Origin of the sequence: Micromonospora sp. NPDC048169, from assembly GCF_040652815.1 — a bacterium.
In the GTDB taxonomy this organism is placed as follows: Bacteria; Actinomycetota; Actinomycetes; order Mycobacteriales; family Micromonosporaceae; genus Micromonospora.
Genome location: NZ_JBEZMS010000006.1, coordinates 55089 through 112759 on the forward strand (window position 1 = coordinate 55089; position 57671 = coordinate 112759).

Below are 57671 nucleotides of genomic sequence, written 5' to 3' on the forward strand. Positions count from 1 at the left end.
GCCTGCGCCGTCCCGGCAGCGTGGGCACGACAGTCGCCGTCGTCATGCTCGCCGGTGTCGTGGCCGCCGCGCTGCTCGCCCCGGTCCTGTGGCCGCTGGACCAGAGCGCCGTCGACCTCTCCCGTACCCGGCTCGCGCCCTCGCCGGAGCACCTGGCCGGCACCGACGACCTCGGCCGCGACGTGGCTGTGCGCAGCCTCTACGGCCTGCGCGTCTCGCTGCTCGTCGGCGCGGTCGCGGCGCTCGTCGCCGCCGTCATCGGCGGCCTGGTCGGCGCGCTCGCCGGCAGCGTCGGCGGCTGGGTCGACAGGGCGCTCATGCGCGTCGTGGACACCGTCGCCGCGCTGCCGCACCTGCTGCTGGGCATCTTCATCGTGGCGATGCTGCGTCCCAGCCTGGGTGCGGTGATCGCGTCCATCGCGCTGACGCACTGGCTGTCCACCGCCCGGATCGTCCGCTCCGAGCTGCTCAGCCTGCGTAACCGGCCGTTCGTGGACGCCGCGATCTCCGGCGGCGCGAGCCGGGCCCGGGTGCTCACCCGGCACCTGCTGCCGCACGTGCTGCCGCGCCTGGCGCTGGCGACCACGCTCATGGTGCCGCACGCCGTCTGGCACGAGACCGCGCTGTCCTTCCTCGGCCTCGGCCTGCCGCCGCACCTGGCCTCGATCGGCAACATGATCAACGACGGGCAGCGGTCGCTGCTCACCGGCGCCTGGTGGGCCAGCATCGTCCCCGGCCTCCTGCTCGTGGCGGCCACGCTGGCGCTCGCCGCGCTCACCGGCCGCTGGCGCGACCGCCTCGACCCGCGCGTACGGGCGGAGCTGCACCTGTGACCGCCCCGGCGCTGCTGACCGTTGACGGGCTGACCGTCCGCTTCCGGCTGCGGGACGCCGTCGTGCACGCCGTCACCGACCTGAGCCTCACGCTGCGGCCCGGCGAGCTGCTTGCCGTGGTCGGCGAGTCCGGGTGCGGCAAGTCCGTCCTCGCGCACGCCCTGCTCGGCCTGCTGCCGCGCAACGCCACAGTCACCGGGCGGGCCGACCTGCGCGCGCCGGGCCGGGACGAGGTCGATCTGATCGGCGTCGGGGAACGGCACCTAGCCCGGCACGTACGCGGCCGGGCCGTCGGCCTCGTCCCGCAGAGCCCCGCCACCGCGCTCACCCCGGTGCGGACCGGCCGGAAGCTGCTGGCGGAGACGCTGCGCGCGCACGGGCACACCCGCCGCGACGCGCCCGCCGCCGCCGACCGGATCGCCGCCGACGTCGGTCTCGACCCGGCCGCCCTCGACCGGTACCCGCACGAGCTGTCCGGCGGCATGGCGCAGCGGCTCGCCACCGCGCTCGCCCTCGCGCCCGACCCGCCGGTGCTGCTCGCCGACGAACCCACCACCGGCCTCGACCGGCCGCTCGTCGACCACACCCTCGACCTGCTGCGCCGCCGCTGCGACACCGGCGCCGCCGTCCTGCTCATCACGCACGACCTGGCCGCCGCGCGCCGCGTCGCGGACACCGTCGCGGTGATGTACGCCAGCCGCATCGTCGAACACCGCCCCGCCGAGGCGTTGTTCGACGACCCGGCCCACCCGTACACCGCCGGGCTGCTCGACGCCCTGCCCGACCGCGCCTTCGTTCCGGTGCCGGGCCACCCGCCCGCGCTCACCGACCTGCCCGGCGGCTGCGCCTTCGCCCCGCGCTGCGCCCGCGCCACCGACACCTGCGCGACGCTGCCCCGTCTCGCCGCCGACGGCGCGGGCCGGGTCGCCTGCCACCACCCGCTTCGCGAGGAGGTACCGGCATGACGGTCACGGTTCCGGACGCCACCGACGCCGCCGCCCGGGGCGCCGCGCCGGCCGGCGGGCTCGCCGCGCACCAGGTCTGCGTCGCGTACGGCGGGCAGCGCGTCCTCGACCGGGTAGACCTGCACATCGCCCCCGGTGAGACGGTCGGGCTGCGCGGGCCGTCGGGCAGCGGCAAGTCCACGCTCGCCCGCGTCCTCGCGCTGCTGCACGCCCCGGACAGCGGGCACGTCACGATCGACGGGCAACCGCTCGACGGTGTCCGCCATCGCCTGCCGGCGCAAGTGCGCACCCGCGTGGCGATCCTGTTCCAGAGCCCGCGCGCCGCCACCGACCCGCGATTGAGCCTCGCCGACATCGTCGCCGAGCCGCTACGCGCCACCGGCACACCGCGCGAGCGGGCGGCCGCCCGTACGGCGGAGCTGGCCGAGCTGGTCGGACTCACCGCCGACCTGCTGACCCGCCGCCCGCACGCGGTCAGCGACGGGCAACTGCAACGCGCCTGCCTGGCCCGTGCCCTGGTGCACCGGCCGGACTACCTGCTCTGCGACGAGGCCACCGCGATGCTCGACGCCTCCACCCAGGCACACGTCGCCGCCGTCATCGGCGACTACCAGCGCCGGCAGGGCGCCGGGGTCCTGGTCATCACCCACGACCCGGCGCTGATGGCCCGCTGGGCCACCCGGGTGGTGGACCTGCCGGCGGCGTGACGTCGCGTCACTCCTCGACGGGTCGGCGTACGGCGCCCACCGCCCCGGCGACGACGGCCCCGAATCCGATCGCCATGAGCGGCATCCCCATCTCGAAGGGCAGTTCACCGACCCAGTCGATGCTGTCGCGCTCCGGCAGCGCGTCCAGGCTCACCGCGACCACGGCACCGGCGAGGAACATCCCGGCCACCGCCGCGCCGACCGCGAGCTTGGCGCACGCCACGCTCCGGCCGGCCCAGAGTCCGGCGAGGACGGCGATCGCCAGGGACACCACGACCAGCCAGGTCCAGCCGCCCTCGGCCTCCAGGTAGGTCCAGCCCGAGTACGACCACTGGTGGAGGCGGCTGGCGCGGAACCACGGGATCAGGTAGCCGAGCAGCGCGGTGGCGCTGCCGACCAGGAGCAGCAGGTCGGGGGCCGGGCGGTACCAGCGAGGGGAGTCGTCCATGCGTCCGGAAGGTAGCAGCCACCCTGATCCACTCGCACGGGTGGCGGTTCCGGGCCGCGCGCGGTCGCACGCGGCCCGGAGTGGTAGCACCAGCCGTTTATCGGCCCGTTGACGCCGGTGGAGAGGTAGGCGTCGGACACCCAGCTGCCGTCGCTGAGCCGGTCCCACAGCGCTGTGGTGCCGTACCGGCCGGTGTGCGAGGTGCCGTTGGCGGAGCAGGCGATGGTCACTGTGGCGCCGTCGGCGACCGACCCGAGGGCGCCGTACCCCGTTCCGGGACCGGACCGCCGGGTCAGCGTGCCGCCGCCGTTGGCGTCGACGACTCCCTGGTTGAGCCCGAGCGCGCCGTAGTTGTAGAGGGCGCCGCCCACGCCGGCGAAGGCGGACCCGTGCCGGGCGCCACCCTGGTACTCACCGGCGCCGTTGGCGATGTCCCACTTCCCGATGCCGTGACCGGCGATCGGGACGTAGGCCGAGTTCTGCCGCAGCCCGAAGTGCACGTGCCGGCCGGTGGCGGAGCCGCCGCAGGTGACGTCGGTGCCGGTGTAGCCGAGGTACGCGCCCTGCGCGACGGCGGCGCCGTTGACGGAGATGCTGCTCCACAGGTGGTAGTAGTCGGTCGAGTACCCCCGGTCGTGGATGACCCGGATCCACCCGGTGCACATCGTGTACGCGGTTCCGCCCCGCGCGGCTCGGACCACCTGGTCGCCGCCGGAGAGGTCGATCGAACTCCACGGCGCGCCGCCGCCCCAGCCGTGCGGCCCGCCGGTGAGCGTCCACGTCTGCCCGACCGCGAACGGCAGCGCCATTCCGGTCCGGAAGTCGCTCCCGGCGTACATCGGGGTGACGGGCGTGCGGAACACCGCCTTCTCGTCCTGGCTCACCAGCGGTGACGCGGCGGCCAGGTCACCGAACGCGGCCTCGCCGTCGAAGGCGACGGTCCAGCCCTTGGCGCCGGCCCGCGCGAGGAAGACCGACCCGGTGGGGTGCGCGTCGGCGGACCGGTCCGCCAGCAGCACTGCGGTGCCGAACGCCCACCCGCCGTTCGCCCGGGTGACGGTGACCCGGGTCCGCTGCGGCCCGGCGGTCCGGGCGGCGGCGTCGGCCTGGCCGAGGAGTTTGGCGGTCACCGCGTCGGTGACGGGTGCCGGTGCCGGGCGGGGTGCGGCCGAGGCCGGCGCCGGCGCCACGGTCCAGGCGCCGATCGCCGCCAGAGTGAAGGAGAGCACGAGCCGTCGCATGGGGCATCCTATCGACAAGCATCACTGAATGGCGAGGTTATCGAAGGGTGTGAAAATTGTCTACGACTCACGCGTGCTCCGATGAAGGATCTGTGCGCCGGGAGGGTGCCCGGAACGGATCGCGGACGAAGGCGGCGCACCAGCGGGTTGATCCGAGGCTGACCGGGTAGCTGAGCGGTATGCGAGTACCGACCCTGGTCAAGACCGCGGCGGCGGTGGCCGCGACCGCAGCCGCGGGTGCCGCCGTCACCTCGTCCGCCACCTCCTCGCGCTGGTACCGCGGCCTGCGCAAGCCCGCGTGGCAGCCGCCGTCCACCGCGTTCCCGCTCGTCTGGACCCCGCTGTACGGGCTGATCGCGGTTGCCGGCGCCCGGGCGCTGGACCGCTCCGAAGGGCCCGAGCGGGCCTCCTTCGCGCGTGGCTACGCGCTCAACCTGGCGCTCAACGCCGGCTGGTCGGCCCTGTTCTTCGGTGCCCGGAGACCGGCCGCCGCGCTGGCCGAGATCGCCGCGCTGAACCTGTCCAACCTGGCGCTGCTGCGCCGCGCGGCGCGCACCGACGGTCCGGCCGGAGCCGCACTGGCCCCGTACGTTGCGTGGACCCTCTTCGCCACCGCGCTGAACGGCGCCATCGTCCGTCTCAATCGCGGCAGGTGAGCCCGGTGCTCCCGCCGGGCTGGGCGAGGGCTGGGCGGAGCGTCCGTTTCCGCTGACCGTGCTCCGCCCGTTTCCATGGGGTGGGAACCCCGCGCATTTTCCATTTCGTCTCCCAGGTGCCCGTCACCCGCCTCGGCCTCGCCGAAATTGGCGGAAGTCGGCGATATCGGTTTCGGGCCGGTTCGCATGGCCGCGCATAATCATGGCGATATCGGTATCGTTCCGCCCTTGTAGTGACCAGTCCCTTCTGCGGGCTGTGGTGCGGTCTCGGAAAGAATCGCCGTTCCGGCACTTCGATGAAATAAGGGCCCGACCGCCTCAGGGCCCGTGACATTCGGCGGCGCTCCGCCGCTATAGTTCGACCATCCCCTATGGAGTGTGCCGGAAAGCGTCTGATCTGCGTGATGACACCTGGGCTGGGAAATGCGTCAACGGGCCCGTGCTTCGCCGGGCGGGAATCGCAGTTGGCGCGTATCGGGAAAGTCCGGGACGCGGCATTCGGCCAGGGCCGGCAGATGGTGTGTGAAGTGGTCGGCGAGCCGGGTGTCGGCAAGACCCGCCTGGTCCACGAGGCCCTGCGACGATGCGCCCCCGCCGTCGTCTGGGCCGTCGGGACGTGCGCACCGGACGAGCGGGGAGTTCCCTTCCACGTGTTCCGGCACGCCCTCACGAAGGGCCAGCCACCTCGGCGCGGGCTGCGGTCCGGGCGACCCGCGGAGAACTGGGCGGAGGCCGCCGCGCCGCCACCGGCACCGGAGCGGGCGTCGGACGTCAGGCGGTTCCGGACCTACCAGGCGGCCCGCCGGCTGATCGGGCTGGCTGCCCGGGACGGACTGGTGCTGGTCCTCGACGACCTGCACTGGGCGGACGCCTCCTCCGCCGGCCTGATCGCCCACCTGCTGCGGTATCCGGTGCCGGCGCCGCTGCTGCTCGTGCTCGTCTACCGCCCGAGGCAGACGGCGACCCCGATGCCGTTCGGCCCGCCGGAATCCGACGAGAACGCCGATCCGGAGCCGGCGTCCCACGACCGGATCGAACTCTTGCCGCTCAGCCTCGCCGAGGTCGCGCTCCTGCACCCCGACGCCGATCCGGCGGAACTGCGCGCCCGGTACGACCTGACCGGCGGCAACCCGGGTTACCTGGCGGCGCTTCCGGGCGGACCCGCTCCGGCCGGCACCGACCCGATCCGCGACGCGCAGAGCGCCCGGCTGCCCGACGCGGCGGTGGCCGCCCTGCGCCGCGAGTGGGCCGACCTGCCGCCCGTCGAGCTGGCCTGCCTGCGGGCCGGGGCGATCGTCGACGCGCCCTTCGCCCCGGAGCTGCTGGCCGAGGTGGCGCAGGTGCCGACGGCACAGGCGGTCGAGGCCGCTTGGCGGCTGGCCCGGCTCGACCTGATCCGCCGCGTACCCGGCACCGGACGGTTCGCCCTCCGGCACCCGGTGCTGCGGATGGCGGTCGCCCAGGACACCGACCCGGCGTGGCGGGTGGAGGCCTGCGCGCGGGCGCTCACCGCGCTCGTCGATCTCGGCGCGCCGCCGGTGGACCAGGCGCGCTACGCGGAACGCCTGCTCGCCCTGCCGAACGGCCGTTGGGCCGAACGCTGCGCCGACGTGCTCTCCCGGGCCGCACAGGAGATCCGGCGTGAGGCGCCGGATCTGGCCGTCCACTGGCTGCGGCAGGCGTTGCGGGCGCTGCGGCCGACGGCCGGTTCGACCCAGCGCCGCCGCGACGTGTCGCTCGCGCTGGCCCAGATCACCGGCGAGGCGGGCAACCTGGCCGAGAGCCGGGCCCTGCTCCAGGAGATCGTGCCGTTGTTCCCCGCCGACGAGGAGGGACGACGGGCCCGCGCGGTGGCGCTGTGGGCGCGGGTGGAACGCCTGCTCGGTAACTACGCGGAGGCGGCGGCGATCAGCCGGCGCGAGCTGGCCGCCCTGCCGGCCGGCACCGGGCCCACCGGCGGCTACCGGCTCGCCACCGAGATCGGTGTCGCCGGCATCCTGGCCGGCCGCCCCGTGACCGCGCTGCCCGACGCGCTCACCGCGGATCCGGGCGGCTCGGGCGTCGACCGGGCCGGCCTCCTGGCCGTACGCAGCCTGGCCGCCGTGCACGACGGCGCGCTCGACGAGGCGCGTGGGCTGCTCGACGCCGGAAGCCGCATCGTCGACTCGCTCCCAGACCGGGACCTGCGCGACCACCCCGACTGCCTCACCGCGCTCGGCCTGAGCGAGTCGTACCTCGAACGGCCGGCCGACGCGGTGCGGCACCTCGACCGTGGGCTGACGCTCGTCCGCGCCTCGCACCGCGACGACGGGCTCTGCCAGCTCCTGCTCGCGCGCAGCCAGGTGGCGTACCACGCGGGCCTGCTGGGCACGGCCATCGGACTGGCCACCGAGGCGGGCATCGTCGCCCGGCGCATCGGCAGCCACCACCTGCTGAGCTTCGCCCTGGCGTCCGAGGCGGAGGCGACGGCCTGGCGCGGCGACCCCCGGGACGACGACCGGGCGGTGGCGCTGGGCCGCAGCGCCGTCGGAATCGCCACCGACCCGGCCACCTGGTGCGGCCGTGCCGCGGCGACCGCCCTGGCGACTGCCGCGTTGCTGGCCGGTGACCCGGCGACCTGCGCCGAACTGGTGCACTCGGCCGGCGGTGACAGCCGGCTGAGCCGCCTCCAGCCCGCCGTCCGGCCGATGTGGCACGAACTGCTCTGCTCCGCCGCGCTCGCCGCGGGCGACGTGGCCGGCGCCGAACGGCAGGCGCGGCTGGCCATGGCCGAGGCGGAGCAGGTGGGCCTGCCCGGGCAGCGGGGCTTCGCCGAGTCGGCGTACGGCGAGGTGCTGCTCGCCCGCGGCGAGATCACGGCGGCGCAGCTCCACCTGGAGACCGCTGTCGACCTGTTCCGTTCCGGCGGCATGGCCCTGCGGCGCAGCCTGGCGCTGGCCTCCCTGGCCCGGGCGGCCGAAGCCGCGGAACAGCCCGGCCCGGCGGCGCGGGCCCGCCGCCGCGCGCTGGAACTGGCCGGATGGTGCGGAACGGAACGGGTCGGCCTGCGACTGGCCCGGCCGGTCGGCCCGCGCGCGGCTGCCGCCCTCACCGACCGGGAATGGCACATCGCGCGGCTGACCGCGACCGGAGTCACCAGCCGGCTGATCGGGCGGCAGCTCAACATCAGCCCGCGCACCGTGGAGGCGCACCTGACCCGGATCTACCGCAAGGCCGGCGTCACCTCCCGGTCAGGGCTGGTCGCCTGGGTCGCCCGGCTCGATGACACCGATCGGTGACCGCTGCCCGCGCGGGATGACGTCGTTCCGTGCAACGCCCACGGGCCGGGTAGCACGAGGCCGCGCCGCCACCGGCAGGGGCCGACCGCCGCTCACATACTCGACTGCACCGGGCGCGATTCCCGTGCACCGGTTGTGGATGGAGGACGAGATGCTGGGCAGAAGATCCGTCAGGGGCCCGCGTATCCTCGCCGTGCCGGCGATGCCGTTCGCCGCCGCCACAGTGGCGCTGCTCGTCCTGACCGGCTGTGGTGGTGAGCCGGTGGACGCGGCGACCCCGGCCCCCGACGACCCGGCCGCCTTCGGCCGGGACCGGGCCGCGCTGGTGCTCACCGCCTTCGACCAGGCAGACTCGGCCGCCTCGGTGGCCGGCGACGTCGAGACGCTGCGGACCCAGGAGGTCCCGCCCTCGCTCGACCTCAGCATCGCAGCGGTCCGCCGGGCCGCCTACAACCAGCAGACGCAACCGTCGTTCCAGCACATCAACCCGGCGTTCGCGGTGCCGCCCGGCGACCCGTCCTGCTTCCTCGTCACCGCCACCCTCAAGCTGGCCGGCTCGGAACTGGCGCCCACCGACGTCAGCCAGTTCGTGCTCGGCGCGGACGGCCAGTGGAAGCTCAGCCACAACGTCCAGGTCACCCAGTCCGCGCTGGTGGCCGCCCGGAGCATCGACGGGCGGGCGGCCACGGCGGGCGGCGCCGCCCTGGACGAGACCAGCCGGCGGGCCCTCGCCGCCGAGGTCTTCGCGCGCAGCATCGGGTCGACCACCGGCAACCGGTCCCTGCTCGCGTCGAGCCCGCTGCTCGACGGTCAGTTCGCCGGCGGCTGGGAGGTCTACGGGCAGCAACTCGCCGGTGCCGGTGCGGGGGTCCGGCGGACCCTGGACCGGGCGAAGTGGTCGGACTGCGCGGTCACCACGCCGGCCGGCACGCTGACCTTCCTGACGATCCACGCCGCCGACACGCTGAGCCCGGCGCCCGGCGGCCCGGCCACCGTCCAGATGGTCCCGCAGAGCCCGGACCTGATCGCCACCGGCCACCGTACGGCGGTGCGCGGCAAGTCGATCCGGGTCACCCGGGTGGAGACCTTCCTGCTGCTCGTACCGGCGCAGGCCACCGGCACCTCGGTGCTGGGACTCAACGACACCGCGCTGACAGTCACCGCCGGCTGACCGGGCACCGTCCCGCCGACGGCTGAAACCGGTGGCATCACGCGGGATCGGACGCTCCGAACGCGACGATGGCAGCAACCGTGATCGCCGGCGGGGCCGGCGGTGCCGCGCTCCGGCCACCAGGCTCGGGAGGAACCATGTGGCGTCCGCGCTTCCGATCGGACTACCTGCCGGTGCGACTGCCCGACGGCCCGCTCGTGGTGCTGGGCGAGACCCGAAGCCTGCTGGTCGACGATCCGGTCGCCGCGGACCTGGCCGGCCAGCTCGACGGCGCCGCGCCGCTGGCCGACGTGGTGGCCCGGCTCGCCACCCGGCACCCGGTCGCCGCCGTCGCCGCCGCCCTCGCCCGGCTGCGCGACCACGGCCTGCTGGCGTCCGGCCCGGCGCACACCTCGCCGGCCGAGGCCGCCGGCTGGGACGCCCGGGGGGTCCCGCCCGAGGCGGGGCGGCGGTGGATGGCCGGCGGCCAGGTCACCGTCGTGGACCTCGGGGCGCCGCGGGTGGCCGAGACGGCCGACGCGCTGCGTGCCCTCGGGCTCGCCGTGACGGTGGCCGGGCCCGAATCGGCCGACCTCGGCGATGACGACGCCCAGGTGCTGGTGCTGCCGTCGTCGATGCTCGACCCCCGGCTCGCGCCGATGAACGACCGTCACCTGGCCGCCGGCCGCGCGTGGACACTGGCCCGGCCGCACGGAAACGTGATCTTCCTCGGCCCGCACCTGGTGCCGGGCCGTACCGGCTGCTGGGCCTGCCTGAGGCAACGCTGGCAGGAGAACGAGCAGGTGAACGCCTTCCTCGGCGCCCAGGACCCGGCCGGCCCGCTGCCGCAGCCCGGACGGGCGGTCCTGCCCGGACTCGCCACCACGGCCGCCGGCCTGCTCGCCGCCGAACTCGCCGTGCTCGCCGTGCTCGGCACGTCGCCCCGCCTCACCGGCCGGATGGTCGCCCTGGACACCCGGGACCTCAGCACGGAGAGCCACCGGCTGGTGCGCCAACCACAGTGCCCCGCGTGCGGCGACCCGGACCTCGTCCGCAAGGCCGAACCGCGCATCGACCTGCCGCCGAGCGGCGCCCAGCCCAGCCGGTCCGGGGAGTCCCGCACCCGGGACGCCGCCGAGACGTACGCGGCACTCGTGCACCACGTCAGCAGGTACCTGGGCGTGGTGAGCCGGCTGACCCCGCTGGAGGCCACCGACAACGGCGTCACCCACACCTACTCCGCCGGGCACAACTTCGCCCAGCCCAGCCGGCTCGACGGCCTGCGCCGCAACCTGCGTGGGCAGAGCGGTGGCAAGGGCCGGACCGACCTCCAGGCCCGGATGAGCGCGATCGGGGAGGCGGTCGAGCGCTACTGCGGGGTGTGGCGCGGCGACCGTCCGGTGCACCGGGCGGCCTACCGGCAGCTCGGTCCGGACCGCGCGGTGCACCTGCGGGAGCTGCTGCTGTTCTCGCAGCGGCAGTACGCCGACCGGAACCGGCTCAACCGCGACCTCGGCCACCTGCACCGGGTTCCCCGCCCGTTGCCCGACGACGTGGAGCTGGACTGGACCACCGGCTGGTCGCTGACCCGGCGGCAGCCGCGCGAGCTGCCCGCCGCGTACTGCTGGTACGGCCATCCGGAGCTGACCGGGCTGGGCGTGTGCTCGGCCGACTCGAACGGCTGCGCGGCCGGCGGCAACCTGTCCGAGGCGATCGTGCAGGGCTTCTGCGAACTCGTGGAGCGGGACAGCGTGGCCCTGTGGTGGTACCACAGGTCCCGGATGCCCGGGGTGGACCTCGCCTCGTTCGCCGACCCGTGGGCGGTGGCCTGCGCCGACCACCACGCCCGAGTCCTCAACCGGGAGCTGTGGGCCCTCGACCTGACCGCCGACCTCGGCATACCGGTGTTCGCCGCGGTGTCCCGGCGGGTCGACGGCGGGCCGGAGGACGTCCTGGTGGGCTTCGGCGCGCACCTGGACGCGCGGGTCGCGCTGACCCGCGCGCTCACCGAGGTGAACCAGTTCCTGCCCGCCGTCGGCGGGCCCGGCTCCGGCCCCAACCGGTACGGCGTCGGCGACCCGGACACCACGCGCTGGTTCGGCACCGTACGGGTCGCCGACCAGCCCTGGCTGTCCCCGGATCCGGCCAGACCGTCGCGCACCCTCGCCGACCATCCGGCGCTGACCACCGGCGACGTGGGCGACGACGTGCGCCGGTGCGTACGCCGGGCGGAGCGGGCCGGCCTGGAGGTGATCGTCGTCGACCAGTCCCGTCCGGACGTGGAGCTGGCGGTGGTGAAGGTCGTGGTGCCCGGCATGCGGCACTTCTGGCGCCGGCTCGGCCCGGGACGGCTGTGGGACGTGCCGGGCCGACTGGGCCGGACCCCGCTGGCCGCCGACGAGACGTCGGCCAATCCGCTGAACGTGTTCTTCTGACCGGCGCTCCCGGCCCGCCGGGAACGTGGAAGGGATGTGGGGATGAGCACCGTGGCGGACCCGACCGGCCGGTGGCCGTCGTGACCGGCGCCGCCGGCCCGCCGGTGCAGGAGTCGTACCGGCTGCGCCGGGACGCCGAGCTGCGGCTCGGTGAGGACGGCTCGCTGGTGCTGCGGCAGACCCGCTTCCGGCTCACCCTGGAGCGACCGGGCATGGGCCGGCGGGCGCTGCTGCTGCGGCTCGCCGCCGACTGGGTCGGCGACGTCGAGGTGGGACGGCTGATCAGCGGCCTGGAGGGGGAGAGCCGGGTGTTGCCGGCCCAGTTGCTGCTGCGCCGGCTGCTCGCCCACTGCTGGCTGGAACGCCGCGTCCAGGTCGACGACCGGCCGCTGCTCGACCTCGTACCCACCGGCCTGGGCCGGGGCAGCCTGCCGGAGAGCCGTCCGCACACCCCCGGGGTCCGCTACCGGCTCTCCCGCTTCGCCACCCTCCAGCACGAACGGGGAACGCTGGTGGCCGCGTCGTCGCTGAGCACCCTCACCGTCGGCTGCGCCGACGCCGCCCTCGGTGCGGTCCTGGCCGCCGCGGTGCCGGGCCTCGGACCCGACACGGTGGCCCGCACGCTCGGCGTGTCGCCGGAGGCCGCCGGCCGGGTGCTCGACGAGCTGGCCACCGCCCGGATCCTGGTCACCGACGCCGAGTACGAGGCGGAGCACGACGACGCGCCGCTGGCGTACTGGTCACCGGAGGAGCTGCGGCTGCACCACCGCTCCCGGGCCGGCCGGCACGCGCTGCCGGTGGGCGGCACCTACCGGATGCGGGAGCGCTTCGCGCCGCAGCCGTTGCGCCGCCCGTACGACGGGGACCGGGCGATCGAGCTGCCGCTGCCCGACCTGGCGACGATCGCCAAGGCGGAACCCGCGTTCAGCCAGGTCGTCGCGGAGCGGCGCACCGTACGCGAGCACGACGACACCGCGCCGCTGCCGCTGGACCGGCTGGCGGAGTTCCTGTACCGGACGCAGCACACCACTGTCGCCGGTGAGGCCGGCGGGCAGGAGGTGGGCCACCGGCCCTACCCCGGCGGCGGCGGGGTCTACGAGCTGGAGATCTATCCGCTGGTCGCGCGCTGCGCGGGGCTCGACCCCGGGCTCTACCACTACGACGCCGTCGGGCACCGGCTGGAACCGGTCGCCGGGTGGGGCGTGGCCGCCGACCGGCTGCTGGCGTACGCCCGGGCGGCCGGCGCCATGCCCCGGCCGCCGCAGACGGTCCTGGTGGTCACCGCGCGCGTGCAGCGGCTGATGTGGAAGTACGAAGGGATGAGCTACGCCATGATTCTCAAGGACGCTGGTGTGCTGACCCAGCAGATGTATCTCGTCGCCACCGCGATGGGACTGGCGCCGTGTGCTCTCGGCGCCGGGGACTCCCAGGCCTTCGCCGAGTTGTCCGGGCTCGACCCGCTCGTCGAACCGAGCGTGGCGGACTTCCTGCTCGGCTCCCGCCACCCCGCCGGCGCGGGAGGCCGGCGGTGAAGTTCCGGCGGCAGGCGCTGCGCCAGTTGGAGGCGCCCGAGCAGCTCGACCGGGCGGTCCGGCTGACCACCGTGCCGAACTGGCTGGCCACCGCCGCTCTGCTCATCGTCGTGGTCGCCGCCGGGGTCTGGTCGGTGCGTACGGTGGTGCCCCGGACCGTCGAGGCGGCCGGCGTGCTGATCCACTCCAACGGCATCTCCGCACTCGACGCGCTGGACAGCGGTCAGGTCACCAAGGTGTGGGCGTCACCGCACCAGCGGGTGACGAAGGGCACGCCCCTCTACAGCCTGCGGTCGATGGACGGCAAGGTGCGGGTGGAGAACGCGCCGGGTGACGCGTACGTGGTGGCCTGGCTGGTGTCCGAGGGCGAGATCGTCACCCCCGGCACGCACCTGGCCGACCTGGAGCGGCTGGACACCGCCGGGGACGCGTTGCAGGCGGTCGTCTACGCCCCGGCCGTCGCCGCGCCGCTGCTGCAACCGGGCGTACCGGTCGAGGTGGCCGCCGCGGCGGCGCCGCGCAACGTGTTCGGCACCCTGGCCGGGCGGGTGACCACCATCGGCGCCTTCCCGGAGACGGAGGCCTCGCTGCGCGCCTTCCTGGGCACCGGGCCGGACGTCCGGCGGCTGCTCGCCCGGGGCAGCGTGGTGCGGGTGACCGTCACCCTGGAACCCGACCCGGCCGCGCCGGGTGGCCTGCGCTGGACCAAGTCCCCGCCACCGTTCCAGCTCAACTCGGCCAGCGAGGTCACCGCCTGGTTCACAGTGGACCGGGAGCACCCGATCGACTGGTTGCTGGGCCGATGACCGCGCCGACGACAGCCGCCACCGCGACGCCGGAGATTCCCCGGATCCGCCGCCGACGGGTGCGTACGCCCACCCTGATCCAGATGGAGGCGGTGGAGTGCGGCGCCGCCGCGCTGGGGATCCTGCTCGCCCACCACGGCCGGCACGTACCCCTGGAGGAGCTGCGCCGGGTGTGCGGGGTGAGCCGGGACGGCTCCACGGCGGCCACCGTGCTCCGGGGCGCCCGCAAGTACGGCATGGTGGCCAAGGGTTTCCAGATGGACCTGGCCGGCCTGGCCACCGTCGCGCTGCCGGCGGTGCTGTTCTGGCGGTTCGAGCACTTCGTGGTGCTGGAGGGGCTCGGCCGCAAGGTCTACATAAACGACCCGGCCACCGGGCCGCGCGCGGTGAGCTGGGAGGAGTTCGACGGCGCCTTCACCGGCGTCGCGCTCACCATGGAGCCCGGCCCGGAGTTCCGGCCGGGCGGCACCCGATACCGGCTGCTGCGGGCGCTGGCGCAGCGGTGGCGCGGCCCGGGTTCGGCGATCGCGCAGATGCTGCTGCTCGGCCTGCTGATCGCCGTGGTCGGCTTGACCATCCCGGTGATGGCGAAGGTCTTCGTCGACCGGGTGCTGTTGCAGGAGGACCGGGCCGCGTTCGCCGGGCTGGTGGCGGCGGTGGCGGTGGCGACGGTGCTGACCTTCCTGGCCAGCCTGCTCCAGCAGCGCCTGACCGTACGCGCCGAGACGGCGCTCGCCCTGAGCAGCGCCGCCCGGTTCTTCCGGCATCTGCTGCGGCTGCCGCCGGCCTTCTTCGACCAGCGGCAGGCCGCCGACCTCGGCCAACGGGTCCGGGGCAACGAGGTGGTCGCCGAGGTGCTCACCCGCCGGGCGGCCACCACAGTCGTGGACACCGGACTGGTGCTGGCGTACGGGGCGCTGCTCTGCCAGTACGACCTGCTGCTCGGTCTGTGCGCGGCGGTCCTCGCCGGGCTGAACGTCAGCGTGCTGCGTTACGTCGCCTCGACCCGGTCGACTGCCGTCGCGGGCCTCCAGGCGGACCGCAGCAAGATGGTGACCACCGTCTACACCACGCTTCAGATGATCGAGACGGTGAAGGCCGGCGGCGAGGAGGAACGCGCCGTGGCCCGGTTCGCGGCGCGGCACGCCACAGTCGCCTCCCGCCAGCAGCGGCTGGGGGTGCCGACGGCGGTGCTCTCCGTCCTGCCCGCGTTCCTCGCCTCGGGGACCACGGCGGTGCTGCTGGGGCTGGGCAGCCGGCAGGTGGTGGCGGAGGCGATGAGCGTCGGCGTCCTGGTCGGCATGCAGAGCCTGGCCGCCGCGATGAACCGGCCGTTGGGCAACCTGACCGCGCTGGGCTCGCGGCTTCAGGACATGAGCGCCGACCTCAACCGGCTGCGCGACGTGGAGCGGTACCCGCTGCCGCCGGCCGAGGACCGGCCCGCGCGGCGGTTGACCCCGATGGAGGGGCACCTGCGCATCGAGGAGGTCACCTTCGGCTACAACCCGCTGGGTCGCCCGCTGCTGGAGAACTTCAGTCTGGACCTGCCGCCGGGCGCCCGGGTGGCGCTCGTCGGGCGGTCCGGCAGCGGCAAGTCGACTGTGGGCCGGCTGGTCGCCGGGCTCTACCGCCCGTGGACCGGGCGGGTCACTGTGGACGGCCTGGAACGGACGGCCACCGACGACGGCCTGTGGGCGGCCACGGTGGCCATGGTGGACCAGGACCAGCGGCTGTTCGAGGGGACGATCCGCGACAACGTCACCATGTGGGACCTCACCGTCGCCGACGAGGACGTCGTCGCCGCGTTGACCGACGCCTGCCTATACGACGAGGTGGCGGCCCGCCCGGGCGGCCTGGCCGGTCCGGTACGGGAGAACGCCCGCAACTTCTCCGGCGGGCAGCGGCAGCGGCTGGAGATCGCCCGCGCGCTCGTCCGCAATCCCCGGGTCCTCGTGCTCGACGAGGCCACCAGCGCGCTGGACGCCGAGACCGAACGCCGGATCGATCTGCACCTGCGCCGCCGGGGGGCGACCTGCCTGATCGTGGCGCACCGACTGTCCACGGTCCGCGACTGCGACCTGATCGTCGTGCTGGACGGCGGCCGGGAGGTGGAGCGCGGCACCCACGAGCAACTGGTCGCCCGCGACGGCGCGTACGCGCGCCTGGTCCGGGACCACTGACCGCCACGACACGAGGAGACGCTGATGAGCGGCGCGGTGGAGGGTCCCGCGGCGGGTAGCCTGATCGGCTTCTGCGCCGAGGGCGTACGCGAGGTCTGCCGCCTGGACGACCCGGTGGCGGGCTGGCTGGTGACCGGCGGCGAGGCCGACCTGTTCGCGGTGCGCCGGACCGGGTTGAACCCGTCCCGTCGGCACCACGTCGCCCGGCTGCCCGCGGGCGGCCTGGTGCCGACGTCCACGGCGATCGGCGTGTGGCAGCTGATCCTGGTGCCGCTGCCCGGCACGGAACTGCGCGCGCTGCCCCGGCCACACCTGTCCCTCCTGGAGCGGCAGGTCCGGCCCGGCCTTCCGGCGGACGAGGAGGTCTCGCCGCGGGCGCGCGGCGCCGCCACGGAGTTGGTCGCGGCGGTGGACCTTGTGCTCGTCGCCGTCGCCGACGCGCTGCGGCGGGGGCAGGCGCCCCGGGAGGCGTCCACCCTGAGCGGGCACGAGATCGTGTCGCTGGCGCAGGGGAGCACCCTCGTCTCCACCGGCGGCGCCTGGTGGCTGCGTAGTGCCGGCGGGCAGTTGCGCCGCAACGACGGGGGCCCGGCGGAGGTGTCGGGGGAGCGCGAGCTGTTGCTGATCGCCGAGCGGGACTGGGTGGTGGCCGAGTCGCCGTGCGCGGTGGAGAGCCACGGCAGCTGGGACCTGCTGGTCACCGGCCAGCTCCGGTCGGCTGTCGACCAGCACGTGGTGCGGCTGCTGCGGCTGGTGGAGAGCCGGATCGAGGAGGCCGACGCGGCACTGCTGAACGGCGTGGAACGGCGTCGGCAGATCGACGCCGAGATCCTCGCCGCGGCGGCCCGCCGGTCACTCGGGGTGATCGGCGCGGGCGCTGCGCTTGCGGTCCCGGACCCGGAGGCCGGCTTCGACAGGTACGGGCGGGCGGCCTCGGTGCTCCGGGTGGTGACCGAGGGGATGGGCAGCCCGGTCAACGAGCCGGCGGACCGCGGCCGCGCGCCGCTGGACGACCGGGCGGCGGTGCGTGCGGTGTCCCGGGCGTCCAGCCTCTTCTTGCGCGAGGTGCGGCTTCCGGACCGGTGGTGGCGGCGGGACCTGGGGCCGCTGGTGGGGTGGCGGACCGGCGACGATCCGTCGGCCGCCGTCGCGGTGCCGTTGCTGTTCCGTCGCGGCCGCTACCACCACGTCGACCCGGAGACCCGCGCGTACGGGCCGATCGACGCGGCGGGGGCAGCGGCGCTGGCCGCCGAGGCGACCCAGGTGCAGGCGCCGCTGCCGCCGGTCGCCCGGATGCGTCACCTGCTGCGGGCCGGGCTCGTGGGCGCGGCCCGCGACGTGCGGGGGCTGCTGGTCGCCGCCGCCTGCGTGGCGGTGCTGGGCCTGGGCGTGCCGCTGGCCACCGGCGAGGTGCTCGGCCAGCTGGCCCGGCAGGGCGAGGTGGACGGGCTGTTCGGCTTCCTCGCGCTGATGCTCAGCGCCGCGGTGGTCGCGGGACTGGTCGGTGTGATGCAGAACCTGCGGTTGCTGCGGCTGGACGGCCGGTTGCAGTCCGGCACGCACATGGCGATCTGGGACCGGCTCATGCGACTGCCGGCCCGGTTCTTCACCGGTCGCAGCAGCGGTGAGATCGCCAACTCGATGCTGGGGATCTCGTTCGTCGGCGAGGCGCTGAGCGCGCTGCTGCCGCAGCTCGCGTCCGCGTCCGCGACCGTCGCGGTGACCCTCGGCATGCTCCTGGTGGTGGAGCCCGTGCTCGGGTTGTGGGGGGTGGGGATCGTCGTCGTCACGATGCTGACGTTCGGCGCCTTCGCCGTCCTGATCGCCCGCCGGCAGCACGCCGCGCTGCCGGCCGAGCACCGGGCGGCGGCGATGACGAACCAGTTACTCGGGGGCATCGTCAAGATCAAGATTGCCGCCGCCGAGTCCCGCGCCCACGCCCGCTGGTCGGAGGCGGCCGCGACTGCCCGGGCGGCGCTGCAACGGGTCCGGCAGAGCCAGGCGGGCCTCGTCGCCTTCGCCACCGCGCTGCCGGTCGCCGGTCAGCTCGTCCTGTTCGCCGTGCTGATGGGCCCGCTCTCCGGCCGGGTCTCGCCGACCGACTTCTTCGTCCTCAACGTCGGCTTCGCGATGCTGCTCGGCTCGCTGCTCGTGCTGGTGTCCGCCGGGGTCGAGGTGATCGCGGCGGTGCCCCGGCTGGGCGGCCTGCGGGACATCCTGCGCGCCGAGCCCGAGGCCCGGCCCGACCGGGTGGACCCGGGCGAGTTGCGCGGCGAGGTCGCACTGCACCGGGTCACCTTCGCGTACCAGCCGGACGAGCCGCCGGTGCTCGTCGACATAGACCTGCACGTCCGCCCGGGCGAGTTCGTCGCGGTCGTGGGGCCGAGCGGCTGCGGGAAGTCGACGCTGCTGCGGCTGCTGCTCGGCTTCGAGCGCCAGCAGCAGGGCGCGGTGCTCTACGACGGCCAGGACCTCTCCGAACTCGACGTGCACGCGGTACGCCGGCAGTGCGGGGTGGTCCTGCAGGACGGCCAGCTCTTCGCCGGCTCGGTACGTGACAACATCTGCGGCGCCGGCAGCTTCCCGCTGGACCAGGTCTGGGAGGCGGCGCGGCTGGCCGGGCTCGCCGACGACCTGGAGGCGTTGCCGATGGGGATGAGCACGATGGTGCCGTTCGGCGGCGGGACGCTCTCCGTCGGGCAGCGCCAGCGGGTGCTGATCGCCCGCGCGCTGGCGCCCCGGCCCCGGATCCTCTTCTTCGACGAGGCGACGAGCGCGCTGGACAACCGGACCCAGGAGATGGTCACCAGGAGCACCGCGACCATGGCCGCGACCCGGGTGGTCATCGCACACCGGCTGTCCACGGTCCGTGCGGCGGACACCATCGTGGTGCTCGAAGCGGGGCGGATCGTCCAGCGGGGCACCTACGACGAGTTGATGGACCAGCCGAACGGGCTGTTCCACCGGCTGGCGCGGCGGCAGCTGGTGGACCAGCCGGGACGCGTCGACGCCGTGGCGGAGAGCCGGCAGCCCGACGGCCAGCCCGCGGCGGGCTGACCGCCCGGTCAGCCGTTGTCGATGACCGCGCCGTCCTCCAGGCACACGTCGGTGTCGAGGTGGTTCTCCAGCAGCTCCGCGATGTGCGCCTCGGCCTGGTTCTCCACGGCGAGCCGGAACGCCTCGGTGAGCACGCCGACCACCCCCTGGGTCAGCAGCAGGGTCTCCCGGTCGAGGTCGGCCCAGGACGACCGGTTGCCGTTGCGGGCCAGCTCCGGCGCGAGGGCCAGCAGTCTCGCGGTCACGGCGGCGACCAGGTCGCCGGCGACCGGCCGGAGGCTGTCCAGCACCTCGCTCAGGGTCTGCAACGCCGGCACCGTGCCGACCCGTACCCGATGCAGGTCCAGGGCGGCGCGTAGCGGGCGCGGCCGGGTGGTCCGGACGGTGCCGTCGGCGGCCCGTCCGATCACGCCGTGCCGGGTGAGCGAGTGGGCCAGCGCGGGACGCTCGGCGGCCAGTCGTTGCAGCATCGCGGTCAGCCCGTCGGGCGCCTCGTCGCCGGCCCGGACCCCGAGCATGGCCTCGATGGAGACCAGGTTGAAGCCCTGTCGTTGCAGGGCGAGGATCGCGTCCAGCCGGCGGACGTGGGAGTCGTCGTAGAGCGCGGCCCGGCCGTGCCGCACCGGCGGGGGCAGCAGCCGCCGGGCCTGGTGGGCGCGGATGTTGCGCGGCGACATCCCGACCTTGCGGGCGAGTTCCTCCACGCTGTACCCGGCCGGGCCGCCGGGCGTCGTCGTCACCTCGTCGATGGTCACGGTGGCCTCCGGCAGCGCTCGGTGACGGAACACGGCACCCCGCCGGACCGCTGTCACGGGGGCGAGCCGGCGATCGCAGCCTAGGTGCGGGCGACGCGCGGGTGACAGGCGAGGAATCACTACTTGTTCACACTGATGACAATCATTAGAATCGCCAATCCGTGGCACGCCGTTGATTCCCAATTACCCGGCTTTCGCCGCGCTGCGGCCCCGTCGCGGCCACATTCGATGAAATTCCCACTCGCCCGGCGGGGCGGCACGGTCCACGGGCCCACGATGAATCGGAAACCGGTGGCCCGGGCCTCCCGCGCTGCCTTCGCCGTCCCGGTGTCACCGCGGGGCGGCCGACCGTCGAAGGGAGCAGGGGTGTGACAAACGTCGATCGGGCGGTCTTCGTGGCCGCGTACAGCCGGCTGGTCGCCGACGTCTGGGCCGACCCGGCCAGGGAGCGGGCGCTGGACTCCGACCCGCGGGCGTTCCTCGCCGGCTACGGCCTTCATCTGCCGGAGGATGTGCAGGTCCGGGTGGTTCGCGACGTCGCCGACGCCGATCCGGACCTTGAGGTGCAGGTCGAGTCGTGGGAGCTGGCGGAGGTCACCGGCGCCTTCGTGCTGTTCGTGCCGTCGCTGCTGCCGGTGGCCGAGGCGGAGCTGGCCGAGGACGAACTGGACAGTGTCGTCGCCGGGCTGGACTCCAGTTGTGCCTGCTGCTGTCCGTGCTGCTGCACCTGACACCGATGTCTGCCGCCCGCCGGGCGGCACGGCAGATTCTGATGGCAGCCAGCGGAAATGCTTGATTGCCTCACCTCGATCTTCCTAGCGTTCTCGCCACAGCAATTAACCGCCCGGCCCGCAGCCCCACGAAAGGACCGAAAGATGAGCAACGACGACCAGGAATACGGTGCCAGGTTCGTGACCAAGTACTCGGAACTGGTCACCGCCGTGTGGCGCAGCGACGAGGAACTCCAGCGCCTCCTCGCCGACCCGACCGGCTACGCGACCGCGGCCGGCCTGCCGGTCGCCCCCGGCGCCACTGTCGAGGTCGACCGCGCCCAGCCCGCCACGCTCTACACCAAGGAGCAGATCGTCGCCGACTGGTCCGGCACGCCCGGCCGGCACGTGCTGCACGTGCCCGAGGTGCCGCTGGTCGACCTCAACGAGCTGACCGAGGCCGAACTGGAGACGGTGGCCGGCGGCGTGGCCGCGGCGGCCGACAACAACGTCAACATCATCGCCGTCCTCATCGTCTGAGTTCCTCCCCCCACCCCCGCCGGGAGCCTCGATGACTGACACGACCGAGACCATCGCCTTCCGATCCGGCACCTACCGGACGGCCACAGTGGAGCAGACCTGGGCACGGGTCGGCGGCATGCTCGACCGGTTCCGGCTCACCCGGGTCGCCGACATCACCCGGCTCGACGAGATCGGCCTGCCGGTGCACGTCGCCTACCGGCCGGTCGGCGCCACCATGGCGGTGAGCGTCGGCACCGGCGCCACGGCGATGCAGTCCCGGGTCAGCGCGGTGATGGAGAGCATCGAGTCCTGGCACGCCGAGAACCTCCGGCCGGGGACCGCCGTCCGGTCCCCGGCCGAGGCGCTGGACCTGCCGTACGACGTGCGGTGGCTGCACCTGGCGGAGCGGTCACCGCTGACCCCCGCCGTCGAACTCGACTGGGTCGAAGGCCGTGGACTGGTTACCGGTACGCCCTGCCTGGTGCCCCGCGCCACCATCGAACTCGACTTCACCGTCCGGCGTGGCTGGGACCGCGCCCTGTTCACCGCCAGCAGCAACGGGCTGGCCACCGGCAACACGCTCGCCGAGGCCAGCCTGCACGCCCTGCTGGAGGTCGTCGAGCGCGACTGCATCGCCCCGTACTGCACCTCGCCGCTGACCGAGCGCACCTACACCGACCCGGGCACCGCCACCAACGCCATGACCCGCACCGTGCACGAGGCGCTGCTCCGGGCCGGCTGCTGGGTGGAGGTCTGCGACATCACGAACGAGGTCGGCGTGCCCTGCTACGCCGCCTCGATCTGGTCCCCGGACCTGCCGGTCACCTTCGGCGGCTTCGGCTGCCACGTCGACCCCGAGATCGCTGTCGGCCGGGCCATGGCGGAGGCGGCGCAGTCCCGGCTGGTCATGGTCTCCGGTGCCCGCGACGACATCGACGCCACGGCGTACCACGACGTCGGCGCGCCGCCGGTGCCGCCGCCCACTGTCGACCGGCCCGCCGGGCCGGTCCGCCGAGACCCCCCGCCCGCCGGGGACGTGACCCAGGTGCTGCGTGAGCTGGCGGCGCGGGTGCAGCGGATCACCGGAGTCGAGCCGTTCCGCGTCGACCTGACGCACGACGACATCGGCATCCCGGTGAGCAAGGTGTTCGCCCCCGGCCTGCGCATGTTCGACGAGCGGGCCCTCAGCACCCGACCGGGAGCACCGCGTGACTGATGTCGTCTTCATCGGACCGAGCCTGCCGGCCGACGAGGTGGGCCGGCTGATGCCCGAGGCGGTGGTGCTGCCACCTGTCGCGCACGGCGACCTGCTCCGCCTGGACGTCGGCCCCGGCGACCGGGTCCTCGTGATCGACGGGTTCTTCCTGCAACACCCGCCGGTCCGTCACCGGGAGATCCTCGACCTGCTCGACCGTGGGGTGACGGTGGCCGGCGCGGCAAGCATGGGCGCGCTGCGCGCCGCCGAGCTGTGGCCGTTCGGCATGCGTGGCGTGGGCGAGGTGTTCCGGCTCTACCGCGACGGTGTGGTCACCGGCGACGACGAGGTGGCGGTGGTGCACGGGCCCGCCGAGGAGGGTCACCGCACGTTGAGCGAGCCGCTGGTGAACATCCGGGTCGAGCTGCGCCGCGCGGTCACCGCCGGAGTGCTCAGCCCGGCCGAGGCCGAGCTGCTGCTGGACATCGCCCGGGAACTGCCGTTCCGGCGGCGGTCGTACCGCGCGCTGGAGCGCACCGCGCCGCCCGGGGCCGCGGGCGCGGTGGACCGGTTCCTCACCTGGCGACGGCGCGATCCCGGGGACGCCAAGGGCGCCGACGCGCGGCTGCTGCTGTCGATGGCGGCGGAGAACGCGCCGGAGTTGTGCCCGGCGCACGCCGGGGACCAGCCGATCGACAACCTGCACACCCGTTTCCTCGACAGCTGGCGGTCACGGTTCGCCGGGGCGTCGGTCGGCGGCCACTGGGTCAGCGACCGGGAGGCCGCGGCGGTGCTGATGCTGATGCATCCCGAGGCGCCGGCCTGGCACCGGCGCGGGGTGCTGGCCGGGCTGGCCGAACTCGACATCACCCACCCGGCGGTCGAGGAGCGCGCCCACCGGGCGGCCCGCGACCGTGGCCTCACCGGCGTGCCACCGGGCGGCTGGGAATGGCTCACCGACCGGGACCGGGGCATCGACGACCGCGAGGCGGTGCTGCGGGTGCTGGTGCGGGCGTTCGGCACCACGCCGTACCGCAGCCTGGCGCTCTGGATGGTCGCGGCGCCGCTGCGTACCCGCGCGATGCTCGCCGCGGCGCGGCAGGTCGCGGCGACCGCGGCGTCGCTGAACGAGACGCTCGTCCCGCGTACGACGGGACACCGCCGCCCGGGCGGCCGGCTCCACTTCCGCACCGAGGTGGTCGACGGGTGCTTCGCGCGGTTGTGGGGCTGCGACGACGGTGGCCTGGAAGCGGCGGCGTGGGACCGGGGCTTCGACAGCCTGGCGGCGTTCCGGTACGCCGCCGAACCGCTCGTGGCGTACGTCAAGGCGTTCGGCGCACCGCGACTGCCGGCGGTGGCGCAGCGCGCGCAGGAGGACAGCCCGGCCGGTTCAGCGGCCCGGATCGGCTGAGGAGGCGTCGATGACCGCAACGGTGAAGGCGGCACTTGTCTACCCCCCGCTGACCGACCCCACGTCGGGATACCACTCGCTGAACTACCTCGACTCGTACGCGCGGGCGCAGGGGCACCGGCCGGCGGAGATCATCGACGCCAACATCGAGGCGTTCCACCACTCGTACACCCCGGGGGCGTACGAGTGGCTGCGACGGGAACTGTCCCGGCGCTCGACCGACGACCTCAGCGGCCCGGACGCGTTGATGGCCCGGGCGAACCACCTCGGCCTGCCCGACCCGGACCCGGAGCGGCTGCGCCGGTCGATCGGCGTGTTGCAGGACCCGAACCTGTTCTACGACTACCGGCACTACCAGGACGCGGTCGAGGGCGTGATCTCCTGGATGGACGCGCTCGGCGCGGTCGGTTTCCCCGGGCAGTTCCGGGCCGGTTTCCGGCTCCAGCCACCACCGATGGTCTCGATCGGCTCGGTGGCCGCGCTGACCGACGAGGCGCTGCTCGGCCGGCTCAACCGGCCCTTCCAGCCGTACTACGAGGACGTGCTCATCCCGCGGCTGGCCGCCGGCGACCATCAGGTGATCGGGATCAGCGTCACCTACCAGTGGCAGCTACCGTTCGCGCTCTGGATCGCCCGGCTCGTGCGCCGGGCCTGCCCGGACGCCTTCCTCGTCGCCGGCGGTACGGAGATCTCCGACCTCTGGAAGTGCGCCGGCCGGCCCGAGTACGTCTTCCAGGTGCTCGCCGACTTCGACGCGATAGTGGTCGGGGAGGGGGAGAGCGCGTACACCGAGATCCTGGACGCGGTCGCCACCGGCACGCTGCCGGCCGGGCACCCGAACGTCCGCCTGCACCCCAGGTACGGCCGCCAGCGTCAACTGCCGTTGCGCTACGAGCGCCTGGCCCAGGTGCCGGTGCCGGACTTCTCCGGCCTGCCGTGGGACCTCTATCTCAGCCCGGAGCGGTTCGTCTACTACTCGCCGACGCGCGGCTGCTACTGGAACAAGTGCACGTTCTGCGACTACGGCCTGAACACCGACGGCCCCACCAGCCCGTGGCGGCAGGACACGGTGACCAAGATGGTCGCGGACGTCACCGAACTGTCGAAGTTCGCCAAGTTCATCTACTTCTCGGTGGACGTGCTCGCGCCCGCTACCATCCTGCGTTTCGCCGAGCAGGTCGTCGAGCGTGGGCTCGACTTCCGCTGGGGCGCCGAGATCCGGCTGGAGAAGTACTGGTCGGACGAGCGCTGCGAGCTGCTGCGGCGCAGCGGCTGCGTGGCCGTGTCGGTCGGCTTCGAGTCCGGCAACCAGCGCATCCTCGACCTGATCGACAAGGGCACCAAGCCGGAGCAGGTGCGGCGCACCATGACCGCGATGACGAAGGCCAACATCGGCGTGCAGATGATGGGCTTCACCGGCTTCCCCACCGAGACCCGGGAGGAGGCGCTGGACAGCATCACGTTCCTGCGCGACAACCCCGACCTGTGGACCCTCGGCGGGCTCGGCGACTTCATGCTGACCCCGGGCGCCATCGTCGCCAAGGAGCCGGAGCGGTTCGGCATCACCAACGTGCGGCCGGTGGAGGGCTCGGACATCGTCCGGATGCTCCGGTACGACGAGCCGGTGACCGAGGCGGCGCAGGCCGAGGTGGCCAGGGCCAAGGCCGACCTGAACCCGGGCCACTTCCACCGGCCCTGGCTGGGCAGCACCGACACCCCGCACACGTTCTTCTACCACGACCGGTACGGCACGGCGGTGCGCGGCGTGCTCGCCCACGACCGGGTCCGGCACGACACCGACGACGAGACCGAGTTCCTCGCCAACGGCGTCTTCGTGGATCGCGACGACGAGCAGGTGTGGGACGCGTACCGGCGGATCCGCTCCGACGAGCAGGAGGGCGCACCCGGCGAGCTGCCGGCGAACCGGCACCTGTTCCGTCGCACCGACGGCCAGGTGTTCGCCCTCAACCGCAGCAGCCGGCTGTTCCTGGATCTGTTCAGCGCGCCGCTCACCCTCGCCGACGCGCAGCGCCGCCTCTGGATCGTCGAACCGGCTGTCGCCGACCGGGTCTGGCGCACCTTCATCGGGCAGCGGCTGATCCGCCGGCACCAGCTTCCGGCCGAGCCGGTGCGGTGACCCGCGCGGAGTGGGATTTTGCACTCGCAGTGCATCTTGTCTCCCGGGCCGCGCCTGCCTAGCGTCAGACCATGCCTGACTCGTGGACGTTCGCTGTGGCCCGGGACGACCTCGCCGACACCACGCTCGTCGGCGGCCCGGCGCCCGGCCTCTCCGACGGGGAGGCGCTGCTGCGCGTCGAGCGCGTCGGCCTGACCGCGAACAACGTGACGTACGCGGTGCTCGGCGAGGCGATGCGCTACTGGGAGTTCTTCCCGCCCGCTCCCCGCGCGCTCGACGAGCGGTGGGGCCTCCCACCACTGTGGGGCTTCGCCGAGGTCGAGGCGTCCGCGGTGGCCGGGGTCGAACCGGGCCAGCGGGTGTACGGCTATCTTCCGCCCGCCCGTCACCTCGTGGTGCGCCCGGACCGGGTGGACGCGTCCGGTTTCCGCGACGCGAGCACACACCGGGCCGGCCTGCCCTCGCCGTACAACGCCTACCGGTCGACCGGCGGCGATCCGGCGTACCGGGCGGATCAGGAGGACCTGCTGATCCTGTTCCGGCCGCTGTTCTTCACCTCGTTCATGCTCGCCGACCAGATCCTCGACGAGGGCGCCTACGGAGCGCGGTCACTGGTGCTGTCGTCGGCGTCGAGCAAGACGGCGTACGCCGCCGCGTTCGAACTGCACGGGCGCGGCCCACGCCTGATCGGGCTCACCTCGCCCGGCAATGTCGCCTTCACCAGTGCGCTGGGCTGCTACGACGAGGTCGTCTCGTACGACGACATCGGCACGCTCGACGCCGCACCGACCGTCTACCTCGACCTGTCCGGCTCACCCGCGACCCGCGCCGCCCTGCGCACGCACCTCGGCGATCTCCTCGTCCGGGACATCGCCGTCGGGCTCACCCAGCAGACGCCGAACGCCGACGCCGCCGGGGAGGTCTTCTTCGCGCCGGTACGCATCCGCAAGCGCAGTCGGGACTGGGGTCGCGCCGGCCTCGACGACCGGTTCGCCGATGCCTGGCAGCGGTTCTCCCAGGTGGTGAGCGGATGGCTCGACGTGCGGGTCGGCACCGGCCCGGAGGCGCTGCGGGAGGCGTGGCTCGACGTCCTCGCGGGCCGTACGCCACCACGGGTGGGGCACGTCGTCCAGCTGTAAGAACATCGCCGATTTCGACCGCGGCGCGCCCGCCCGGCCGATGCGCGCTAGGCTGACGACGCGGGGTACCGAAGACTGATCGCCACCCCTTGCTTCTCCCACGGTTTCCCAGCCGCGATGACTGAGTCGAGCGCTGCCGTGCAGATTCCCTTGGAGCACCTTGTGCCCGACAACACGTTCGCCCTGAACCCCTTCCGTGTAGACGGGCTCGGGGCCACCGACGACGAGCGCAGCCCGACCGCGGACGTCAGCGCCGAATCCATGACGCGCCTGCGGAGCCCGTTCACCGCGGCGCGTCCCGCTCACGAGCCGGCCGCGCCCGCCCGACGCTAGGCCCGCACCCGGGCGTGACGGCCAGCCGCACGCACAGGTTCCGGACGTTGCCGCCGGGCACTGTCAGTGGTCAGCGGTTGACGTAGGCGGCCAGGCCGCCGAGCTCCTCGTTGGCGATGAAGACCGAGCGGACGTTGATGATGGCCTCCTCGACGTGGACCGGGCAGCCCCACGCCGAGTCGCCCCACGAGTCGGCGACCTTGATCTCGGCGGGTGCCGCGCAGCCGTCGCTGCCGCCGAGCTGACACCGCTCGGGGCGAGGGGAGGCGGCCTGCGCGGCGGCGGCGGCGCGCAGCCGGGCGGTGAGTTCCGCGGCGGCTGCGGCGCGCTGCTCCGCCTCGGCCCGCAGTTCCCGTTCCGCCCGGACCACCCGGGCCAGTTCGTCGTGGGCGGCCCGCGCGCGGGCGTCCGCGGCGGCCTTCGCCTCCTCGATGTGGTGGCGTTCGATGGCCAGGGCCGCGGTGCCGGCGAAGACCCGGGCGAGGGCCAGGTCGGCGTCCTGCGGGACGCGCGGGGTGCGGTGGTACATGGCGAACGTGCCGAGCAGGCTGCCGTCACGGGCCAGGATCGGGGTGGACCAGCAGGCGGCGAGCCCCGCCCGCCCGGCCAGATCGCGGAAGTCGACCCAGAACGGGTCGGTGGCGATGTCGGTGACGATGACCGGTTCCCGCCGGTGCGCCGCGGTGCCGCACGAGCCCACGCCCTCACCGGTGGCGATGCCGTCGATGGCCTCGTTGTAGAAGTCGGGCAGGCTGGGCGCGGCGCCGTGGCGCAGGTGCCGGCCGTCGGTGTCGGCGAGCAGGACGGAGACGAGCACCTCCTGCGGCGCGAGGTTCTCGATGCGGCGGGCCATCCCGTCGAGCACCTCGGCCAGGGGGGCCTGACGGGCGATCTGCTCCAGCATGGCGCGGTGCTCGGCCATCAGCCGTTGCGCCTGCTTGACCTGTGTGGTCTCCACCCCGATGACCCGGATCCCGGTCACCGTGCCGGCGGCGTCGCGGCGTGCCTCGTAGGTGAAGTCGAAGAACGTCTCCCGGGCCTGTGACCCGGTGCCCAGCATGATCCGGGCGTCGTGGCCGGTGTAGGACTCGCCGGTGCGGTAGACCTCGTCCAGCAGGGCGATGAAGCCCTGACCGTCCAGTTCGGGCATCAACTCGGCGAGCGTGACCCCGGTGCGCGCGCGCTCCTCGCCGATGGCCGCGAAGAACGCCGGGTTCGCCGCCTCGACCACGTGCGTCGGCCCCGCGAGGGCCGCGAAGACGGCGATGGACTGCCCGAACAGCGTCCGCAGGTCCTCGTCCGCGGCTCGCGCGGCGACCGGTGAACCCACGGTGGTCGGACGCTGGCCTGGTAGCGCCGTCATCCCTGGTCTCCCTCCGCACCGGCGTCGTCGGTCGGCCGGCGGGCCCGCGCCGGTGACCATGGTCAGATTACGGGTAGGGCCGCGCGGCCGCCGTCCGGTATACCGGTGGAACGTGCCGACCGGCCGACTCCGGGCACTTCCTCCGAGAGTGGCTGCCGTTCACATCTTGGCATCGACGCCCGCCTCCGTTACCGTCGTGGGAACGCTCCCATGAACTTAGATACATCTATGTGATCAGGAGGAAACACGTCGTGGCTATCCTCTCGTCCCGCCGCAGGTCAGCGGCCATCAGCGTGGCGGCCGTCGCGGGCACCGCCGCGGCTGGTGTCTGCCTCGCCGTCGGCGGCGCGTCCGCCGGCACCGTGTCCGGAACGCTCTACCGCGACCCGAGTTCGGCGGTCGTCCGCTGGGTCGCCGCCAACCCCGGTGACTCGCGGGCAGCCGTCATCCGCGACAAGATCGCAAGCCAGCCGCAGGCCCGCTGGTACGCCAACTTCAACCCGTCGACCATCCAGTCCGAGGTCTCCGGCTTCGTCGGCGCCGCCAACGCGGCCCAGCAGATTCCGGTGCTGTCGGTGTACGAGATCCCCAACCGGGACTGCGGCGGGGCCAGCGCGGGCGGGGCGCCGGACCTCAACCAGTACCAGACCTGGGTGTCCAACTTCGCCAGGGGACTCGGCAACCAGACCGTCCTGATCATCCTGGAGACCGACTCGCTCGCGCTCCAGACCTGCCTGAGCCCCAGCGAGCTGAACGCCCGCAACCAGGCGCTCACCACGGCGACCCAGACCATCAAGTCGGGGAACCCCAACGCCAAGGTCTACCTCGACGGCGGCCACTCGACCTGGAACAGCGCGAACGACACGGCCAACCGGCTGCGGGCGGCCGGCGTGCAGTACGCCGACGGCTTCTTCACGAACGTGTCGAACTTCAACCCCACCTCCAGCGAGGCCAACTTCGGCCGGGCGGTCATCTCCGCGCTCAACGGCATGGGCATCTCCGGCAAGCGGCAGGTCATCGACACCAGCCGCAACGGGGGAGCCGCCGGTGACTGGTGCGCCGACGACAACACCGACCGGCGGATCGGGCAGTACCCGACCACGAACACCGGCGACGCCAACATCGACGCGTACCTCTGGGTGAAGCCGCCGGGTGAGGCGGACGGCTGCCGCTACACGGCCGGTTCGTTCCAGCCGGACCTGGCCTTCAGTCTCGCGAACGGCGCGCCGAACCCGCCCACCACCGCGCCGCCGACGACCAACCCGCCGACCACGGCGCCGCCGACGACCGCGCCGCCCACCACGGCGCCGCCGACGACCGCGCCGCCCACCACGGCGCCGCCGACCACCCCGCCGCCGGCCGGTAACGGCTGCTCCGCGTCGGTCGCGATCAACCAGTGGAACGGCGGCTTCACCGCGAGCGTGAACGTCACCGCCGGCTCCACCGGCATCAACGGCTGGACCGTGACCGTCGCGCTGCCCGGCGGCGCCTCGATCACCGGCACGTGGAACGCCCAGGCCAGCGGCACCAGCGGCACCGTCCGGTTCACGAACGTGGGCTACAACGGGCAGGTCGGAGCCGGCCAGACCACCAACTTCGGCTTCCAGGGCACCGGCACCGGCCAGGGCGCCACCGCCACCTGCGCCGCCTGACCGGAACCGGCACCCGGGGCCCGGCGCGGAGGATCGCTCTCCGCGCCGGGCCTCTCACCTCTCCGCTGCCGTCCGCACCGGAGTCACGAGCCGCCGTGCCCGCCTCAGATTGCGCGCCAGCTCCTCCCGGTCCTGGTGCGCGTGGCGGATCCACGCCGGCTGGCCCGGGCCGGTACGCCAGGACTCGCTCAGCGGGCTGTTGTCCACGGTGTCGAAGCCGAACCGGTCGTACAGTCGCGTCACCAGCTCGACCGCCTCCGGGTGATCGCTTGAGACGGACAGCGCCAGCCGGTCCGGCGCGCCGGCGGGCCGGGCCGAGGTCAGCAGCCGTGGCGCCTGGATGTGGGTGAACGCCTTGGCGACCTTCGACGTGGGGAGTTGTTCCTGGCGCAGCTCGTGGACCGTCTTCTCGCCCGAGTCGAGGACCGGGATGTTCCCGTCCCGCCAGACCATGTAGTTGTTCGTGTCCAGCACGACCTTGCCGGCCAGTTCCTCGACCGGCATGTCGTTCACGACCTTCAGCGGTACGGCGACGATCGCGAAGTCGCCCGCTGCCGCCGCCTCCGGCGCGTACGCCGCCCGCGCCGACGGCCCGAGTTCGGCCACCAGGTCCGTCAGCGTCCACGGTCCCCGCGAGTTGGCGATCACGACCCGGTACCCGGCCGCCACCGCCGCGCGGGCGAGCTGGCTGCCGACCTCGCCCGCGCCGATGATGCCGATGGTTGTCATCGTCGGTGCCCGTCAGCGGGCGGCGGTGAGCTGCCGCAGCATCTCGGCCGAGTCGTGCGGGGCGGTCATCTGCGCGAACCGCCCGTCGCTGACCTTGTAGATGGCGTACTCGACGATCTCGAACGAGGCGCCGGAGGGCGGTACGCCCAGCCACTCCTTCACCGGTGTGCCGTAGCGCAGGTACCAGTCGCGGAGATCGTGCTGGGTCATGTCACTGTCCTCTGATGTGCGGACCCCGGCCGGGGTCTCGGTCTGCTTGGTCGGAGTTGCTTTCTCGGAGCGGGTGGCTACCAGCGCAAGGGCCCGAGGTCGTCCTGGAGGGTTCCGGTCGGGCCGTCGGGGGGAAGCGTCGCCAGGCGTACGACGGTCCTGGCGCTCTCCGCCGGGGTCCTGCCGCCGCCGATCGAGGCGGTCAGGTCGGTGGCGGTGTAGCCCGGCTCGACCGCGTTGAACCTGATCCCCGGCTGGGACTTGGCGTACTGGAGGGTGATCATCGTGGCGGCGGACTTCGACGCCGAGTAGAGCGGTGAGGTCAGGTTGTACTCCGGCCGCTCGGGGTCGGTGACCGCCCAGAAGGAGCCGGCGCTGCTCGACACCGTGACCACGACGGGGTTGGACGACCGGCGCAGCAACGGCAGCGCCGCCTCCGTGACACGGACGATCCCGACCGCGTTGGTGTCGAAGACGCGGAGGGCGGTGGGGCCGTCGACGACACCGTTCTCGGCGATGCCGGCGTTGTTGACGAGGACGTCCAGCCGTCCCTCGTCGGCGTCGACGGTCGCCAGCGCCTTGGCCACCGAGTCGTCGTCGGTGACGTCGAGCGGCACGAATCGCGCCCCCAGAGCCGAGGCTGCCTCCTCGCCCCGCCCGGTGTCGCGCGCTCCGACGTAGACGACGTGCCCCAGGTCGAGGAGCTGTCTGGCGGTCGCGAAGCCGATGCCCTTGTTCGCGCCGGTGATCAGGGTGACGGTCATGATCTTCCCTCGCCTTCCCAGTTTTGTACTGATCGGTTCACGGCTCACCGTAGCAGCATTCTGTACCGACCGGTTCGTGGGCTGGGTCACGTTCTGTACCGAGCGGTATAGTCGAGGCATGAGTACTGAGACGCCGGCCCCCGGGCGGCCGCGGGCATTCGACGAGCAGACGGTCCTCGACCGGGCCGCCGAGGTCTTCTGGCGGCAGGGCTACGAGGGCGCGTCGCTCAGCTCACTCACCAAGGCGATGGGCATCAACCGGCCCAGCCTCTACGCCGCGTTCGGCAGCAAGGAGGAGCTGTTCAAGCGGGCCTTCGACCGCTACCACGAGACCAACCTCGCGAACGCGCGCGCCGCCCTCGAACAACCGACCGCGTACGCCGCGATCGAAGTCTTCCTGCGCGCCAGCGCCGACAACCTGACCGCCGGCGGCCACCCCGCCGGCTGCCTCTCCATCCAGGGTGGCCTCGCCTGCTCCCCGGAGAACGCCCGTATCTCCGAGATCCTCGCCGCCGGCCGGGCGGCCACCGAGGCCGCGCTCGAGGAGCGGCTGTCCCGCGCGGCGAAGGAGGGCGATCTCCCGGACGGCATGGACAGCCGGGCGCTCGCCCGTTTCGTGATGGCGCTCAGCGAGGGGCATGCCGTCCACGCCGCGGCCGGCGCGAGCCGCGAGGACCTGCAGGCCTCCGTCGACGTCGCCATGCGCGCCGTCGCGGCGCTCCGCCCCGGCGCCGGAGGGTAGCCACCTGGATTCACCCAGCTACTTCTCAGGTGGCGTTTCTGGCTTCCCCGCTCGGCGGCCTCCATCATGGACGCCGTTGATGTCGTTGTGACACAAGGGTTTCACGGTCCGCGTGTCGCGCGTACGGCGGTCGTCGAGGGAGAGGTTCGTGCTGTTCAAGAAGATGCTTGGTGCGTTCGGGGTGGGCGGCCCGAGCGTCGATACGGTCCTGTCCAATCCGAGTACCCGCCCGGGGCTGATGCTGGGCGGGCAGGTGAACCTGACCGGTGGCAGCCACGACGTGGAGATCGACCACATCACCGTCGGGCTGGTCACCCGGGTGGAGATCGACGGCGCGGAGGAGGAGTACGACGCCCTCGTCGAGTTCCACCGCGTACAGGTGGCGGGTGCTCTGCACCTGCGCGAGGGCCAGCGGTTGTCGCTGCCGTTCCAGGTGGCGATGCCATGGGAGACCCCGGTGACCGACCTGTACGGGCAGCGTCTGCACGGCATGACCATGGGCCTGCGTACCGAGGTCGCGATCCGCGGTGCGATCGACAAGGGCGACCTCGACCCGGTGTACGTGCACCCGCTGCCGGCGCAGGAGCGCGTCCTCGAGGCGTTCGGCCGGCTCGGCTTCGGGTTCAAGGGCGCCGACCTGGAACGCGGGCACATCTCCGGCCTGCACCAGAGCCTGCCGTTCTACCAGGAGATCGAGTACTACGCCGCCCCGCAGTACGCCCACGGCGTGAACGAGGTCGAGCTGACCTTCGTCGCGAACGAGCACGGAATCGACGTGGTGCTGGAGTTCGACAAGCGCGGTGGCCTGTTCACCGGCGGCCATGACTCCTACGGCCGCTACCACGTCGCACACGCCGACGCCGACCGCGTCGACTGGGCGGCGCAGGTCGACGCCTGGGTCCGCCAGGCACTCGACGGCTACCAGAGCCGGCACGTCGGCCACGGCTACGCCCCGCCCGCCCAGGGATACGGCACGCCCGGCTACCCGCCCCCGCCGCCCGGCTACGGGCAGCCCGCGTACGGCGCTCCCGGATACGGGCACGCCGCGTACGGCCACCACAAGGACGAGCACCACCACGAGCGGCACGGCGGCCCCGGCATGGGTGCCGTCGCCGCGGGCGTGGTCGGTGGCGCCGCCCTCGGCTTCGCCGGCGGCATGGTCGCCGACGAGGTCTTCGACTCCTTCGGCGACGACGAGAGCGGCGGCGAAGAGGAGTGACTCATGTGCCATCCGCAGTGGACCGGCGGCGACCTGCCGGCGACCTGACCGGCACGAGGTAGCACCGTCTCCGGCGGCCCGGGAGACCTTTCCGGGCCGCCGGCCGTCGGCTGCTCCGCCCCGCCCGCCGGGCCGAAATCCCGACCGGCACCCCGGTCGGCGGGTCGGCCGGGCCGCTGGCACACTGACCCCCCAAAACCGTGACGTACGACGAGGGGGAACAGCCGATGGCTGCGGAGGGCAGCACCAGGGCCGTGGTGACGGCGCTGGCCGCGAACCTGGGCATCGCGGTGAGCAAGTTCGTCGCCGCCGGCATCACCGGGTCCGCGTCCATGCTCGCCGAGGGCGTGCACTCGGTCGCGGACTCCACGAACCAGGCCCTTCTGCTGGTGGGCGGCAAGCGGGCCCGCCGTGCCCCGACCGCGCTGCACCCGTTCGGCTACGCCCGTGAGCGCTACGTCTACTCGTTCATCGTCGCGATCATCCTGTTCACCCTCGGCGGTCTCTACGCCGTCTACGAGGGTTACCACAAGATCAGCGACCCGCACGAGCTGTCCTCACCGCTGATCGCCGTCGCCGTCCTGCTGATCGCCATCGCTCTGGAGGGCTTCGCCCTGCGGACCGCGGTGAAGGAGGCGAACAAGGTACGCGGCAAGCGGAGCTGGGTCTCCTTCGTCCGCCACGCCCGCGCCCCGGAGTTGCCGGTGATCCTGCTGGAGGACGCCGGAGCCCTGCTCGGCCTGCTGTTCGCCCTCTCCGGTGTGGGCTTGAGCGTGCTCACCGGCAACGCCCTCTTCGACGGCATCGCCACCCTCTGCATCGGCGTCCTGCTGGTCGTCATCGCCGTCGTCCTCGCCGTCGAGACGAAGAGCCTGCTCATCGGCGAGGCCGCCCTGCCCGAAGAGGTGAGCACGATCAACACCGAGCTGGTCTCCACCCCGGGCGTCGACCGGGTCATCCACCTGCGCACCCTGCACCTGGGGCCGGAGGAACTCCTGGTCGCGGCGAAGATCGCGATCAGCACCTCAGACCGGGGATCCGACGTCGCCGCCACCATCGACGACGCCGAGGCGCGGATCCGCCGGGCGCTGCCCATCGCCACGGCGATCTACCTCGAACCCGACATCGACCGGCAGCCCGCACCGGCAGCCGCCGCCCCCGGCACCTGACCCCACCCGGCACTCGCGACCCCGCCCGCTCGATCATGGACTTTCGGCCCGGACCAAGCTCGCAAAAAGGGCAAGCGAGGGGCCGAAACCGCAAGATCGCGCGGGTGGGGGTTAGGGGGAGAGGGTTCGGCGGACCGTGCGGGAGCCTCGCATGCGCTGGCGGGGCTGGGCGGGTGCGGTCTTCGGCCGCTTGAGGTGGTAGCGGTGCAGCTCGTTGTTGCCCGGCAGCGACGGGTCCTCGCTCATCGCGACCAGCTCCCAGCCCTGGTCACCGGCCCGGTTGAGGTGGGTCAGCGCGGTGTCGCCGTACGGCGTCACGTCGATCATGGAGCCGTCCGGGCCGTACCAGATGAAGACGACCTCCCACCCGGCGTCGGTGGCGGCGGCCTGGCGGCGGCGGACCAGCAGCGCGTACTCCCACTTGAGCATGCGCTCATTGTGGACCCCCGCGCGCCGGTCGGCACGGATCAGTGTTCGGCGATCCGTCCGTCCGCCACGCGCAGCCGCCGGTTCACGCTCACCGCGTCGAGCATCCGCCGGTCGTGGGTCACCAGCAGCAGCGTGCCCGGGTAGCTCGCCAGCGCCGACTCCAACTGCTCGATCGCGGTCAGGTCGAGGTGGTTCGTCGGCTCGTCGAGCACCAGCAGGTTGACGCCCCGGCCCTGGAGCAGGGCCAGCGCGGCCCGGGTCCGCTCGCCGGGGGACAGCGTCGCGGCCGGCCGCAGGACGTGGTCGGCGCGCAGCCCGAACTTCGCCAGCAGCGTCCGCACGTCCGCCGGTGCCAGATCGGGTACGGCGGCGCCGAACGCGTCGAGCAGCGGCTGGTCGCCGAGGAACAGTCCCCGGGCCTGGTCGACCTCGCCGACCACCACACCCGGCCCGAGCGCGGCGTGCCCCTCGTCCAGCGGCAGCCGCCCCAGCAGCGCGGCGAGCAGGGTGCTCTTGCCGGAGCCGTTCGCCCCGGTGATCGCCACCCGGTCGGCCCAGTCGATCTGGAGGTCCACCGGCCCGAGCGTGAACCCGCCACGGCGTACCACAGCTTGCCGGAGCGAGGCCACGACGGCGCCGGCGCGGGGCGCGGCGGCGATCTCCATCCGCAGCTCCCACTCCTTGCGCGGCTCCTCGACCACCTCCAGCCGCTCGATCAGCCGGGCGGTCTGCTTGGCCTTCGCGGCCTGCTTCTCGGTCGACTCGGTGCGGAACTTGCGGCCGATCTTGTCGTTGTCGGTGGCCTTGCGGCGGGCGTTCTTGACGCCCTTCTCCATCCACGCCCGTTGGGTGCGGGCACGCGCCTCCAGGCCGGCCTTCGTGTCGGCGTACTCCTCGTACTCCTCGCGGGCGTGCCGGCGCGCCACCTCCCGCTCCTCCAGGTAGGCCGCGTAGCCGCCGCCGTAGTGCTTGACCTGCCGCTGGTGCAGGTCAAGCTCGACGATCCGGTTGACGGTGCGGGTGAGGAACTCCCGGTCGTGGCTGACCAGCACGGTCCCGGCGCGCAGGCCGGTGACGAAACGTTCCAGCCGGTCCAGCCCGGCCAGGTCGAGGTCGTTCGTGGGCTCGTCGAGCAGGAAGATGTCGTACCGGCTGAGCAGCAGCGACGCGAGCCCGGCGCGGGCCGCCTGCCCGCCGGACAGGCCGGTCATCGGGTGGTCCAGGCCGACGTCGAGACCCAGCTCGGCGGCGACCTGTTCGGCCCGCTCGTCAAGATCCGCGCCGCCGAGGTCGAGCCAGCGTTCCAAGGCGTTCGCGTACGCGTCGTCGGCGCCCGCCGCCCCGGCGGTGAGCGCCTCGGTGGCGGCGTCCAGCGCGGCCTGCGCGGCGCTCACCCCGGTCCGCCGGGCCAGGAAGTCGCGGACCGTCTCGCCGGGGCGGCGCTCCGGCTCCTGCGGCAGGTAGCCGACAGTCGCCGTGGGCGGGCTCAGCGCGACCGAGCCCTGCTCGCGGGGGGTAAGACCGGCGAGGGTACGCAGCAGCGTGGACTTGCCGGCGCCGTTCACCCCGACCAGGCCGACCACGTCGCCGGGTGCGACGACCAGGTCGAGGTCTTCGAAGAGGATGCGGTCACCGTGGCCGGCGGTGAGGTCCTTGGCGATCAACGTGGCGCTCATCAGGTGACCGAGCCTACCGGCGGGCGCATCCGGATTACCGTGACCCGCGCCCGCGCCGGCGCCGATCTGAGGGAGACTCACAGCCGTGGTGACCACACTGGCGATCGACTGTGGTGGCGGCGGGATCAAGGCCTCCGTGCTGGATGCCGCCGGGACCATGCGCGCCCGGCCGCTTCGCGTGCCCACGCCGTACCCCTTGCCGCCCGGCCTGTTCGTCAAGACGCTGCTGGATCTCGGCGCCCGCCTGCCCACGGCGGACCGGCTCACAGTCGGCATGCCCGGCATGATCCGGCACGGCGTCGTGGTGGCCACGCCCCACTACGTGACCCGCTCCGGGCCGCGCAGCCGCGTCGACCCGGACCTGGTGGCCGAGTGGTCCGGGTACGACGCGCGCACCGCGCTGGCCGAGGCGTTCGGCGTGCCCGCGCTGGTGCTGAACGACGCCGAGGTGCACGGCGCGGGCGTGGTCGCCGGGACCGGCTGCGAGCTGGTGCTGACGCTCGGCACCGGGCTTGGCAGCGCGTTGTTCGACGGCGGGGTGCTGGCGCCGCACCTGGAGCTGTCGCACGCGCCGGTGCGGTGGAACACCACCTACGACACGTACGTGGGGGAGCCGGAACGGCGGCGCCTGGGCGACGCGTTCTGGTCGCGGCGGATCCGGCAGGTGGTGGACGGCCTGCGGCCGGTGTTCCGCTGGGACCGGCTGTATCTCGGCGGCGGCAACTCCCGGCTGATCCGGCCCGAGCAGGTGGCCCGGATGGGCGACGACGTGGTGATCGTCCCGAACACTGCCGGAATCGTCGGTGGTGTCCGAGCCTGGGAGCTGATCGGCGGCCGGTACGACCCGACCGGCTGATCTTCGCCGGCAGGAACACTCGCGCTCGCGCCGGTGTTGTGCCAGCGTCGGACCTTAGGGCCTGGCGCGACACGAGGGGGAGGTGGGTCGAGTGGATCTTCTGGCGGAGTACCGGCGGGCGACCATGTTCTTCGAAGCGGGTGACCCGACCGGAGCGGCCCGGCTGCTCGAACCGATCATCGAGGCCGAGCCGGACAACTCCTCGGTCCGGCAGCTGCTGGCCCGCGCGTACTTCCAGTCGGCCCAGCTCAACCGGGCCGAGGAGCAGCTGCGCGAGCTGGTCGACCGGGACCCGAGCGACCACTACGCGCACCACGTGCTCGGCCGCACGCTGGAGCGGATGAACCGGCCGGCGGACGCGCTGCGGCACCTGCGCATCGCGGCCGCGATGTACTCGACGAACACCGACTACGCCACCGCGCTGCGGCGGGTGGAGGGCAAGGTCGGTCGTTGACCGATGACGCGGAAGGGCAGCCCGCCCGGGCTGCCCTTCCGCGTACCTAGGATGGGACCGTGAAGCTCAAGCTCGACCTCCACGACATCTACAACAAGGGCCACGACATCGATCGTGCGCTGCGCGGGATCATGGACGAGGCGGTCGCGAAGAAGGCCACGCTCGTGGAGATCATCCCGGGCAAGGGGTCGGGCGCGCTGAAGAAGAAGGTGCTGCGCTTCCTCGACCAGAAGGACGTGAAGCAGCTCTACCACCGGGTCGAGAAGGACTCGAAGAACTTCGGCCGGCTGTTCGTGCACTTCCGCTGGAAGTAGTGGGGCACGCCAGTAGCGTGCCGTGACGTGGGCGAACTCGTCGAAGCAGTCGAGCTGCTGTGGCCGGTCGTCGGCCGCGATCTCGTGGCGATCACCGAGGCCTGGCACTGGTTCGGCGGTCGGCGTGGCGGTGACGGAGTGATGCCGGCAGCCGGCTCAGCCGGCCGTACCCCGCAGGTCGGTGACCAGCCGACGGTATTCGTCAGGCGTGCCGATGGTGGCCCGATGGTCCGGGTGGGCGACGTAGTGGTCGATCACGGATGCGAGGAAGCCGGGCTGGACGCCGTCGACGGGTATCGCGGGGCGGCCCACCAGGCCACGACGCCGTACCAGCGCCGGGTTCGCGATCGTCAACGGCAGCCGCAGGGTGGATTGCGTGTCGTTGCTCGGACCCTCGACGCGCGGCCCTGCCTCCCACGGGATCATCCTCGACCCGAGGAGTCCCATCGTGCGTACGCCGTCCGGGCTGAGCCGCACGCTGTGCCCGCGCCACGCCGTGGCTACCAGCAGCGCGATCAGCGCGAGCCAGAGCAGGCCGATGACGACCTCGGACGTGGTCGCGGTGCCCGCGTCCACGGAACGCAGGTATGAGCCGGCGGTTGCGGAGGACTGACCGAGGAGCCCCAGGGCGAGGAGGACCCGCCACGCCGGGACCGGTGAGGCGAAGGCCGCGTTTCGCGGCAACACCACCAGAGCGGCGGGCCGTGTCCCCATGCGGATGACTGCCAGGATCAGGAGGGTCAGCGCGAGGAGGAGAAGCGGGAGGGTCGACGCCCGCGCCACGTCCGGGGCGTAGCCCATGGCGGCGGCGTTCCCGGCCGCCACCAGCAGGCCCGCGAGTAGGAGGGGACGTCGGTGCCGCACCACGGCGGCCGAGATCGCGTCGATCACTTCCGCGACCCTACAACCGGGGTTCACCCCCGTTCGCTGCGCCGAGATGCGACGCCCTGGTCCGGGCGTCCGCCGAACATCCAGTTGTGCGACTCCACCTGGGCGTACCGGTCGGCCAGCACGGCGCGCGCCTCGTCCGGCCCGGCCGCCCGCACCAGCACCGCCGTACCGAGCCATGTCACGCCGTCGTCGGACAGCAGCGGCCCGTACGCGATCAGCTCGTCCTGTTGCTGCGGAAGCACCGGGCCGCCGCTCTGCTCCGGGCCGAGGCCGAGCACCAGGTAGCGGTTCCCACCGGTCCGGCCGCCGGGGAAGTCCCACATGCTGCGGCCCAGCATGTTGCGCCACCGACGCAGCATCACGTCCCGGTACGCGCCGGCCTGGTAGTTGGGCTCGTCGAAGGCGAACGCCCGGGCGGCGGCGGGGTCGGGCAGGCTCACGATGTGCACGCTGCCGGTGGGCGAGCCGTCATCGGCGAGGGTCGGTCCGCGCGCGATCATCTGCCCCGCGTACCGGTCCATGTAGGACCAGTGTTCCTCGACCAGTTCCTGACGCAGAGCTGCCGAGCCGAGCCGATCGCGGTGGTAGCAGAAGAACTCCATGCCCCGAGTCTCGCGGACGTGGCCCGCCGTCGATCAACGAACGTAGCCACGGGCTCGACTGCGCGTCTGTCACGGTGCTCGGCCTGGGCCCGATGGGTCGCGCGCTTGCCGGCGCCTTCCTGGACGCCGGAATCGCCACCACGGTCTGGAACCGCACGCCCGGCAGGGATCGCGAGTGGCGGTATCCGCACGCGGGATACCGCCACTCCGGCGAGGTGGAGTCGATCAATCGGCGGTCAGAGCGGGTACGTGCGCGCCACCGCCAGCATCTCCGAACTGTGCGAGCCGACCACGCCCACACCCTCCGGCCGAGGCCGGAAGCCGGGCACCCCGGACAGCCCGTCACTGGCGTCCATGGCCCGCACGTTCACCGGCCCGGCCGCCGGGGTCAACGTCAGCGTCACCTCGACACCCTCCGGCGGCGGGGCGTGGAACACGATTCCGAAGCCCCACTTCCCGCCGCCCGGCTCGACCGGCGCGTCCCGCCCGGCCACCGAGGCGGACCGCACGGTGGCGGTGGTGGTGTCGACGTGCAGCGTGAGCAGGCGTACCTGCCGTTGCGGCGTCACCCGCACGCGCAGCACCCGCTGGTCGCCCGAGCCGCTGTCGGAGAGCAGTTCGAGCTTCGGTGCGGGCAGGGGCGCGGCGTCGGCCGGTCCGGCGCGCATCTCGCCGTTGCCCAGCCCGGGGAAGTCGTCGGCGACCGAGATGCTCCGGTCGACGTAGCCGTCGGTCCAGGGCTGTGGCTTCTCCTCCCGGCTGAGCCACGCCGCCTTCCCGGTGCCCGCGTCCAGCGCGTACATCAGGTGGGTCGGCACGGGATGCGCGGCGTCGAAGCGGTCCACCGCCAGGCCGACCCCGGCGAGCACCACCGCCGCCAGCGCGGCGGCCGCGGCGGGCAGCGCGCCGAGCCGGCGCGCGCGCAGCGCGAGCAGGCCGCGCTGGCCGCCGGCCCGGGGGTGCAGCAGGTCCACCACCGGGAGTACGGCGAGGCCGAGCAGCACCGCGACGAGCGCGGCTACCGCGCCCATGCCCATGCCGAGCGCCGGGAACAGCAGCACCACCGGCGGCAGCAGGACCACCACCGCCACCGAGGCGGCGAGCGTCACCGCCACCACCGGCCACGGACCGTCACGCCGGGTGACGAGCGCCACGAGACCGGCGAGCGCGCCGGCCAGCGCCGGCACTGTCGTCAGGTACGCCCCACCGGGCACCGCCACGGCGAGCAGTACCCCGAACACACCGAGCCACGCCAGCCCGCCGAACGCCAGCGCGGCCGGGCCGACGCGGCGGCGCAGCAGCGCGTACCAGCAGAACAGCACAGCGGCGGCGAGCGCCACGACCGCGAGCCGGTACCAGACCGGGCGGTACGGGTCGAGCAGCTCGGCGTACCCGGGCCGGATCGTGGTGATCGCGGCCCAGAGCAGCCACGCGCCGAGCGGCGCCACGACGACCGGCACCAGGGCCAGGCCGAAGCCGGCGGCGAGCGTGCCGGCGGTGGCCCGGCCCCGGCGGCGCAGCAGCCAGCCGAGCGCGCCGACCGCGAGCAGCGCGACCACCGCGAGCGGAAGGGTCAGCCAGCCGGGGTAGCGGACCAGCGCGCCGAACACCGGGAAGTAGGTGGCGTCGTGCCCGGCGCGCAGGTCGCCCAGGTCGGTACGGCCGAACTCGCGGGCCAGGCCGAGCGCGTTGTCGCCGTGCATCTGGAGGCTGCCCCGGTCCACCCGGGTCGGCACGTCGAGCGGGGTGTGGTAGATCGCCCCGCCGTCGATGTAGGCGGAGTTGAGCCCGACGAACTTCCGGTCCAGGAACGCGGTGAAGTCGGTGTCGTTCGGCAGCGCCCGGTAGATCTCCACCGCGAACGAGGTGCCCACCGGGTGCGGCGCGGCCTTGCCGAAGATCTCGACCAGTTTCGCGTTGTCCCGGGACGTCTCGAACATGATCACCGGGCCGGTGGAGCCGCGCGCCTCCAGGTTGAGCACCACCCCGCCGTCGCGGGCGAGCGGGTGGTCGCCGGCGAACCCGGCGGCCCCACACAGGCACGCCTCCTCCGCGTCGGTGAGCACGAAGACGATGTCGTTGCGGGGTCGCGGCCCGGTGGTCAGCGCCCGTGCCACCTCCAGGATCGCTGCGGTGCCGGCCGCGTCGTCGTTGCCGCCCGGCCCGGTCTGCACCGAGTCGTAGTGCGAGACCAGGAAGACCTTCCCGGTCGGGTCGGTGCCGGGCAGCCGGGCCACCACGTTGCGGACCCGGGCCAGCGTCGCCCCGCCCGCCGCGCCGGACAACTGCCCGGCCTCGGGCGCGACCGCGTCCTGTACCTCGGTCTCCAGACCCAGCCCGCGCAGCGTCGCCACCAGGTGTTCGCGTACCCGGTCGTTGGCGGCGCTGCCCGCCACGTGCGGCTCGGCCGCGATCACCTGGACGTTCCGGTACGCCCGGGCGGCGCTGAACTCGCCCGCGGGCGCGTCCGCCGGACGCGGCGCCGGGGTGGCGAGACCGACCAGGACGCCCGCCCCGACGGCGAGCAGCGCGGCAAGGGCGGCCACGGCGGCGATCGGCCGGCGGCGGGGCCTGGTGAACGCGCGGTCGGCGGGGCGGGTGGGGGGTGCGCCCACGGGGACTCCTCGGGGTGGATCTACGGGGTGGGGATCATCCTGCACCCCCGAGGGCTGCGGCGGCAGTCCTCGGTCGGTGCGCTGCCGGTGCGACAACTGTTGCCGCGTAACATCGTGGGTCGACCGTGCCGCTGTGGAGGTGGACCGGTCACACGCTCCGCCGCGCCGGTGCCGGTCGCGTTGTGTGCGACTGTTGTCTGAGTCAGGATCAGCAGGGCATTCGGAAGGAGCCCGACATCACCAGCGAACTCCCGCGACTCGCGGCGGTGACCCGACCGGTCCGGGGGGCCGGTGCGTCGGGTGCCGCCTACGTGCCGTCGGCCGGGGCGGGGCTGCACGGCGGCGTACCGCCGGGCGAGCGGCTGCGGGTGCTGCTGGTCGAGGACGACGAGGGCGACGCCTTCCTGGTCGGCGAGCTGCTCGCCGAGACCAACTCGATGATCGACCTGCTGGTCGCCACGAGTCTCAGCGAGGCCCGGCAACGGGTGATGGGCGTGGACTGCGTCCTGCTCGACCTGGGTCTGCCGGACGCGCAGGGCCTGGACGGGCTGCGCCGGGTGCTGGAGATGGCGAGCGGCGCCGCGGTCTGCGTGCTGACCGGTCGGTCCGACGAGCACCTGGGCATCGTCGCGGTCGCCGAGGGGGCGCAGGACTACCTGGTCAAGGGCCAGGTCGACGGTGTCCTGCTGACCCGGGCCCTGCGGTACGCGGTGGAGCGCAAGCGGGCCGACGAGAACGCCCGCCGGCTGCGCGAGGTGGAGCTGCGCCAGGCCGAGTCCGCCCGCCTGGAGCGCGGCCTGCTGCCACAGCCGCTGATGACCACCGACGAGGTGTCGGTGCACACGTTCTACCGGCCCGGCCGGCACGCCGCGCTGATCGGCGGCGACTTCTACGACGTGGTGCAGACCCAGCCGGACCGCATCGACCTCATCGTCGGCGACGTGTGCGGGCACGGCGTGGACGAGGCCGCGCTCGGCGTCGAACTGCGCGTGGCCTGGCGGGCGCTGGTGCTGGCCGGGGTGCCGGACGACGAGGTGCTGCCCGCGCTGGAGCAGGTGCTGATGAGTGAGCGCCGACTCCAGGAGATCTTCGCGACGGTGGCCACCACCCGGCTCGACCTGGCGTCGGCGCGGGCCACCGTACGCCTCGCCGGTCACCCGCCGCCGCTGCTGCTCAGCGGCGGTAAGGTCGCGCCGGTGCCGGCCAAGGGCGGGCTGCTGCTGGGCGTACGCCCACGCCGCCCGATCGCCTTCGACCTGGAGTTCGACACCGACGACTGGTCCCTGCTGATGTACACGGACGGCCTGATCGAGGGCCGGGTGGACGGCGGGGACGAACGCCTCGACGTGCCGGGCCTGACCGGGCTGCTCGCCGACCCGGCGAACCGGGCGGTGCCGCTGGCCGAGCTGCCCGCCTGGCTGGTCGGGCGGGCCGAGCAGATAAACGGCGGCCCGCTCGCCGACGACGTGGCGATGCTGCTGGTCACGCGGGGCAGCGGACGGTGAGCGCGAGCGCGAAGGGCAACGGGGAGGAACCTGTGAAGGCGTACCAGCAGGGGTGGACCCTGCGGCGGCGGGTGGTCGCGCTCCTCGGCGTGGTGGTGGTGCTGCTGCTCGGGCTGGCCGCCGCCGAGGCGGCGGTCGCCGCGAAGAACCGCGAGAACATCGACGCGGTGCTGCTCAAGACCGGCCCGCTGCGCGTCCAGGCGCAGGAGCTGATGAGCGTGCTGCTCGACCAGGAGACCTCGGTGCGCGGGTACGCGGTGAACGGTGACCGCACCGATCTGGAGCCCTACCAGCAGGGCGTGCAGCGGGAGCAGAGCCTGGCCGCGTCGATCCGCGACCTCTCCGCCGACTATCCGGACGTGCGCCGGTCGCTGGACGTGGTGGAGCGGGAGACCGCGCAGTGGCGGGCCCAGGTGGCCGAGCCGGTGATCACCACTGTCGAGCGGGACGGCCCGGAGGCCGGCCAGGCGCTGATCACCGACGAGACCCGTCAGCAGTTCGACGGCATCCGGTCGGCGGTGAACACGCTCCAGGACGAGATCCTCACCGTCCGGGAGGAGACCGCCGACCGCGTCAACTCGACGAGCAACGCGCTGGTCGTGCTGCTGATCGTCGCCGCGCTGGTGGTGACCACGGCCGGCGTGGTCATGCTGCTCTCGCTGGACCGGATCCTGATCCGCCCCCTGGCCGCCCTGGTCAGCCAGGTACGCGAGGTGGCCGACGGCGACTACCGGCACCACATCGAGGGCTCCGGCCCGCCGGAGTTCCGCCGGCTGGCCGAGGACATCGACCAGATGCGCATGAAGATCGCCCGCGAGCTGGACGAGGTACGCGAGGCGCGGGAGCGCATCGAGTGGGTCAACAGCCAGTTGCAGAAGCAGGCCGAGGAGCTGACCCGCTCCAACCGTGACCTGGAGCAGTTCGCGTACGTCGCCTCGCACGACCTCCAGGAGCCGCTGCGCAAGGTGGCGAGCTTCTGCCAGCTTCTCCAGCGGCGCTACGCGGGGCAGCTCGACGAGCGGGCCGACCAGTACATCGCGTTCGCGGTGGACGGCGCGCAGCGGATGCAGCGGCTGATCAACGACCTGCTGGCGTTCTCCCGGATCGGCCGGTTGACCACCGGTTTCACCGAGGTCGACCTGAACAAGGTGATGGGCGACGTGGCGGGGCAGACCGAGGCGGCGTTGCAGTACGCCGACGCGGATCTGACCTGGGGCGAGATGCCGACCATTCGCGGCGAGGAGCCGCTGCTGACAAACCTGCTGGTCAACCTGGTCAGCAACTCGGTGAAGTTCCGCCGGCCCGACGTGCCGCCGAAGGTGCACGTGTCGGCGCGGCTGGTGGACGACGAGTGGGAGATCAGCTGCCGGGACAACGGCATCGGGATCGAGCCGGAGTTCGCCGACAAGATCTTCGTGATCTTCCAGCGGCTGCACTCGAAGGACGCGTACCCGGGCACCGGCATCGGGTTGGCCATCGTGAAGAAGATCGTGGAGTATCACGGCGGCCGGGTCTGGGTGGACACCGACGCCGGGGAGGGCACGACCATCCGGTTCACGCTGCCCGCGCTGGAGGCCGACATCGAGGCCGCCAAGGCGGCGGAGGCGGCAGCGGACGGGGACGCCGCGGACGGGGACGCGGCGGACGGTGCGGAGCCGGCCGAGGCGCCGGCCGCCGAGGGCACCGAGACCGACCCGGCGGGCGCCGGGCGGCAGCCGGACGGCGAGGCACGCGAAGAGTCGCCCGCGGAGGCGGACCGACACGGTACAAACGGTGGCATGAAGGAGACGGTGGGATGACCGCGCCCGCGGACGGCAAGAGCCCGATCGAGGTCCTGCTCGTCGAGGACGACCCCGGTGACGTGCTGATGACCCAGGAGGCGTTCGAGGAGCACAAGCTCCGCAACCGCCTCACCGTCGTCTCCGACGGCGCGGAGGCGCTTGCCTACCTGCGCCGCGAGGGTCAGTACGCGGACGCGGTGACGCCCGACCTGATCCTGCTCGACCTTAACCTGCCCCGGCGCGACGGCCGGGAGGTGCTCAAGGAGATCAAGAAGGACGCGCAGCTCTGCCGCATCCCGGTGGTGGTGCTCACCACCTCGCAGGCCGACGAGGACATCCTGCGCAGCTACCAGCTGCACGCCAACGCCTACGTGACCAAGCCGGTGGACTTCGAGCGCTTCATCTCGGTGGTCCGCCAGATCGACGAGTTCTTCGTCAGCGTGGTCAAGCTGCCGCCGCGTGGCTGACCCGCTGCTGGACGACGTCGGCGCGCTGCTCAAGGAGGCGGCGGCCAAGGTCGTCGTGCCCCTGTTCCGCCGGCTCGACGCGTCAGACATCTCCGAGAAGGCGCCCGGCGAGGTGGTCACCGTCGCCGACCGCGAGGCCGAGGTGCTGATCTCGGAGGGCCTGCGGCGGCTGCGTCCCGGGTCGGTGGTGGTCGGCGAGGAGGCCGTCGCCGAGGACCCGGATCTGCTGCGGCACGTGCGCGGCAGCGGCGACGTGTGGCTCGTCGACCCGGTCGACGGCACCTCCAACTTCGCCGCCGGCCGCCGCCCGTTCGCGTTGATGGCGGCGCTGCTCACCGACGGCGCACCGGTGGCCTCCTGGGTGTACGACCCGCTCGACGGCACGATGGCGGCGGCCCGGCTCGGTGCCGGCACCGAGCTGGACGGCGCGGCGCTGCGGTCGCCGGAGACCGAGCCGCAGGTGGGCGCGCTGCGCGGCACCGCGACGACGAGGTTCCTGCCGGCGGACTTCCGCCGCCGGGTGGAGGAGGGCGGGCGCCGCATCGGCGAGCTGCTGCCCGGCCAGCACTGCGCCGGCCGCGAATACCTGGACATCCTCACCGGCGCGCAGCAGTTCGTGCTGTTCTGGCGCACCCTGCCGTGGGACCACACGCCCGGTGCCCTGCTGGTGCGCGAGGCCGGTGGGGTGGCCCGCCGGTTCGACGGCACCGACTACCACCCGGCCGACGAGGGCCGGGGACTGCTGGTCGCGGCCAGCCCGGAGATCTGGGACGAGGTGAGCACCGCCCTGCTGGGCGGTTGAGCGGCGCTGCGCGACGAGCCCGGCACGCTGCGTCGACGTCTGGCGCCGTACGCCGTCGCCGGCCTGGCGTCTCGCGCGTGGTCCGGTATCGTGACCGGCGGTCTCCGCCAGCAGGCCGCCATCCGGCGCCGGCGGAGACGCCGCTCGGTGTGCGGGGGCCGGCGGTCGACGGAAGGACCATCACGTGCCCAGGACCAGCCCTACCGGCCGGCGCGTCCGGCGGTCGCTGCTCGCCGTGTTCGCCGCGGTGGCCGTGCTTCTCGGCTCCGGCGTGGCCGCCGGACCGGCCGCCGCCGTACCCAGCCCGAACGCCCCGAACGAGGGCGGCAGCAAGCAGCTGCGGGCGGCGCTGGAGGCGGCGGCGAAGGGTCACATCGAGGCCCAGAACAAGCTGGAGAACTCCAAGCGCCGGCAGAAGGCGCTCGCCGCCCAGCTCGCCGACGTCGAGACGCGTCTCGTCGGGCTCAGCGAGCAGGCCGGTGAGGTGGCCGCGCAGTCGTACCGGATGGGCCGGCTGACCGCGACGTCGATGCTGCTCGCCAGCGCCGACCCGAACGACTTCCTCAAGCGCGCGGCCGAGCTGGACGTGATGGCCCAGCGGGACAGCAAGCGGCTGCGGGAGCTGGCCGACGCGAAGGCGCAGGCGGCCGAGGCGAAGCTCGCCATCGACGCCGAGGTGCGGGAGCAGGCCAAGCAGGTCGCGGTGCAGGCCCGCAAGAAGAAGGACGCCGAGGTGGCGCTGGCGAAGGTCAGCTCCGGCAGCGGGTCCGGGTTCAACGGCACCTCCTCCTCGGCGAAGCCCGCGCCGCGCAGCTCGGACGGCTCGTGGCCGTCGGAGTCCTGCTCGGTGGACGACCCGACGCCCGCGTCCGGCTGCATCACCCCGCGCACGCTGCACATGCTCCAGCAGGCCAAGGCCGCCGGTTACAAGCGCTACGCCTCCTGCCACCGCAGCGGCGGCGGCGGCGAGCACCCCAAGGGCCGGGCCTGCGACTTCTCCGCCGCCAGCGGCGGGTTCGAGGACAAGACCGCCACCGGCGGCGACAAGGCGTACGGCGACAGCCTCGCCGCCTGGGCGAAGAACAACGCCAACCGGCTCGGCATCATGTACGTCATCTGGTACCGGCAGATCTGGATGCCGAACACCGGCTGGCGGGCGTACAGCGGCGGCGGCAGCCCGGCCGCGGACCACACAAACCATGTTCACATCTCGATGTACTGACCCGGCCCGCCAGGACCGCTGCGTACCATCGCCACGGTGAGCAGCACATCGTCCGACGTCATGGCGGAACCGGCGGCCGACGCCCCGGTTCCGCCCCGGGCCCTGCCCAACGGGCTCGCCGCGTTCCTCGTCTTCTTCTCCAGCGGTGCGGTGCTGGTGCTGGAGACCGTCTCGTTGCGCCTGGTCGGCCCGTACGTCGGGGTGACCCTCCAGGTGACCAGCTCGGTGATCGGCATGGCGCTCGCCGCGATCGCGTACGGAGCGTGGTTCGGCGGATGGCTCGCCGACCGGCGTGACCCGCGCACGCTGCTCGCCCCGGCGCTGGTGCTCGCCGGCATCGCCACCGCTGTCACGCTGCCGATCGTCAGGTACGCCGGTGAGGTGTTGCGCGGCGGCGCGGCGAGCGCGGTGCTCCTGCTGACCGCGCTGACGGTGGTGCTGCCGGCGGCGCTGCTGGCCGGTATCACCCCGCTCGTGGTGAAGCTTCAGCTCGCCGACCTGCGCCGCACCGGCCAGGTGGTGGGCAAGCTGTCCAGCATCGGCACGCTCGGCGGCATCACCGCCACGCTCGGCACCGGCTTCGTGCTGGTGGCCGCGCTGTCCAGCTCCGTCATCGTGCTCGGGCTCGCTGCCGCGCTCGGGGTGACCGGGCTGGCGCTCGGCGTCTGGCTGCGACGGCAGGCGGGCGCAGGCGGGCCGTCCACACCGAGCCGGGTCAAGGCCGCGCTGGCGTTGCTCGGCCTCGCCGCAGCCGGGCTGACCGCCGCGGCACCGAACCCGTGTGACGTGGAGACCGCGTACCACTGCGCCCGGGTCGAGGTGGACCCGTCGTGGCCGCAGGGGCGCACGCTCTACCTCAACTCGGCCGAGCACTCGTACGTCGACCTGGGTGAACCCACCCACCTGAAGTACGCGTACACGCAGTGGATCGGCCTGGTCGCGGACGTGGCGCGGCCGGCGAGGCAGCCGGTGGACGCGCTGCACCTCGGCGGCGGCGGCTTCACCGTGCCGAACTACCTGGCCGCGACCCGGCCCGGCACCGACAACCTGGTGTTCGAGCTGGACGGCGGGCTGGTCGAGCTGGACCGGCGGGAGCTGGGGCTGCGCACCGGCCCGCTGATGCGCGCCGAGGTGGGTGACGCGCGGGTGCTGCTGCGCGGCGAGCCGACCGACAGCCGCGACTTCATCGTCGGCGACGCGTTCGGGCACCTGGTGGTGCCGTGGCACCTGGCCACCCGGGAGATGGCCGCCGACATCCGGCGGGTGCTGCGCCCGGACGGGATCTACGTGCAGAACGTCATCGACTACCCGCCGGGCCGGTTCATCCGGGCCGAGCTGGCCACCGTGAAGGCCGAGTTCGCGCACGTCGCGCTGATCGCGCCACCGGGCGCGATCGACGGGGAGCAGGGCGCCAACTTCGTGATCGTCGCCTCGGACGCGCCGCTGCCGCTGGACGCGATCCCGCCCGGGCTGAAGCTGCTGCCGGAGCGGGCCGAGCTGATGAACGAGGCGCAGGTGACCGAGTGGGTGGGCGACGCGATGGTGCTCACCGACGACTACGCGCCGGTGGACCAGCTCCTCGCGACCGCCTGAACGGGTGACTTTCCTGACCGATTCCGACCGCTGAGGTGTACCGGGGCCCACTTCGGGCAACAGGACCGACCATGGGTGGACCGGTCAGGAACGGCGTGCAACTGCTCGGCGAGCGATATCGGCTCGTCGAGCAGTTGGGTGCGGGCGGCATGTCGGTCGTCTGGCGCGGCTACGACGAGGTGCTGGGCCGGCAGGTAGCAGTCAAGGTGCTGGCCTCGCGGCTGGCCAGCGACAAGGCGTTCCGGCACCGGATCCGGGTGGAGGCGCAGGCCGCGGCGCGGCTGTGCCACCCCAACATCACCAACGTGTACGACTACGGCGAGTCCGTGCAGGTCGGCCTGACCGTCCCGTACGTGGTCATGGAGCTTGTCGACGGCGGTCCGCTCAGCGGCCGGCTCGGTCGCGACGGGCAGCTTCCCTGGCGGGAGGCCATGACCATCGGCGCGGAGGTCGCCTCGGCGCTCGCCGCCGCGCACGCACGTGGCGTGGTGCACCGGGACGTGACCCCGGGCAACGTCATGCTGACCCCGACCGGGGTGAAGGTCGTCGACTTCGGCATCTCGGCGCTGGTGGGGGAGAGCGACAAGGGGCCGGACGGCGCGCTGCTCGGCACGCCCGCCTACCTCGCTCCGGAGCGGCTGGACAACGGCCACGTCTCCCCGGCCACCGACGTGTACGCGGTCGGGCTGCTGCTGTACCGCATGCTGACCGGCCGCCTGCCGTGGCAGGCCAGCACCACCACCGAGATGCTGCGCGCGCACATGTACCGCGACCCGGACCCGATGCCCGCCGTGCCGGGGCTGCCCGAGCCGGTCGCCGCGCTGGTGCAGCGGTGCCTGGCCAAGCGCCCCGAGGACCGCCCGGCCACCGCCGAGGTGGCCCGTACGCTCGCCGAGGCGGCCGGCATCGCGGCGATCGTGCCGGTGTCACCGGCGTTCGGCCGGATGGACCCGGCGCTCGCCGAGAACGCCGGCACCACCATCCTGCCGTGGTCGGCGGAGACCGACGCGCTGCCGTTCTCGGTGGTGCGTACCCGCACGCGGCGGGCGGTGGCACGGCGGCGCAAGGTGGAGGCGGGCGTGGCCGCCGTCGGCCTGATCGCGGTGACCGCCACCCTGTGGGGGCTGACGTCCCGCAGCCCGGCCAGCGGCGGGGTGGAGCCGACCGAGGCGCGGATGAGCATGCCCGAGCCGATCCCCTGCGCAGTCGACTACTCGCTGCGCCGCGACACCGGCAAGGACTTCGCCGCCGAGCTGACGCTCACAAACACCAGCGACCGGGAACTGCGCGACTGGACCATGGACTTCACGTTCCCCGGCAAGCAGACGGTCACCACGGCCCAGCCCGCGGCACGTCAGGCGGGGCGTACCGTCTCGATCGCCGCACCGGCGGCGGACCCGGCGCTGGCACCCGGTGCGTCGACGAAGCTGACGCTGGCCGGCCGCTACACCGGGAGCAACACGCTGCCCGTGGAGTTCCGGGTCGGGGACAGCTCCTGCGGGGTGCAGGTCTCCGGCATCGCCGGTTCGGCGCCGACCACCGCGCCGCCGGTGCGGACGCCGGTCAAGCCGGCCAGCAAGGCCACCGCCAAGAGCGGGCCGGCGAAGGCCAAGCCGAAACCGAAGCCCAAGGCCGAAGGGCCCGGCAAGGCCAAGGGCAAGGAGAACGGCAAGGGAAAAGCAAGGTAGACCGGCCGAAGGGGGGTGGGAACGGCAAGGGCAAGGGGCCGAAGAAGGGCTGACGGTCAGGCCGGCGGCTCCGGTCAGGTCGGCGCGGCCATCAGGTCAGCGCGGCCGTCAGGTCAACGCGGAGAAGCGCTGCACCTGGGTGATGCCGCCCTCCACGATGAGGACGCTGTCCGCCGCCAGCACCGTGTCCGGCCCGGCGTACCGGAACGGTTCCCCGGCCTGCTTCGCGCCCACCACCATCACGCCGTACCGGTCCTGCGGGGCGATGTCGCGCAGGGACCGCCCGACCAGCGGCGCGGGCACCTTGATCTTGGCGATGGCGAAGTCGTCGTCGAACTCGATGAAGTCCAGCATCCGGCTGACGATCAGGTGGGCCACCCGCTCCCCGGTCTCCGCCTCGGGGAAGACCACATGGTGCGCGCCGACCGAGTGCAGGATCTTCGCGTGCTTCTCCGAGACGGCGCGCGCCCAGATCTGCTCGATGCCCAGCTCCGCCAGGGCCAGCACGGTGAGCACGCTCGCCTCCAGCGACGCGCCGATCGCGACCACCACCCGGCGGAAGTCCGCCATCCCGAGCTGGCGCAGCACCGCCTCCTCGGTGCTGTCCGCCTGCACCACCCGGTCCAGGTCGGACGACCAGTGCTGGACCCGGGCCGGGTCACGGTCGACCGCCAGCACCTCGTGACCGAGGCGTGACAGGGAGCCCGCCAGGCGCGAGCCGAACCGGCCCAGGCCGATCACCGCGATGCCCGTCTCCTCCGGATGCCTAGCCGACAATGGGTTGCTCCTCCGGATAGCGGTACAGCCGTCGACGGGTGTTCAACGCGATGGCCGAGCCGAGGGTGAGCGGCCCGACCCGGCCGACGTACATGAGCGCGGTCAGCACGTACTGGCCCGGCGGGGAGAGCTGCCCGGCCACCCCGACTGTCAGGCCGGTGGTGCTGAACGCGGAGGTGACCTCGAACAGCGCGGCCGAGAACGACACCTGCGAGGTCATCGCGATCAGGCCGACAGTCCCGCCGGCCACCAGCGCCACGCTCAGCAGCGCCACCGTCAGCGCCTGCCGCTGGCTGGACGTGGCCACCCGGCGGTGCCCGACAGTGGTGTCCAGCTCACCCCGCAGCTCGGCCCAGATGGCGAAGCCGAGCAGGAAGAACGTGGAGACCTTGATGCCGCCGGCGGTGCTGGCGCTGCCGCCGCCGATGAACATCAGTCCGATCAGCATGGGGTAGCTCTCGTCGGTGAGCCGGCCGACGTGGATCACGTCGAAGCCGCCGGTACGGCTCAGCGCGATCTGGGCGAACGACGCCAGCAGCTTGCCCGGCACGTCGTAGGTGCCGATCGTGAACGGGTTGGCCCACTCGGCCAGCAGCAGGTAGGCGACGCCGAAGACGATCAGCACCACGCTGCCCCAGACGGTCAGCTTCGTGGCGACCGCCCAGCGCGCCGGCTGCCGCCACTCGCGTACCGCCTCGAACAGCGCCGGGAAGCCGAGCCCGCCGATGATCGCGCCGAGGCTGAGGGGCAGCGCCACCCACCCGTCGCGGGAGAACGCGATCAGGCCGTCGGAGTAGAGCGCGAACCCGCCGTTGTTGAACGCCTGGACCGAGTGGAACACCGCCGACCAGAGCGCCCGGCCCGGCCGGTAGTCGTACGCCAGGAACAGGCGCGCGGCGACCACCGCCGTCATCACCGCCTCGGTGGCGAAGACGGTGGCCGCGATGCGCACCAGCAGCCGGCGTACGTCGCCGAGACCGAACTCGGCGGTCTCCGCCTGCACGAGCAGCCGGTTACGCAGGCCGAGCTGGCGGGACACCGCGAGGATCACCAGCGACGCCCCGGTCAGGATGCCCAGACCGCCGAGCTGCGTCAGCACGGTGATCATCACGAGCCCGAAGCCGGTCCAGTAGTTCGGCGTGTCGGTCACCGCCAGCCCGGTCACCGACACCGCCGACGTGGACGTGAACAGCGCGGTGACGAACGGCGTGTACCGCTGCTCGCTCGTGGCCCAGGGCAGCATGAGCAGGCCGGTGCCGGCCAGGATCACCGCCAGGAATCCCAACGGCACCAGCCGTACGGGCTTCCGGAGCAGGCGGCGCACCCCGTCATCTTCCGTCCGGAGATTCACCGGCAGGTCAGGAACCGACCAACTGGCGGTCAACCACACCCGGTCTGCTGTGCGTACCCATCAACGACAGGAGACGGCGTTGCGACGTACCCTTTCCGCCCTCGGCATGGCCGGCGCGCTGCTCGCGGCCGCTGTGGTGGTGCCGGCAGTGGCCGCCCAGGCCGGCCCGGACCACCACGCCGCCGAGCAGACCCGCGTGCCCCAGCGGCCGATCGTGATCGGCCACCGCGGCGCGAGCGGCTACCGCCCGGAGCACACCCTCGAGGCCTACCGGCTCGCCATCCGCCAGGGCGCCGACTTCATCGAGCCGGACCTGGTCGCGACGAAGGACGGCGTCCTGGTCGCGCGGCACGAGAACGAGATCTCCGGTACGACGGACGTGGCCGCCCGCCCCGAGTTCGCCGGCCGCAAGGCGACGAAGACCATCGACGGGGTGACAGTCACCGGCTGGTTCACCGAGGACTTCACGCTGGCCGAGCTGAAGACGCTGCGGGCCAAGGAGCGCCTGCCGCAGGTGCGGGTCGCCAACACCGCGTTCGACGGCAAGTTCGAGATCCCGACGTTCCAGGAGGTCATCGACCTGGCGCGAACCGAGTCGAAGGCGCGGGGCCGGACCATCGGCGTCTACCCGGAGACCAAGCACCCCACCTACTTCGCCTCGATCGGCCGCCCGCTGGAGGAGCCGCTGGTCGCCGTGCTGCGCCGCAACCGGCTCACCCACCGCGCCGACCCGGTGTTCGTGCAGAGCTTCGAGACCGCCAACCTGCGCAAGCTCGACAAGATGATCGACGTACGGCTGGTGCAGCTCATGGACGCGAGCGGCACCCCCTACGACTTCGTCGCGGGCGGCGACAAGCGGACCTACGCCGACCTGGCCACGCCCGCCGGACTGGCCTGGATCTCCCGGTACGCCGACGGCGTCGGCCTGAACAAGAACCTGATCGTGCCCCGCGACTCGGCCGGACGGCTGCTCGCGCCGACCCCGGTGATCCGTGACGCGCACCGGCAGAAACTGGTGGTGCACGCGTGGACGTTCCGGGCCGAGAACCAGTTCCTGCCCGTGGACTTCCGCATCGGCGCCGACCCGAACACGCGTGGCGACATCACGTCCGAGTACGAGCTGTTCTTCGACCTGGGCCTGGACGGCGTGTTCAGCGATCACCCCGACACGGCGGTGGCCGCCCGAGTCGGCCGCTGACCAGCGCGTCCATGCCGGGGAGGCGCTAATCCGCGGCTCGTAGGGGTGAGGGTGTCCGGACATATCTGGGCACCCTCATTGCTCCTCCGCTCGGCGAGCACGCCCGGTGCCCCGCCACCCGGGCCATCAGGGAATCGTTGGGAACAATGAAGGCGAGAGATCGGTCGGAAAGCTGCGTCACCCTTCCCATACGTACGGATGTTCGACAAGATGGCACTTCGCGATCGGAGGAGGGCGCATGGCCGACAAGAGCGCCATCGAGTGGACGGAAGCAACCTGGAACCCCACCACCGGTTGTGACCGCATCTCCGCCGGCTGCGACAACTGCTACGCGTTGACGCTCGCGAAGCGCCTCAAGGCCATGGGCTCGACGAAATACCAGACCGACGGCGACCCGCGTACCTCCGGGCCCGGGTTCGGTGTCGCCCTGCACGCCGATGCCCTGGACATTCCTCGCCGCTGGCGTGACCCGCGCACCGTTTTCGTCAATTCCATGTCAGACCTCTTTCATGCCCGAGTTCCCCTCGACTATGTCCAACAGGTGTTCGCCGTGATGCGCGAGACGCCACGGCACACCTTTCAGGTGCTCACCAAGCGAGCTGCGCGATTGGCGAAGGTCGCCCACCACCTCGATTGGCCGGCGAATGTCTGGATGGGCGTGAGCGTCGAGGACGGCACGCACCGAGACCGGGTCGACCACCTGCGAGAGGTGCCAGCTTCGGTGCGCTTTATCTCGGCGGAGCCGTTGCTCGGTCCACTGTCCAACCTAGATCTCGACAACATCGACTGGCTGATCGCAGGAGGAGAGTCCGGGCAGGGCTGCCGCTCGATGGATCCGGCCTGGGTCCGTGACCTACGGGATCAGTGCAGCTCTGCCGGCACCGCCTTCTTCTTCAAGCAATGGGGCGGGCGCACCCCGAAGGTCGGAGGTCGGCTGCTGGACGGCCGGACCTGGGACGAGATGCCGCTGCCCCGCGCGCTCGCGTCGGCCTAGGTGTGCAGAGGTCAGGCGATCCCGTCATGGGCGCCAGACGACCTCCTTCCAGAAGTCGCCCGTGCCAGGGCAGCTGATCTGGCCTTGCCGATGCAGCGCCTTGACGGCTTGCCGCACGTGAGGGGCCCAGGCCTGTCCGAGCACCTCACCGTAGACCTCAGGCACGTGATCCATGATCTTGCAAGACACATGCCGGTCCAGCATCTTCACGAGGTTCCGCTCGATCGTCCCCGACCAGCGCTGGGCGTTCTCGGCCTTGTACTGCTCGGCATCGAAGACAGGACCGTCGCCGAACAACGTGTCAGCCAGGTGATCGCCTCGGCGTAGCTGTTCCCTCACCCACGCCTCTTCCCATTCGACACCCGCCTTGCCCAGGGTGTCGGCAAAGTGCCAGGCACCTTCGCCGTGCCTGGTGAACAGAGTGAGGACGTACTTCGGCGCGAGGCCGGGCCGTGGCCGCACGGGCATCCGCACCGCTTGGTAGTCCGATCCCTCGGTGAGGTTCCGGGCGTACCTGTCCGCGACCCGCAGTGCGACGTCCGTGGCGCGCTCGTCATCTTGCGCGTCTGACACCTGGGCGAAATAGCCGCGCCACCAGGGCCCGCCGAGGAACCGATCCAGTCGCGCGGCGGTCTTCTGTTCGCTCCCCGACAGGCCGCCCGGCCGCTGGCCGGCGACGTGGACGGCACGCCCCATCCGGGCCACGGTGGAGACGCTGAAGTGCAGCAACACCTCGGTAGGTGGCCAATTGGGTCGACCGAGCAGTCGGGTGCGGATCAGGTCGAAATCGAGGGCTGGGCCGAAGGGATCGAGAAAGGCGAAGAGCGAGGCGCCCTTGGCCCGAGCCAACAACTCGGGGAGGTGCTGGTCGAGGCTGCCCTGGCGCAGTTCACGCTGGACTGGGCCACCCTTGTCGCGAAGGACCTGCTCCAGGTTCGCGTAGCTGTCCGGTTCCTGCTCGACGAAGAACGCCAGCACGTCGCGGAAGCCCTGAACGAACTCGGCGCACCGGGACAGGAGCAGCGGTGAACCCGGCTCCCCGCCGTCGTACTCGCCCCTGCCGGCGTAGCCGTCCAGGAAGACGATCGGGTTGCCCTGGCCCGTTTTGGACGCGAACA

Annotated in this window: 48 protein-coding genes and 1 pseudogene (2 of these 49 cut by a window edge); 34 read left to right on the forward strand and 15 right to left on the reverse strand. The window is 73.0% G+C overall.

Features of this window, described 5'->3' with window-relative positions; translation table 11 throughout:
- The 3 genes in view from AB0D28_RS07640 to AB0D28_RS07650 are tightly spaced (each overlapping or abutting the next) and all read left to right on the forward strand, a layout consistent with a single transcriptional unit that may run on beyond the window.
- A protein-coding gene (locus tag AB0D28_RS07640; protein ID WP_357383337.1) for an ABC transporter permease crosses the window boundary here: on the forward strand, window positions 1-833 show its 3' portion. Its footprint begins 34 nt before the window's first position; only the last 833 of its 867 coding nucleotides appear in the window; its start codon lies beyond the left edge, outside the window; the stop codon is at window positions 831-833.
- The gene (locus tag AB0D28_RS07645) at window positions 830-1798 is read left to right on the forward strand and encodes an ABC transporter ATP-binding protein (RefSeq protein ID WP_357383339.1); all 969 of its coding nucleotides are present in this window, start codon (window positions 830-832) and stop codon (window positions 1796-1798) included. The genes AB0D28_RS07640 and AB0D28_RS07645 overlap by 4 nt, the downstream gene beginning before the upstream one ends.
- On the forward strand, window positions 1795-2505 hold the full coding sequence (locus tag AB0D28_RS07650; protein WP_357383341.1) for a dipeptide/oligopeptide/nickel ABC transporter ATP-binding protein: 711 nt from the start codon (window positions 1795-1797) through the stop codon (window positions 2503-2505). Before AB0D28_RS07645 ends, AB0D28_RS07650 begins: the two co-directional genes overlap by 4 nt.
- Window positions 2506-2512: 7 nt before the next feature.
- Here the strand turns inward: AB0D28_RS07650 and AB0D28_RS07655 are convergent, their stop codons facing one another.
- Both AB0D28_RS07655 and AB0D28_RS07660 read right to left on the reverse strand, forming a co-directional pair.
- The gene (locus tag AB0D28_RS07655) at window positions 2513-2953 is read right to left on the reverse strand and encodes a hypothetical protein (protein ID WP_357383343.1); all 441 of its coding nucleotides are present in this window, start codon (window positions 2951-2953) and stop codon (window positions 2513-2515) included.
- Window positions 2869-4194, reverse strand: a complete 1326-nt coding sequence (locus tag AB0D28_RS07660) for a peptidoglycan DD-metalloendopeptidase family protein (protein WP_357383345.1) — start codon at window positions 4192-4194, stop codon at window positions 2869-2871. The genes AB0D28_RS07655 and AB0D28_RS07660 overlap by 85 nt, the downstream gene beginning before the upstream one ends.
- 179 nt (window positions 4195-4373) lie before the next feature.
- On the opposite strand from AB0D28_RS07660, the gene AB0D28_RS07665 reads away from it, so the two are divergent.
- From AB0D28_RS07665 to AB0D28_RS07700, 8 genes are all read left to right on the forward strand, one after another.
- On the forward strand, window positions 4374-4850 hold the full coding sequence (locus tag AB0D28_RS07665) for a TspO/MBR family protein (RefSeq protein ID WP_357383347.1): 477 nt from the start codon (window positions 4374-4376) through the stop codon (window positions 4848-4850).
- Between the two features lie 404 nt (window positions 4851-5254).
- Window positions 5255-8128, forward strand: a complete 2874-nt coding sequence (locus AB0D28_RS07670; protein WP_357383349.1) for an AAA family ATPase — start codon at window positions 5255-5257, stop codon at window positions 8126-8128.
- A gap of 151 nt (window positions 8129-8279) precedes the next feature.
- Window positions 8280-9299 (forward strand): hypothetical protein, encoded by a 1020-nt coding sequence (locus AB0D28_RS07675; RefSeq protein WP_357383351.1) that lies wholly within the window; start codon window positions 8280-8282, stop codon window positions 9297-9299.
- Window positions 9300-9436: 137 nt separating this feature from the next.
- Complete coding sequence (locus tag AB0D28_RS07680; protein ID WP_357383353.1) at window positions 9437-11713, forward strand: TOMM precursor leader peptide-binding protein; 2277 nt, start codon at window positions 9437-9439, stop codon at window positions 11711-11713.
- A gap of 80 nt (window positions 11714-11793) precedes the next feature.
- Complete coding sequence (locus AB0D28_RS07685; protein WP_357383355.1) at window positions 11794-13245, forward strand: SagB family peptide dehydrogenase; 1452 nt, start codon at window positions 11794-11796, stop codon at window positions 13243-13245.
- On the forward strand, window positions 13242-14051 hold the full coding sequence (locus tag AB0D28_RS07690) for an HlyD family efflux transporter periplasmic adaptor subunit (RefSeq protein ID WP_357383357.1): 810 nt from the start codon (window positions 13242-13244) through the stop codon (window positions 14049-14051). Before AB0D28_RS07685 ends, AB0D28_RS07690 begins: the two co-directional genes overlap by 4 nt.
- A complete protein-coding gene (locus tag AB0D28_RS07695) occupies window positions 14048-16231 on the forward strand; it encodes an NHLP family bacteriocin export ABC transporter peptidase/permease/ATPase subunit (protein WP_357383359.1) in 2184 nt (727 codons plus the stop codon). Before AB0D28_RS07690 ends, AB0D28_RS07695 begins: the two co-directional genes overlap by 4 nt.
- A gap of 24 nt (window positions 16232-16255) precedes the next feature.
- Window positions 16256-19288: an ATP-binding cassette domain-containing protein gene (locus AB0D28_RS07700; RefSeq protein ID WP_357383361.1), complete on the forward strand. Its 3033-nt coding sequence runs from the start codon at window positions 16256-16258 to the stop codon at window positions 19286-19288.
- 8 nt (window positions 19289-19296) lie between these two features.
- Here AB0D28_RS07700 and AB0D28_RS07705 read toward each other — a convergent pair whose 3' ends face one another.
- Window positions 19297-20076, reverse strand: coding sequence for a MerR family transcriptional regulator (locus AB0D28_RS07705; RefSeq protein WP_357383363.1), 780 nt, complete (start codon window positions 20074-20076; stop codon window positions 19297-19299).
- Window positions 20077-20411: 335 nt separating this feature from the next.
- On the opposite strand from AB0D28_RS07705, the gene AB0D28_RS07710 reads away from it, so the two are divergent.
- The 6 genes from AB0D28_RS07710 (at window position 20412) to AB0D28_RS07735 (ending at window position 27157) form a co-directional block, all read left to right on the forward strand.
- Window positions 20412-20774 (forward strand): hypothetical protein, encoded by a 363-nt coding sequence (locus tag AB0D28_RS07710; RefSeq protein ID WP_357383365.1) that lies wholly within the window; start codon window positions 20412-20414, stop codon window positions 20772-20774.
- A 144-nt stretch (window positions 20775-20918) separates the two neighbouring features.
- Window positions 20919-21293, forward strand: coding sequence for a hypothetical protein (locus tag AB0D28_RS07715; RefSeq protein ID WP_357383367.1), 375 nt, complete (start codon window positions 20919-20921; stop codon window positions 21291-21293).
- Between the two features lie 31 nt (window positions 21294-21324).
- Entirely contained in the window at window positions 21325-22491 is a 1167-nt protein-coding gene (locus tag AB0D28_RS07720; protein ID WP_357383369.1) for a YcaO-like family protein, read from the forward strand.
- Window positions 22484-23881: a TfuA-like protein gene (locus tag AB0D28_RS07725; RefSeq protein WP_357383371.1), complete on the forward strand. Its 1398-nt coding sequence runs from the start codon at window positions 22484-22486 to the stop codon at window positions 23879-23881. Before AB0D28_RS07720 ends, AB0D28_RS07725 begins: the two co-directional genes overlap by 8 nt.
- Before the next feature lie 10 nt (window positions 23882-23891).
- Window positions 23892-26018, forward strand: a complete 2127-nt coding sequence (locus tag AB0D28_RS07730) for a radical SAM protein (RefSeq protein ID WP_357383373.1) — start codon at window positions 23892-23894, stop codon at window positions 26016-26018.
- A 71-nt stretch (window positions 26019-26089) separates the two neighbouring features.
- Window positions 26090-27157, forward strand: a complete 1068-nt coding sequence (locus AB0D28_RS07735; protein WP_357383375.1) for a DUF2855 family protein — start codon at window positions 26090-26092, stop codon at window positions 27155-27157.
- Between the two features lie 403 nt (window positions 27158-27560).
- Here AB0D28_RS07735 and AB0D28_RS07740 read toward each other — a convergent pair whose 3' ends face one another.
- Window positions 27561-28853, reverse strand: coding sequence for a GAF domain-containing protein (locus tag AB0D28_RS07740; RefSeq protein ID WP_357383377.1), 1293 nt, complete (start codon window positions 28851-28853; stop codon window positions 27561-27563).
- 251 nt (window positions 28854-29104) lie between these two features.
- Here AB0D28_RS07740 and AB0D28_RS07745 point away from each other — a divergent pair, with 251 nt between their 5' ends.
- The gene (locus AB0D28_RS07745) at window positions 29105-30505 is read left to right on the forward strand and encodes a glycoside hydrolase family 6 protein (protein ID WP_357383379.1); all 1401 of its coding nucleotides are present in this window, start codon (window positions 29105-29107) and stop codon (window positions 30503-30505) included.
- A gap of 54 nt (window positions 30506-30559) precedes the next feature.
- On the opposite strand, the gene AB0D28_RS07750 is transcribed toward AB0D28_RS07745, so the two are convergent.
- From AB0D28_RS07750 to AB0D28_RS07760, 3 genes are all read right to left on the reverse strand, one after another.
- Window positions 30560-31234 (reverse strand): NAD(P)-binding domain-containing protein, encoded by a 675-nt coding sequence (locus AB0D28_RS07750; RefSeq protein WP_357383381.1) that lies wholly within the window; start codon window positions 31232-31234, stop codon window positions 30560-30562.
- Window positions 31235-31246: 12 nt separating this feature from the next.
- The gene (locus tag AB0D28_RS07755; protein ID WP_357383383.1) at window positions 31247-31444 is read right to left on the reverse strand and encodes an ester cyclase; all 198 of its coding nucleotides are present in this window, start codon (window positions 31442-31444) and stop codon (window positions 31247-31249) included.
- A 77-nt stretch (window positions 31445-31521) separates the two neighbouring features.
- A complete protein-coding gene (locus AB0D28_RS07760) occupies window positions 31522-32208 on the reverse strand; it encodes an SDR family NAD(P)-dependent oxidoreductase (RefSeq protein ID WP_357383385.1) in 687 nt (228 codons plus the stop codon).
- 118 nt (window positions 32209-32326) lie between these two features.
- Here AB0D28_RS07760 and AB0D28_RS07765 point away from each other — a divergent pair, with 118 nt between their 5' ends.
- The 3 genes from AB0D28_RS07765 to AB0D28_RS07775 all read left to right on the forward strand — a co-directional run bounded on the left by AB0D28_RS07765 (window position 32327) and on the right by AB0D28_RS07775 (window position 35338).
- Window positions 32327-32950 carry a TetR/AcrR family transcriptional regulator gene (locus AB0D28_RS07765; protein ID WP_357383387.1) on the forward strand — a complete coding sequence of 208 codons (624 nt, stop codon included), beginning with the start codon at window positions 32327-32329 and terminating at the stop codon, window positions 32948-32950.
- A gap of 148 nt (window positions 32951-33098) precedes the next feature.
- Window positions 33099-34169: a sporulation protein gene (locus AB0D28_RS07770; protein WP_357383389.1), complete on the forward strand. Its 1071-nt coding sequence runs from the start codon at window positions 33099-33101 to the stop codon at window positions 34167-34169.
- A gap of 227 nt (window positions 34170-34396) precedes the next feature.
- A complete protein-coding gene (locus tag AB0D28_RS07775; protein WP_357383572.1) occupies window positions 34397-35338 on the forward strand; it encodes a cation diffusion facilitator family transporter in 942 nt (313 codons plus the stop codon).
- 111 nt (window positions 35339-35449) lie between these two features.
- On the opposite strand, the gene AB0D28_RS07780 is transcribed toward AB0D28_RS07775, so the two are convergent.
- Window positions 35450-35767: a hypothetical protein gene (locus tag AB0D28_RS07780; protein WP_357383391.1), complete on the reverse strand. Its 318-nt coding sequence runs from the start codon at window positions 35765-35767 to the stop codon at window positions 35450-35452.
- A gap of 38 nt (window positions 35768-35805) precedes the next feature.
- Complete coding sequence (locus AB0D28_RS07785; RefSeq protein WP_357383393.1) at window positions 35806-37443, reverse strand: ABC-F family ATP-binding cassette domain-containing protein; 1638 nt, start codon at window positions 37441-37443, stop codon at window positions 35806-35808.
- 85 nt (window positions 37444-37528) lie between these two features.
- Between AB0D28_RS07785 and AB0D28_RS07790 the strand changes: the two genes are divergently transcribed.
- From AB0D28_RS07790 to AB0D28_RS07800, 3 genes are all read left to right on the forward strand, one after another.
- A complete protein-coding gene (locus tag AB0D28_RS07790; RefSeq protein WP_357383395.1) occupies window positions 37529-38299 on the forward strand; it encodes an ROK family protein in 771 nt (256 codons plus the stop codon).
- A 91-nt stretch (window positions 38300-38390) separates the two neighbouring features.
- A complete protein-coding gene (locus tag AB0D28_RS07795; protein ID WP_357383397.1) occupies window positions 38391-38753 on the forward strand; it encodes a tetratricopeptide repeat protein in 363 nt (120 codons plus the stop codon).
- A gap of 59 nt (window positions 38754-38812) precedes the next feature.
- The gene (locus tag AB0D28_RS07800; protein ID WP_013288724.1) at window positions 38813-39067 is read left to right on the forward strand and encodes a Smr/MutS family protein; all 255 of its coding nucleotides are present in this window, start codon (window positions 38813-38815) and stop codon (window positions 39065-39067) included.
- A gap of 156 nt (window positions 39068-39223) precedes the next feature.
- On the opposite strand, the gene AB0D28_RS07805 is transcribed toward AB0D28_RS07800, so the two are convergent.
- Window positions 39224-39958 carry a hypothetical protein gene (locus AB0D28_RS07805; protein WP_357383399.1) on the reverse strand — a complete coding sequence of 245 codons (735 nt, stop codon included), beginning with the start codon at window positions 39956-39958 and terminating at the stop codon, window positions 39224-39226.
- Window positions 39959-39981: 23 nt separating this feature from the next.
- Complete coding sequence (locus AB0D28_RS07810) at window positions 39982-40560, reverse strand: YciI family protein (protein WP_357383401.1); 579 nt, start codon at window positions 40558-40560, stop codon at window positions 39982-39984.
- Between the two features lie 32 nt (window positions 40561-40592).
- Between AB0D28_RS07810 and AB0D28_RS07815 the strand changes: the two are divergent.
- Window positions 40593-40727, forward strand: a pseudogene (locus tag AB0D28_RS07815) (NAD(P)-binding domain-containing protein); the annotation flags it as partial.
- Between the two features lie 69 nt (window positions 40728-40796).
- On the opposite strand, the gene AB0D28_RS07820 reads toward AB0D28_RS07815, so the two are convergent.
- A complete protein-coding gene (locus AB0D28_RS07820) occupies window positions 40797-43175 on the reverse strand; it encodes a M28 family peptidase (protein ID WP_357383403.1) in 2379 nt (792 codons plus the stop codon).
- Between the two features lie 266 nt (window positions 43176-43441).
- Here AB0D28_RS07820 and AB0D28_RS07825 point away from each other — a divergent pair, with 266 nt between their 5' ends.
- The 7 genes from AB0D28_RS07825 (at window position 43442) to AB0D28_RS07855 (ending at window position 52233) form a co-directional block, all read left to right on the forward strand.
- On the forward strand, window positions 43442-44680 hold the full coding sequence (locus AB0D28_RS07825) for a fused response regulator/phosphatase (RefSeq protein ID WP_357383405.1): 1239 nt from the start codon (window positions 43442-43444) through the stop codon (window positions 44678-44680).
- Window positions 44681-44712: 32 nt separating this feature from the next.
- Window positions 44713-46479, forward strand: coding sequence for an ATP-binding protein (locus tag AB0D28_RS07830; RefSeq protein WP_357383574.1), 1767 nt, complete (start codon window positions 44713-44715; stop codon window positions 46477-46479).
- A complete protein-coding gene (locus AB0D28_RS07835) occupies window positions 46476-46928 on the forward strand; it encodes a response regulator (protein WP_210896790.1) in 453 nt (150 codons plus the stop codon). The genes AB0D28_RS07830 and AB0D28_RS07835 overlap by 4 nt, the downstream gene beginning before the upstream one ends.
- Window positions 46921-47730 (forward strand): inositol monophosphatase family protein, encoded by an 810-nt coding sequence (locus AB0D28_RS07840; protein ID WP_357383408.1) that lies wholly within the window; start codon window positions 46921-46923, stop codon window positions 47728-47730. The genes AB0D28_RS07835 and AB0D28_RS07840 overlap by 8 nt, the downstream gene beginning before the upstream one ends.
- 184 nt (window positions 47731-47914) lie before the next feature.
- Window positions 47915-48952, forward strand: coding sequence for a hypothetical protein (locus tag AB0D28_RS07845; protein ID WP_357383410.1), 1038 nt, complete (start codon window positions 47915-47917; stop codon window positions 48950-48952).
- 60 nt (window positions 48953-49012) lie between these two features.
- Window positions 49013-50545 carry a fused MFS/spermidine synthase gene (locus AB0D28_RS07850; protein WP_357383577.1) on the forward strand — a complete coding sequence of 511 codons (1533 nt, stop codon included), beginning with the start codon at window positions 49013-49015 and terminating at the stop codon, window positions 50543-50545.
- Window positions 50546-50616: 71 nt separating this feature from the next.
- On the forward strand, window positions 50617-52233 hold the full coding sequence (locus AB0D28_RS07855; protein ID WP_357383412.1) for a serine/threonine-protein kinase: 1617 nt from the start codon (window positions 50617-50619) through the stop codon (window positions 52231-52233).
- A gap of 108 nt (window positions 52234-52341) precedes the next feature.
- Here the strand turns inward: AB0D28_RS07855 and AB0D28_RS07860 are convergent, their stop codons facing one another.
- Complete coding sequence (locus AB0D28_RS07860) at window positions 52342-53010, reverse strand: TrkA family potassium uptake protein (RefSeq protein WP_357383414.1); 669 nt, start codon at window positions 53008-53010, stop codon at window positions 52342-52344.
- Entirely contained in the window at window positions 53000-54334 is a 1335-nt protein-coding gene (locus tag AB0D28_RS07865) for a potassium transporter TrkG (protein WP_357383416.1), read from the reverse strand. The genes AB0D28_RS07860 and AB0D28_RS07865 overlap by 11 nt, the downstream gene beginning before the upstream one ends.
- A gap of 106 nt (window positions 54335-54440) precedes the next feature.
- Here AB0D28_RS07865 and AB0D28_RS07870 point away from each other — a divergent pair, with 106 nt between their 5' ends.
- Together AB0D28_RS07870 and AB0D28_RS07875 are read left to right on the forward strand one after the other, a co-directional pair.
- On the forward strand, window positions 54441-55559 hold the full coding sequence (locus AB0D28_RS07870) for a glycerophosphodiester phosphodiesterase (protein WP_357383418.1): 1119 nt from the start codon (window positions 54441-54443) through the stop codon (window positions 55557-55559).
- 238 nt (window positions 55560-55797) lie between these two features.
- Window positions 55798-56553, forward strand: coding sequence for a phage Gp37/Gp68 family protein (locus AB0D28_RS07875; protein WP_357383420.1), 756 nt, complete (start codon window positions 55798-55800; stop codon window positions 56551-56553).
- 24 nt (window positions 56554-56577) lie between these two features.
- On the opposite strand, the gene tcmP is transcribed toward AB0D28_RS07875, so the two are convergent.
- On the reverse strand, window positions 56578-57671 hold the 3' portion of the coding sequence (gene tcmP / locus AB0D28_RS07880) for a three-Cys-motif partner protein TcmP (RefSeq protein ID WP_357383422.1). It continues 82 nt past the right edge of the window; only the last 1094 of its 1176 coding nucleotides appear in the window; the start codon falls outside the window, past its right edge; the stop codon is at window positions 56578-56580.

What these genes read in the sequence shown, in the direction of transcription:
- AB0D28_RS07650 (WP_357383341.1), top strand. Translation starts at nt 1,795, where the DNA reads ATGACGGTCACGGTTCCGGACGCCACCGACGCCGCCGCCCGGGGCGCC.
- AB0D28_RS07655 (WP_357383343.1), bottom strand. Translation starts at nt 2,953, where the DNA reads ATGGACGACTCCCCTCGCTGGTACCGCCCGGCCCCCGACCTGCTGCTC.
- AB0D28_RS07660 (WP_357383345.1), bottom strand. Translation starts at nt 4,194, where the DNA reads ATGCGACGGCTCGTGCTCTCCTTCACTCTGGCGGCGATCGGCGCCTGG.
- AB0D28_RS07665 (WP_357383347.1), top strand. Translation starts at nt 4,374, where the DNA reads ATGCGAGTACCGACCCTGGTCAAGACCGCGGCGGCGGTGGCCGCGACC.
- AB0D28_RS07670 (WP_357383349.1), top strand. Translation starts at nt 5,255, where the DNA reads ATGACACCTGGGCTGGGAAATGCGTCAACGGGCCCGTGCTTCGCCGGG.
- AB0D28_RS07675 (WP_357383351.1), top strand. Translation starts at nt 8,280, where the DNA reads ATGCTGGGCAGAAGATCCGTCAGGGGCCCGCGTATCCTCGCCGTGCCG.
- AB0D28_RS07680 (WP_357383353.1), top strand. Translation starts at nt 9,437, where the DNA reads ATGTGGCGTCCGCGCTTCCGATCGGACTACCTGCCGGTGCGACTGCCC.
- AB0D28_RS07695 (WP_357383359.1), top strand. Translation starts at nt 14,048, where the DNA reads ATGACCGCGCCGACGACAGCCGCCACCGCGACGCCGGAGATTCCCCGG.
- AB0D28_RS07700 (WP_357383361.1), top strand. Translation starts at nt 16,256, where the DNA reads ATGAGCGGCGCGGTGGAGGGTCCCGCGGCGGGTAGCCTGATCGGCTTC.
- AB0D28_RS07715 (WP_357383367.1), top strand. Translation starts at nt 20,919, where the DNA reads ATGAGCAACGACGACCAGGAATACGGTGCCAGGTTCGTGACCAAGTAC.
- AB0D28_RS07720 (WP_357383369.1), top strand. Translation starts at nt 21,325, where the DNA reads ATGACTGACACGACCGAGACCATCGCCTTCCGATCCGGCACCTACCGG.
- AB0D28_RS07730 (WP_357383373.1), top strand. Translation starts at nt 23,892, where the DNA reads ATGACCGCAACGGTGAAGGCGGCACTTGTCTACCCCCCGCTGACCGAC.
- AB0D28_RS07735 (WP_357383375.1), top strand. Translation starts at nt 26,090, where the DNA reads ATGCCTGACTCGTGGACGTTCGCTGTGGCCCGGGACGACCTCGCCGAC.
- AB0D28_RS07740 (WP_357383377.1), bottom strand. Translation starts at nt 28,853, where the DNA reads ATGACGGCGCTACCAGGCCAGCGTCCGACCACCGTGGGTTCACCGGTC.
- AB0D28_RS07750 (WP_357383381.1), bottom strand. Translation starts at nt 31,234, where the DNA reads ATGACAACCATCGGCATCATCGGCGCGGGCGAGGTCGGCAGCCAGCTC.
- AB0D28_RS07755 (WP_357383383.1), bottom strand. Translation starts at nt 31,444, where the DNA reads ATGACCCAGCACGATCTCCGCGACTGGTACCTGCGCTACGGCACACCG.
- AB0D28_RS07760 (WP_357383385.1), bottom strand. Translation starts at nt 32,208, where the DNA reads ATGACCGTCACCCTGATCACCGGCGCGAACAAGGGCATCGGCTTCGCG.
- AB0D28_RS07765 (WP_357383387.1), top strand. Translation starts at nt 32,327, where the DNA reads ATGAGTACTGAGACGCCGGCCCCCGGGCGGCCGCGGGCATTCGACGAG.
- AB0D28_RS07775 (WP_357383572.1), top strand. Translation starts at nt 34,397, where the DNA reads ATGGCTGCGGAGGGCAGCACCAGGGCCGTGGTGACGGCGCTGGCCGCG.
- AB0D28_RS07780 (WP_357383391.1), bottom strand. Translation starts at nt 35,767, where the DNA reads ATGCTCAAGTGGGAGTACGCGCTGCTGGTCCGCCGCCGCCAGGCCGCC.
- AB0D28_RS07785 (WP_357383393.1), bottom strand. Translation starts at nt 37,443, where the DNA reads ATGAGCGCCACGTTGATCGCCAAGGACCTCACCGCCGGCCACGGTGAC.
- AB0D28_RS07810 (WP_357383401.1), bottom strand. Translation starts at nt 40,560, where the DNA reads ATGGAGTTCTTCTGCTACCACCGCGATCGGCTCGGCTCGGCAGCTCTG.
- AB0D28_RS07835 (WP_210896790.1), top strand. Translation starts at nt 46,476, where the DNA reads ATGACCGCGCCCGCGGACGGCAAGAGCCCGATCGAGGTCCTGCTCGTC.
- AB0D28_RS07850 (WP_357383577.1), top strand. Translation starts at nt 49,013, where the DNA reads ATGGCGGAACCGGCGGCCGACGCCCCGGTTCCGCCCCGGGCCCTGCCC.
- AB0D28_RS07855 (WP_357383412.1), top strand. Translation starts at nt 50,617, where the DNA reads ATGGGTGGACCGGTCAGGAACGGCGTGCAACTGCTCGGCGAGCGATAT.
- AB0D28_RS07875 (WP_357383420.1), top strand. Translation starts at nt 55,798, where the DNA reads ATGGCCGACAAGAGCGCCATCGAGTGGACGGAAGCAACCTGGAACCCC.